This window comes from Bradyrhizobium pachyrhizi (genome assembly GCF_001189245.1).
In the GTDB taxonomy this organism is placed as follows: Bacteria; Pseudomonadota; Alphaproteobacteria; order Rhizobiales; family Xanthobacteraceae; genus Bradyrhizobium; species Bradyrhizobium pachyrhizi.
Map to the genome: position 1 here is coordinate 180,559 of NZ_LFIQ01000117.1, position 43,135 is coordinate 223,693.

33 protein-coding genes are annotated in these 43,135 nt (G+C 65.0%); 14 read left to right on the top strand and 19 right to left on the bottom strand.

The window, feature by feature from the left end:
• From AKL29_RS32725 to AKL29_RS32750, 7 genes are all read left to right on the top strand, one after another.
• The coding region (locus tag AKL29_RS32725) for an autotransporter outer membrane beta-barrel domain-containing protein (RefSeq protein WP_193395269.1) at positions 1–697 on the top strand (697 nt) is incomplete at its 5' end.
• Positions 698–753: 56 nt separating this feature from the next.
• Positions 754–891: a hypothetical protein gene (locus AKL29_RS43505; RefSeq protein ID WP_167350443.1), complete on the top strand. Its 138-nt coding sequence runs from the start codon at positions 754–756 to the stop codon at positions 889–891.
• A gap of 257 nt (positions 892–1,148) precedes the next feature.
• Positions 1,149–2,441 (top strand): oxalate/formate MFS antiporter, encoded by a 1,293-nt coding sequence (gene oxlT / locus AKL29_RS32730; RefSeq protein ID WP_028331532.1) that lies wholly within the window; start codon positions 1,149–1,151, stop codon positions 2,439–2,441.
• A gap of 239 nt (positions 2,442–2,680) precedes the next feature.
• A complete protein-coding gene (gene oxlT, locus AKL29_RS32735) occupies positions 2,681–3,997 on the top strand; it encodes an oxalate/formate MFS antiporter (protein WP_028331533.1) in 1,317 nt (438 codons plus the stop codon).
• A gap of 273 nt (positions 3,998–4,270) precedes the next feature.
• A complete protein-coding gene (locus AKL29_RS32740) occupies positions 4,271–4,705 on the top strand; it encodes a CBS domain-containing protein (RefSeq protein ID WP_028331534.1) in 435 nt (144 codons plus the stop codon).
• A gap of 246 nt (positions 4,706–4,951) precedes the next feature.
• Positions 4,952–5,947 carry an NAD(P)H-dependent flavin oxidoreductase gene (locus tag AKL29_RS32745; RefSeq protein ID WP_050387024.1) on the top strand — a complete coding sequence of 332 codons (996 nt, stop codon included), beginning with the start codon at positions 4,952–4,954 and terminating at the stop codon, positions 5,945–5,947.
• Between the two features lie 147 nt (positions 5,948–6,094).
• Complete coding sequence (locus AKL29_RS32750; RefSeq protein ID WP_050387025.1) at positions 6,095–7,063, top strand: zinc-binding dehydrogenase; 969 nt, start codon at positions 6,095–6,097, stop codon at positions 7,061–7,063.
• 119 nt (positions 7,064–7,182) lie between these two features.
• Here the strand turns inward: AKL29_RS32750 and AKL29_RS32755 are convergent, their stop codons facing one another.
• From AKL29_RS32755 to AKL29_RS32770, 4 genes are all read right to left on the bottom strand, one after another.
• Positions 7,183–7,806, bottom strand: coding sequence for a septal ring lytic transglycosylase RlpA family protein (locus AKL29_RS32755; RefSeq protein ID WP_244482544.1), 624 nt, complete (start codon positions 7,804–7,806; stop codon positions 7,183–7,185).
• A 236-nt stretch (positions 7,807–8,042) separates the two neighbouring features.
• Positions 8,043–10,064, bottom strand: coding sequence for an alkyl/aryl-sulfatase (locus AKL29_RS32760; protein WP_050387026.1), 2,022 nt, complete (start codon positions 10,062–10,064; stop codon positions 8,043–8,045).
• A gap of 420 nt (positions 10,065–10,484) precedes the next feature.
• Positions 10,485–11,351 carry a DMT family transporter gene (locus AKL29_RS32765; protein ID WP_050387027.1) on the bottom strand — a complete coding sequence of 289 codons (867 nt, stop codon included), beginning with the start codon at positions 11,349–11,351 and terminating at the stop codon, positions 10,485–10,487.
• A gap of 92 nt (positions 11,352–11,443) precedes the next feature.
• Positions 11,444–12,004 carry a TetR/AcrR family transcriptional regulator gene (locus AKL29_RS32770; RefSeq protein WP_244482545.1) on the bottom strand — a complete coding sequence of 187 codons (561 nt, stop codon included), beginning with the start codon at positions 12,002–12,004 and terminating at the stop codon, positions 11,444–11,446.
• Positions 12,005–12,474: 470 nt separating this feature from the next.
• Between AKL29_RS32770 and AKL29_RS32775 the strand changes: the two genes are divergently transcribed.
• Both AKL29_RS32775 and AKL29_RS32780 read left to right on the top strand, forming a co-directional pair.
• A complete protein-coding gene (locus AKL29_RS32775; protein WP_050387029.1) occupies positions 12,475–13,863 on the top strand; it encodes a cation-efflux pump in 1,389 nt (462 codons plus the stop codon).
• 193 nt (positions 13,864–14,056) lie between these two features.
• Entirely contained in the window at positions 14,057–16,378 is a 2,322-nt protein-coding gene (locus AKL29_RS32780; RefSeq protein ID WP_050387030.1) for a sensor histidine kinase, read from the top strand.
• Positions 16,379–16,386: 8 nt separating this feature from the next.
• On the opposite strand, the gene mdoH is transcribed toward AKL29_RS32780, so the two are convergent.
• The 3 genes from mdoH to AKL29_RS32795 form a co-directional block, all read right to left on the bottom strand.
• The gene (gene mdoH / locus AKL29_RS32785; protein ID WP_050387031.1) at positions 16,387–18,507 is read right to left on the bottom strand and encodes a glucans biosynthesis glucosyltransferase MdoH; all 2,121 of its coding nucleotides are present in this window, start codon (positions 18,505–18,507) and stop codon (positions 16,387–16,389) included.
• Positions 18,495–19,961: a glucan biosynthesis protein G gene (locus tag AKL29_RS32790; RefSeq protein WP_050387032.1), complete on the bottom strand. Its 1,467-nt coding sequence runs from the start codon at positions 19,959–19,961 to the stop codon at positions 18,495–18,497. Before AKL29_RS32790 ends, mdoH begins: the two co-directional genes overlap by 13 nt.
• 234 nt (positions 19,962–20,195) lie before the next feature.
• A complete protein-coding gene (locus tag AKL29_RS32795) occupies positions 20,196–21,092 on the bottom strand; it encodes a LysR family transcriptional regulator (protein ID WP_018270739.1) in 897 nt (298 codons plus the stop codon).
• Positions 21,093–21,348: 256 nt separating this feature from the next.
• Here AKL29_RS32795 and AKL29_RS32800 point away from each other — a divergent pair, with 256 nt between their 5' ends.
• Genes AKL29_RS32800 through AKL29_RS32820 form a run of 5 tightly spaced genes read left to right on the top strand, consistent with a single transcriptional unit; the run spans position 21,349 to position 27,324 of the window.
• A complete protein-coding gene (locus tag AKL29_RS32800) occupies positions 21,349–21,825 on the top strand; it encodes a formate dehydrogenase subunit gamma (RefSeq protein ID WP_028331545.1) in 477 nt (158 codons plus the stop codon).
• Complete coding sequence (locus tag AKL29_RS32805) at positions 21,822–23,390, top strand: formate dehydrogenase beta subunit (protein WP_050387033.1); 1,569 nt, start codon at positions 21,822–21,824, stop codon at positions 23,388–23,390. The genes AKL29_RS32800 and AKL29_RS32805 overlap by 4 nt, the downstream gene beginning before the upstream one ends.
• Before the next feature lie 13 nt (positions 23,391–23,403).
• Complete coding sequence (gene fdhF / locus AKL29_RS32810) at positions 23,404–26,280, top strand: formate dehydrogenase subunit alpha (protein WP_050387034.1); 2,877 nt, start codon at positions 23,404–23,406, stop codon at positions 26,278–26,280.
• A 2-nt stretch (positions 26,281–26,282) separates the two neighbouring features.
• Positions 26,283–27,119, top strand: a complete 837-nt coding sequence (gene fdhD, locus AKL29_RS32815) for a formate dehydrogenase accessory sulfurtransferase FdhD (protein ID WP_050387035.1) — start codon at positions 26,283–26,285, stop codon at positions 27,117–27,119.
• On the top strand, positions 27,103–27,324 hold the full coding sequence (locus tag AKL29_RS32820) for a formate dehydrogenase subunit delta (protein ID WP_028331549.1): 222 nt from the start codon (positions 27,103–27,105) through the stop codon (positions 27,322–27,324). Before fdhD ends, AKL29_RS32820 begins: the two co-directional genes overlap by 17 nt.
• 406 nt (positions 27,325–27,730) lie before the next feature.
• Here AKL29_RS32820 and AKL29_RS32825 read toward each other — a convergent pair whose 3' ends face one another.
• The 12 genes from AKL29_RS32825 to AKL29_RS32875 form a co-directional block, all read right to left on the bottom strand.
• Positions 27,731–30,694 carry a bifunctional [glutamine synthetase] adenylyltransferase/[glutamine synthetase]-adenylyl-L-tyrosine phosphorylase gene (locus AKL29_RS32825; RefSeq protein WP_050387036.1) on the bottom strand — a complete coding sequence of 988 codons (2,964 nt, stop codon included), beginning with the start codon at positions 30,692–30,694 and terminating at the stop codon, positions 27,731–27,733.
• Entirely contained in the window at positions 30,691–32,145 is a 1,455-nt protein-coding gene (locus tag AKL29_RS32830; RefSeq protein ID WP_050387037.1) for a sensor histidine kinase, read from the bottom strand. Before AKL29_RS32830 ends, AKL29_RS32825 begins: the two co-directional genes overlap by 4 nt.
• A complete protein-coding gene (locus AKL29_RS32835) occupies positions 32,129–32,809 on the bottom strand; it encodes a response regulator transcription factor (protein WP_028331552.1) in 681 nt (226 codons plus the stop codon). Before AKL29_RS32835 ends, AKL29_RS32830 begins: the two co-directional genes overlap by 17 nt.
• Before the next feature lie 265 nt (positions 32,810–33,074).
• Positions 33,075–34,658, bottom strand: a complete 1,584-nt coding sequence (locus AKL29_RS32840; protein WP_050387038.1) for a Do family serine endopeptidase — start codon at positions 34,656–34,658, stop codon at positions 33,075–33,077.
• 170 nt (positions 34,659–34,828) lie between these two features.
• Positions 34,829–35,335: a cytochrome c-type biogenesis protein gene (locus AKL29_RS32845; protein WP_050387039.1), complete on the bottom strand. Its 507-nt coding sequence runs from the start codon at positions 35,333–35,335 to the stop codon at positions 34,829–34,831.
• On the bottom strand, positions 35,335–37,317 hold the full coding sequence (locus AKL29_RS32850; RefSeq protein ID WP_050387040.1) for a heme lyase CcmF/NrfE family subunit: 1,983 nt from the start codon (positions 37,315–37,317) through the stop codon (positions 35,335–35,337). The genes AKL29_RS32845 and AKL29_RS32850 overlap by 1 nt, the downstream gene beginning before the upstream one ends.
• Positions 37,314–37,799 (bottom strand): cytochrome c maturation protein CcmE, encoded by a 486-nt coding sequence (gene ccmE, locus AKL29_RS32855; protein WP_050387041.1) that lies wholly within the window; start codon positions 37,797–37,799, stop codon positions 37,314–37,316. Before ccmE ends, AKL29_RS32850 begins: the two co-directional genes overlap by 4 nt.
• 59 nt (positions 37,800–37,858) lie before the next feature.
• Complete coding sequence (ccmI, locus tag AKL29_RS32860; protein WP_050387042.1) at positions 37,859–38,998, bottom strand: c-type cytochrome biogenesis protein CcmI; 1,140 nt, start codon at positions 38,996–38,998, stop codon at positions 37,859–37,861.
• A 358-nt stretch (positions 38,999–39,356) separates the two neighbouring features.
• Entirely contained in the window at positions 39,357–40,751 is a 1,395-nt protein-coding gene (locus tag AKL29_RS32865; RefSeq protein ID WP_050387043.1) for a hypothetical protein, read from the bottom strand.
• Positions 40,752–41,015: 264 nt separating this feature from the next.
• The gene (locus AKL29_RS32870; protein ID WP_152977853.1) at positions 41,016–41,387 is read right to left on the bottom strand and encodes a hypothetical protein; all 372 of its coding nucleotides are present in this window, start codon (positions 41,385–41,387) and stop codon (positions 41,016–41,018) included.
• Between the two features lie 162 nt (positions 41,388–41,549).
• Positions 41,550–41,684, bottom strand: a complete 135-nt coding sequence (locus AKL29_RS46380; RefSeq protein WP_283090226.1) for a hypothetical protein — start codon at positions 41,682–41,684, stop codon at positions 41,550–41,552.
• A gap of 285 nt (positions 41,685–41,969) precedes the next feature.
• Positions 41,970–42,971, bottom strand: coding sequence for a helix-turn-helix transcriptional regulator (locus AKL29_RS32875; protein ID WP_160321812.1), 1,002 nt, complete (start codon positions 42,969–42,971; stop codon positions 41,970–41,972).
• Between the last annotated feature and the right edge of the window lie 164 nt (positions 42,972–43,135).

Genomic DNA, 43,135 nt, shown 5'->3' on the forward strand with positions numbered 1-43,135 from the left:
TGGTGTGGGCGATGACGATCGCGGCGCACCAACCGCTCGATCGTCTTCCCCGGCTTCTTCGATACGGCACGCGCCCGCTACGACGCGACCACGGGCAGGTGTTCGGCGAGATCGGCTACGGGCTATCGCTCCCATCGCGCACGAGCCGTTCGCCGGCCTCGCCTGGGCCCACCTCAGCACCGACAGTTTTGCCGAGACCGGCGGAATCGGCGCCGCCGCGTTGGTCGGCGCCGGCAGCAACCAGGATGTCGGCTACTCCTCGTTCGGCGCCCGCATCGCCACCAGCGTTGCCCTCACCAACGGCATGCAGCTGACGCCGCGCGCCTCGGTGGCCTGGCAGCACGCCTTCGGCGACGTGATCCCGACGGCGGCGCTCGCGTTCCAGAGCCCGGGAACCGGATTCACCGTGGCTGGCGTGCCGCTGGCGCGGAACGCAGCGCTGATCGAGGGCGGGCTCGGCCTGCGGGTTACGCCGCAGGCCAGCATCGGCATTGCCTATGTCGGCCAGCTCGCCGACCGGGTCCAGGATCACTCGGTAAAGGCCAGTTTTAGCTGGAAATTCTGCCCCGGCGGCGCCACCGGGCTCCCTTCCTTCCACGCCAATCCGGAATGCCGATCTGCCGATTTTGCTGCATTGCACAGTCGTGCATGCTGCTATGCAAACAAACGCGTTGTTTCTGGCATCTGGTATACATAGTTTGGCTGCAGATGATGAGCCGGCCCATTGCTGGCCTCCAATGAAAGGGGACACCAATGTCCAAGACCACTGTACTGACGCTCGCGCCCTCCTCCACCCTGTTCGGCCGCCTGCTGGCCTCGATCGACCGCCTGCTGATGAAGAGCGCGGAGATCTCGAATCGGAACGGCGACCTGCCGCGCTTTGGCCTCTAAGCCAAGGGATTTCCGGCGCTCTCCGCCGGATGCAGCTTTCGTCGCAAGATGCGACCTGACATTGAACCTTCGACCAATGGCCCCGATTTTCGGGGCCATTTCCTTGCGCGCTGAACTAGTCTCCCGGGGTGCCCGGGCTGAGTCCTGTGCGGCATAAGCGCGCGCTGCCCTGCGACAGCTTGAACCTTGGCATATCGGATACCAAGATGGCTCTCGCGCGCTCATAAGCAACGACAAGGGGCGCACTGGGAGGATCTATGTCGGACATGGTTCAGGCAACTGCGGCCCCTGCGGCCGCGCGTGTCAGCGACACCTATCGCTGGACGCAACTCGCGATCGGCGTCGCCGCGATGGTGATGATCGCAAATTATCAATACGGGTGGACGTTCTTCGTCCCCGACATCCAGAAGAAATTCGGATGGGATCGCGCATCGATCCAATGGGCCTTCACGCTGTTCGTGCTGTTCGAGACCTGGCTGGTGCCGGTCGAAGGCTGGTTCGTCGACAAATACGGTCCGCGCATCGTCGTGCTGGTCGGCGGCATCCTCTGCGCGCTCGGCTGGGCGATCAACGCGCAGGCGACGACACTGAACGGCTACTATCTCGGCATGATCATCGCCGGCATCGGCGCCGGCGGCGTCTACGGCACCTGCGTCGGCAATGCGCTGAAATGGTTTCCGGACAAGCGCGGACTTGCCGCGGGCATCACCGCTGCCGGCTTCGGCGCAGGCTCGGCGCTCACGGTCGCGCCGATCCAGGCGATGATCAAGGACTCCGGCTTCCAGACCACCTTCCTCTATTTCGGTCTCGGCCAGGGCATCATCATCGTCCTGCTCTCCTTCTTCCTGCTGGCGCCGAAGGCCGGACAGGTGCCGGCCGTCGTGGCGAACGCCAACATCATCCAGACCCGGCGCAACTATCAGCCGACCGAAGTGCTGCGGCAGCCGATTTTCTGGCTGATGTACTTCATGTTCGTGATCGTCGGCGCGGGCGGCCTGATGGTGACGGCGAACCTGAAGCCGATCGCGGTCGACTGGAAGGTCGACAGCGTGCCGGTCACGCTGATGGCGGTGACGATGACGGCGGTGACCTTCGCGGCAACCATCGACCGCGTCCTCAACGGCCTGACGCGTCCGTTCTTCGGCTGGATCTCCGACATGATCGGCCGCGAGAACACGATGTTCATCGCCTTCGGCATGGAAGGGATCGGCATCTGGATGCTCTACCTCTGGGGACACGACCCGGTTTGGTTCGTGCTGCTCTCGGGCTTCGTGTTCTTTGCCTGGGGCGAGATCTACTCGCTGTTCCCCTCGACCTGCACTGATACGTTCGGCGCCAAGTTCGCCACCACGAATGCGGGCCTGCTCTACACCGCGAAAGGCACCGCGGCGCTCTTGGTGCCGATCGCCAACTACATGCAGCAATCATCGGGCAACTGGGACAAGGTGTTCATCATCGCGGCAGGCGCCAACATCCTCGCCTCGTTGCTCGCGATCGCCCTCCTCAAGCCTTGGCGAAAAGTCGTGGTCGCGAAATCGGCTACGGCTTAAGCAACCGCCCTCCATCACAACCTGCAAAGCGCCTGGCCAAAAGCCGGGCGCTTTTCATTTTTGCCGGCCGCGAGACGCCGTCGGGACCGGCACGTCGGAGGGCAGATTTGCTGCGTTGCAGCAGAATGAAGGGCTTGCTTTCTGGAATATAGTATACCAACTTCCGCCGAGCGCTTGCGACGATACGCCACAATAATTGCGACACTCGGTCACAAGACCAGCGCGCTCGGGAGGACTTGATGGTTTCCAGCAATACTGCCGTCACACAAGCTCAACCTTCGTCCAGCGGCTTCCGCTGGCTGCAGCTCGTCATGGGCATCGTCTGCATGGCGATGATCGCGAACCTGCAATATGGCTGGACGCTGTTCGTCGACCCGATCGACGGCGCGCACCACTGGGGCCGCGCGGCGATCCAGTTCGCCTTCACGATCTTCGTGGTGACCGAGACCTGGCTGGTGCCGGTCGAGGCCTGGTTCGTCGACAAATACGGCCCGCGGCTCGTCATCATGTTCGGCGGCATCATGATCGCGCTCGCCTGGGTGTTGAACTCCTATGCCGACTCGCTCGCCTTGCTCTACACCGCCGCGGTATTCGGCGGCATCGGCGCCGGCGCGGTGTACGGCACCTGCGTCGGCAACGCGCTGAAGTGGTTTCCCGATCGCCGCGGCCTCGCCGCCGGCGCAACCGCGGCCGGCTTCGGCGCCGGCGCCGCGCTCACGGTGGTGCCGATTGCAAAGATGATCGCCGCGAGCGGCTATCAGACTGCGTTCTTCGATTTCGGCATCGGACAGGGATTGATCGTCTTCCTGCTCGCCTTCTTCATCCAGCCGCCCGCGGTCTCGATCCCGCCGAAGAAGAAGCAGCTCAATCTGCCGCAGACCAAGGTCGACTTCACGCCGCCGCAGGTGCTGCGCAGCCCGATCTTCTGGGTGATGTATCTGGTGTTCGTGATGGTTGCGGCCGGCGGCCTGATGGCGGCGGCGCAGATCGCACCGATCGCGCACGACTACAAGATCGCGAACACGCCGGTCACGCTCGCCGGCTTCCAGATGGCCGCGCTGACCTTCGCGATCTCGCTCGACCGCATCTTCGACGGTTTCGGACGGCCGTTCTTCGGCTGGGTGTCCGACAACATCGGCCGCGAGCACACCATGTTCATCGCGTTCGGTACCGGCGCGCTGATGCTGCTCACGCTATCCACCTGGGGTCACAACCCGGTGGTGTTCGTGCTGGCGACCGCGGTCTATTTCGGCGTATTCGGCGAGATCTACTCGCTGTTCCCGGCGACCTGCGGCGACACCTTCGGCTCGAAGTTCGCGACCACCAACAACGGCATGCTCTACACCGCGAAGGGCACCGCAGCGCTCCTGGTGCCTGCCGCAAGCATCGTTGCCGCCAGCTATGGCTGGCAGGCGGTGTTCGTGATCGCGGTCGCGCTCAACGCCACCGCAGCGCTGATGGCGCTGTTCGTGATCAAGCCGATGCGCCGCGCCTTCATCAACGGCAACGAGGCTGCCGCCGCGGAAGAGACCGCGACGAGCGCCAAAACGGCTTGAATCAGGACGGCCTGAACTCTCAATTTTCCTGCTGAACGGACAGAGGCGCATTTCGGTGCGCCTCTTTTCTTTTTGCCAAAGACAGGGATGCCAGATACCACCGCGTCTGGTGCGGCGGATCGCCTGCGCCGCCCACGGTCGCTCACAATCGTCGAAAATGTCAGTAAACCTGCCTATTTAAGCTGTTTCCTGATGGTAGATTCCGTGACAGTCGCGTTGACAATTGGCATTTTGTATACCAGACTCCGGTCAACGATAACCAAGGAGGTTGCCATGCAAGTCGGAGATATCCTGCGCAAGAAGACCCCCCGCGTCGCCACGGTGCGCATGAACGAGACCGTCGCGATTGCCGCGCAACTGATGCGCGCCAGCAATATCAGCGCGCTCGTGGTCAAGGATGTCGTTCGTACCGAGGGCAACACCGCCGTCGGCATGTTCACCGAGCGCGACGTGGTGCGCGCGATCGCCGAGCACGGTGCGGCCGGCGCGAGCATGAAGGTGTCGCAATTCGTCTCGGTGCAGCAGCTCGTCTCCTGCACATCGAGCGACACGCTCGAGCACATTCGTCATCTCATGACCAAGCACCACATTCGCCACGTGCCCGTCATCGACAACTACAGCCTGATCGGCGTCGTCAGCATGCGCGACATCGCCGCCGCGTTCGACGAGGAGACCGCCGCGTCGAAGAAAGACGCCGTGCCGGCGTAACAAGCGCCTGCTTTGCCTTGCTCTCAGCCGGGCGCTGCGTGTTCGATCACGAGCGCCTGAACAGATGACGAAAGATTTCTGTCCCGCCCTCGCCTGACCGCCGCGGCCCGTCATTTCCGCATGGGCGCGCCGCAGGTCGCCGGTAGACAATTGCCGGACAGGACTGCATCCTTCCGCCCGACATCCATAACAACACCGTGCGCCGCCGTCCGCGCCACGGAAAATCCTGATGGAAACGAGGGCAGAATGATCAAGACACGTTTCACCGAGATGTTCGGCGTCGACCACCCGATCGTGCAGGGCGGCATGCAATGGGTCGGGCGCGCCGAGCTGGTTGCCGCGGTCGCCAATGCCGGTGCGCTCGGCATGATCACCGCGCTGACGCAGCCGACGCCGGATGACCTGCGCAAGGAAATCGCGCGCTGCCGCGAGCTGACCGACAAGCCGTTCGGCGTCAACCTGACCATCCTGCCCGCGATCAAGCCGCCGCCCTACGCCGAATATCGCCAGGCGATCATCGAGAGCGGCATCAAGATCGTCGAGACCGCCGGCAACAAGCCGCAGGAGCATGTCGACGAGTTCAAGAAGCACGGCATCAAGGTGCTGCACAAGTGCACCAGCGTACGCCACGCGCTGTCCGCCGAGCGGATGGGCGCCGACGCGATCTCGATCGACGGCTTTGAATGCGCCGGCCATCCCGGCGAGGACGACACCCCCGGCCTGATCCTGATCCCCGCCGCCGCCGACAAGGTGAATATCCCGATGATCGCCTCCGGCGGCTTCGGCGATGCGCGCGGCCTGGTCGCCGCGCTGGCGCTCGGCGCCGAAGGCATCAACATGGGCACGCGCTTCATGTGCACCAAGGAGAGCCCGATCCATCAGCTGGTGAAGGAACGCATCGTCGCCAATGACGAGCGCGAGACCGAGCTGATCTTCCGCACCATGCGCAACACCTCGCGCGTCGCCAAGAACGCGATCTCGACCAAGGTCGTGCAGATGGAGAAGGAAGGCGCCAAGTTCGAGGATGTGCGCGAGCTGGTCGCCGGCGCGCGCGGCAAGATGGTCTACGCGTCAGGCGATGCCGACGAAGGCATCTGGTCGGCCGGCCAGGTGCAGGGCCTGATCCATGACATTCCGTCCTGCGCCGAGCTGGTGTCGCGCATCGTCCACGAAGCGGAAGCGATCATCCGCGAGCGGCTGGAGCGCATGACAGCTGGTGCCAAGCGTCAGGCCGCGGAATAAGCGTTTGGATCGCGCGCGGCTCTATCTCCTCATCCTGAGCAGCTTGCGAAGCAAGCGTCTCGAAGGATGAGGCCACAATCGGGCCATGGTTCGAGACGCGAAGGCGCGCTCCTCACCATGAGGATTCAGACCGAAGGGGATGCCCCCATGAAAGCCTATGTCTACGGCCCTAACGGCCCTGAAATCACCGACGTCGCGAAGCCCGTGCCGAAGGGCACCCAGGTGCTGGTCAAGGTTCAAGCCTGCGGGCTGAACCGCGCCGATCTCGGCATGACCAAGGGCCATGTCCACGGCGCGGCCGGCGGCGTCGGCACCGTGCTCGGCATGGAATGGGCCGGCGAGGTCGCCGAGCTCGGCCCCGATGCCAAGGGCGTCAAGATCGGGGACAAGATCATGGGCTCCGGCGGCGCGGCATTCGCCGAATACACGCTGGCCGATCACGGCCGGCTGTTCCGCGCGCCCTCCAACATGAATTTCGACGAGGCCGCAACCCTGCCCGTCGCGCTCGCCACCATGCACAACGCCGTCGTCACCAATGGCGCGCTGCAGCCGGGCCAGACCGTGCTGATCCAGGGCGCAAGCTCCGGCGTCGGGCTGATGGCGATGCAGATCGCCAAGCTGAAGGGCGCCAAGCTCGTGGTGGGCTCATCGACCGACGCGATGCGCCGCGGCCGGCTGAAGGAGTTCGGCGCCGATCTCGCGGTGGACTCGAAGGATCCCGGCTGGGTCGATCAGGTGCTGCAGGCGACCTCAGGCGAAGGCGTCGACCTGATCGTCGACCAAATCTCCGGACCGGTCGCCAACCAGAACCTCAAGGCGACCAAGGTCAAGGGCCGCATCGTCAATGTCGGCCGGCTCGGCGGCACCCATGGCGACTTCAACTTCGACCTGCATGCGGCGCGCCGCATCCAGTATATCGGCGTCACCTTCCGCACCCGCTCGATCGAGGAGATCCGCGCGATCTTCGACGAGGTGCGCAAGGACATCTGGCCCGCGGTCGAGGCACGCAAGCTGCAGCTGCCGATCGACCAAGTCTACAAATTCGCCGATATCGGCAAGGCGTTCGAACACATGGAAGCCAACAAGCACCTCGGCAAGATCGTGGTGACGCTGTAGCAGCAGACTCGGCAAGCGTCATCGTCAATGCGAGCGAACGGCGGATGAGCGAAGCGCAAGTATGCCTCCTCATCCGCGCTTGCCACGTGCTCTGCCCTGGCTCTTTTCGCGTACGGTGTTCAGCCGACCGGTCCGGGAATCCAATAGTCCCCCGCAAGCGGGCTGACCTTGACGCCACTGATGACTCCGAGCTCCAGGCTTGGATCGAAATAGCGCATCGTCCGCTCGTTGAGGTCGATGATGCGGCCAGGCCTTAATGGCCCCACGTCATTTATCTTGACGATGACCTTCTTGCCTACCGCCTCGACGAGGGCATATTTCGGCCTCGCGCCAAATTGGACCCCACCAAACTTCCGGCGCAGACTCGTCTTGATGGCAGCCGCCCAGACCGAGAGATCATAGCGCTCGCCGGAGGCTGTGCTTGGACCGCCCTCCTCCCTGCCGGGCTTGAACGGATTGTACATGGATGCCGCGCCAACGATTGCATCCCCACACGCGGCGTTGACGACGGCACTTGAATGAACCGCAGCGTTCTCACTTCGCGCAGCGGTGCCAGAAATGGCGAGCGCAACCAGGGCGCCGCAGATTGCGGCGCTCGAGCCGAACAGCATCATAACTCCTTGATTGATTTTCTTCGATCGTCCGGTTCCCGATGCCCGCGCAAAACATCGTCGAGCGAACGCGATGGCGTTAACTCGTGCCAATTCTTTGCGGATTCGTGCCAGTTCCGGCGGCGGAACCATTATGAGAACCGGGGTGGTTCTCACACCGTGTCTTCAGTTTCTCACCCGACTAAAACAGAGATTGCGTCAGCAAAATGACTGAATGGAGCTGTCTTCGACAGCGCGTGAAGAGTGTCGGCGTTATCTTCCGCGCCCGCTCGATCGAGCAGATCCGCGCGATCTTCGGCGAAGGTGCGCATAGCGAAGCGGCGCGAAGCAAGTGCTCCGCGCCGCTTGACCGTATGATTATCGTATGATTATCGCGACGTTCCCCCTCGCCCCGTCGTGGCGGATTGAGCCGTCTGGTTCGGCGTCACGATATTGAACCAGAAGTCGAACGTGTCGAGATACGACACGAGATCGCGCAGCTTGGTCTGATCTCCGCTCACCTTCACCGCGCCGGACGAAACGGCATCATCAAACCTGGTCTGCTGCAGGATGATGCTGTTCAGCGTATCGCGCGACAACGCGACCGTCGCATCGGCATTGTTGGACTTCATGTTCGCCGTGTGGTTCAGCACTCCGTTCTTCAGCTCGACGAAGTAGTTGCCGTCCTTGCCGAACTCGAAGTTGAGCTTCGCATGCGCGTTGCCGGCCTTCTCCGCGTTGAGGCGAACTCCGAGATAGTCGAAGAACAAGTCCGCGGACATCGCGCGCACCGTATCGGGGCTCGCGGTGTTCGGCGTCGGCAGCTTCGCGACACCGTTGCGCAGTTCCTGGGCGCCGGTCAGGTAAAAGTTGCGCCACGGCCCGGACTCGGCCTGATAGCCGAGTTGCTCGAGCGCGTCGGCTTCGAGATTCTTGGCGGCCTGATTGTCGGGATCGGCGAACACGACGTGGTGGACGGCTTGAGCCACCCAGCGATATTCGCCCTTGTCGTAGGAAGCCTTGGCCTTCTTCAGAACCTCGTCGCTGCCGCCCATGAACTCGACGTACTTCTTGCTCGCCTCGACCGGCGGCAGTTCGTGCAGTGTGGCCGGGTTGCCGTCGAACCAGCCAAGATAAAGAACATAGGTGGCGGCCACGTCATGATAGATCGAGCCGTAATAACCGCGGTTTGCCCAGACATTGGCGAGACTGTCAGGCATTTTGAATCCGTCGGCGATCTCACGCATCGTCATGCCGTGGTTGACCATGCGCAAGGTCTGGTCGTTGATGAAGCGGTAAAGGTCGCGCTGGCTCTCCAGAAGTGAAACCACCTTGTCATTGCCCCATGTCGGCCAGTGATGCTGCGCAAACACCACATCGACCTTGTCGCCCCACATCACCAGCGCCTGGTTGAGGTATTTCGACCAGGGAAGCGGCTCGCGAATTTTGGCGCCGCGAAGCGAATAGGTATTGTGCAGCGTGTGGGTCGCGTCCTCGGCGGATTCCATCGCCTTCTTTTCCTCGATGAACCACATCATCTCCGAAGGCGCTTCCGAACCGGGCGCCATGAGGAACTCGTACGTCAAGCCGTCGATCTTCTCTTTCTGTCCGGTTTCCTTGATGATGTTGGTCGGCGCGATGAGCGTCACCGTGCCTGCCGAGGTCGTGGTGCCGAGACCCGCGCCGACCTGACCTTTCGGATCCGCCTTGAGCAGGTTGCCGTACATGTAGCTGGCGCGCCGGCTCATCGCGGTGCCGGCCATGACGTTCTCGGCGACCGCGGCCTCCAGGAATCCATCCGGCGCATAGATCTTGACCTTGCCGGACTGGACGTCGTCCTCGCTGGTGACGCCCCGCACACCACCATAGTGGTCGACGTGGCTGTGGGTGTAGATCACGGCCTTGACGGGTTTGTTTCCGCGCTTCGAGCGGTACAGGTCGAGCGCCACCTTTGCCGTCTCTGCCGACACGAGGGGATCGACGATTGTAATGCCCTCGCTGCCCTCGATGATCGTCATGTTCGACAGGTCCTGATTGCGAACCTGATAGATGCCCTCGGTCACCTCGAACAAGCCGGAGATGTTGATCAGCCGGGATTGTCGCCACAGGCTTGGGTTGACCGTATCGGGGGCGGTCGCGTCGCTGATGAAGCCGTATTGCTGCGGGTTCCAGATGGCGTTACCCGCGCTTCCCTTGATTGCCTCGGAAGGCAGCGCGGCCATGAAGCCTTTGTTCGCCGCGTCGAAATCAGAGGTGTCGCTAAACGGCAGCTGTTTCAGCAAGACCGAATTGGCCTGCTTGGTCGCATCGGCCGCGCCCTTGCGCAAATCTTGAGTCTGTGCCGCGGCCGTACCGATCAACCCCGCGCTGACAACCCCGAGGATTGACGCCTTCGCGAAAACGCTCCTCATGTGGCCTCTCCCTTTACATTGGATATTGGTCCACTCCCTGAGCACCGAGAGCATCGTCGCCAAACATCTCCCGGGGGAATCGTTCCTCCCGTAGTTGCTGCGTCGAAACCTGTCCGGCAGCATCTGTCCGCATGGCTGTGCGCTCTCTGGCACAAATTGCATACCAACACGGCAGGCCGAGCCGCCAGAAAACCTCTGGCGAATTCACGCGCATGAGCAGGCGTGCGCCACGACCGGCGGGTTTGACGGTGAGGCGCGGCGCACCGGTCATGTCGCAAGAGCGCTGTTTTGCCGCACAGTGATCGCGTCCTGGCGATGGCGAACTGTTCGCATTTTACGCGAATGGAAGACCGCCCGAAGGCGGTTCCCTGTTGTGGAAGCGGAGCCATCGGCTACGGCCGAATTCGGTCCCTGCGAGCGCTACGACTGGTCCGACTTCGCACCCGGTCTGACCTGTGTGATGGCGACGCCGGAGATCGCTAGCAGTCCGCCGACAACCAGTTTCGGGGTCACGCTGTCGCCAAGGAACAGCACGCTCGAGATCAAGGCGAACACCGGAAGCAACAGACCGAAGGGGGCGACACGGCCCATCGAGCAACGCCCGATCAGCCAGAACCACAGGCCGAACCCGACAATGCCGCCGATGAAGACGGTGTAGGCGAGCGCCAGCCAGCCACGTTGATCCGCCGTGCCGAGGCTCGCCAGCTGTCCGTATTCCAGCAGCAGCGACATCAACATCACCTGCGGCACCGTGAGCAGCGATGACCATCCCATCAGCATCAGGGGATCGAAGGGGCCGTAGCGTTTCGTCAGGACGGTGGACACCGCGAATGCGAAGGCTGCCCCGACCACAAGCAGCAGCGGAAGCACGTTTGCCGACAGCTCTGGCCCGGCTGCCAGCACCACCACGCCGACGAACGCCAGCACCACGCCGGCGGATGTGATGAGCGACGGCCGCTCCGCGAGCAGCGGCCAGGCGAGCAGCACGGTGAACGGCGGGGCGAGTTGATAGGCGACGGCCGACATGCTTCCCGAGCCGAGCCCGAGGCCGACATAGAACAGCCCGAAGTTCAGTCCGCCGAGGAAAACCGAAATAGCTGCGACAGGGCCGAGTTGTCGGCGTGTCGGCCTTCTGACGAACGGAACAAGCAGCAGCGCGATGGCCAGGAAGCGCAGTCCGAGGAAGAACAGCGGCGGAAACTCGGTGACGCCCACCTTGATGACCACGAACTGATAACCCCAGAGCAAGGGAACGGCCACCGCGCAGATGATCTGGATGGCAGACATGGCATCTTTCCTTTCAAGACCGATCGGTCCATATATCGGCACGCTGATCCCGCGGACGTACAGTGGACATCAAGGGTCATTCGAACAGTTGCTTATTTGATGAAGCGAGCGAGGAGCGCGTCAGCGGTGGCTTGCGACGTGGTACGTGCCGGAGCCGTCTTGGCGACCACGCGCAGCCCCCAAAGGAAACAGATCAGAATTCGGGCGGCACTCGAAGGCTCGACGCCATCGGCCAATCTGCCCACGGTCTCCGCACGGGAAAATGCGTCCGCCACCCTTGCCTCCATGGTTTTGAAGAAGCTCGCGAAGCGACGACCAACCTCGGCATCCGCGCCAGCCAGCTCCATCGCCGTCGCCACCAACAGGCAGCCGCGCCGGCCATTGGCACCGCACGCGCGTTCAACGTAGCCGGCAAGGTAGGCTCGCAGGCCGTCGACCGGATCTCTGCGGGGATCGAGTTCGTCATCCATCCGGGTCAGGGCATCGGCAATGTAGCGATCGAGTGCGCGCAGGAACAGCGAGTGCTTGTCGCCGAAAGCGGCGTAAAGGCTGCCGCGCGAGAGCTTCGTCGCACGAAGCAGGTCCGGCAGCGCAGTGGCATGATAGCCGCGCGACCAGAACACATTCATGGCGCGCTCGACAGCGGCCTCCATGTCGAAGCTTCGCGGGCGCCCGCGGGGCGACTGAACGGGGATTTGGCGGCTCATTGCCGATATATAGACCAATTGGTCCATATATTGCAAGTGCCGGCTTCGGATTACAACCCGGCGGTCCGTAGGATGGGTAGAGCGAAGCGAAACCCATCAATTGCCCGCACGGCGAGATGATGGGTTTCACTGCGCTCTAGCGAAACACGCCGCGAGAACGCGGATGTTTAGTTGACACGTCGCGCAACACATCCAGGTCGTCCTGGCGGAAGCCAGGACCCATTACCCCGAATGCGAGTCATGACGCGACGCGGTTGCCACAGCTCACTTCAACCACACAACCCTGTGGTTATGGATCCTGGCTTCCGCCGGGACGACCGCGTGATTTTGGCGCAAGGATGCAATTGCAACTGAGTGGCGATTGCGCGTGGCGAACGACACTTGATGTTCACCGTTGGCCTGCTAAACCGCCGCTCATGAGTTCTTCGAACACCAGCGCACCCTCCACCAAGACATCGGTCGCAGCGATCTCGATCCTCGCCAGCGGCAGCATGGCGGTGGCGAAGTTCGTCGTCGGTATCGCGATCGGATCGCTGGCGCTGATCTCCGAGGCGCTGCACTCGTCGATCGACCTGGTCGCCACCATCATCACCTGGGCGGTGGTGCGGGTGTCGGACCAGCCGGCCGACGCCGAGCATCATTACGGCCACGGCAAGTTCGAGAGCGTCTCGGCGCTCGGCATCATCGCTTTGCTCTATGTGCTGGCCGGCGGCATCCTGGTGCAGGCCTATAGCCATCTGCGCGAAGGAACGCCGCCGCCGTCGATCTCGGCCATTCCCTTTGTCGTTCTGGTCATCGATATCGGCGTCAATCTGTGGCGGGCCCGCGCGCTGCACCGCGCCGCGCGCGACACCAAGAGCCAGGCGCTGGCCGCCGACGCCCTGCATTTCGCCTCCGACGTGATGGGCTCAACCGCCGTCATTGTCGGCCTGGTGCTGGCCGGCTTCGGCTTCTGGTGGGGCGATGCCGCGGCGGCGATCGCGGTCGCGGTGATGATCGCCCTGCTCGGCCTGCGCATGGCGCGGGAGACGGTCGAGACCCTGCTCGATCGCGCGCCCGAAGGCGCGCTGGAAAAGGCCACCGCCGCCATCAAGGCCGTGCCGGGTGTGGTCGATGTCGACCGGTTGCGCGTCCGCATGGTCGGCGCGACGCATTTCATCGATGCCATCGCCAAGGTGCCGCGCACCTACCCGATCGACCGCGTCGAGGACATCAAGCGCAGGGCACAGGCGGCGGTGACCAAGACGTTCGGCGACGCCGACCTCACCTTCACCGCGGTGCCGGTGGCGCGCGACAATGAGAGCGTGCGCGAGCGCATCATGGTGATCGCGCGCAATTCCGGCCTCGCCATCCACCACGTCACGGTGCACGACATCAGCGGCAAGCTGATCGTCGGCATCGACCTCGAGGTCGACGGCGACATGGCGCTCGACGCGGCGCACGGCATCGCCCACGAGCTCGAGCGCGCGATCCGCGAGGATTTCGGCGAGGACGTCGAGGTCGACACCCATATCGAGCCGCTCGAGCCGGAACTGCCGTGGGGAACCGACGCCGCGCCCGACCGCGTGGAAGCCATCAAGGCGGCGCTGACCGGCTTTGCCGATGGCGGTGCGATCCATGACATCCACAATGTGCGGGTCCGCAACACCGACGCCGGCGAGGTCGTCAACTTCCATTGCCGCGCGCGGCCTTCGATGAGTGTGATCAAGGTGCACGAAAGCGTCGACGAGATCGAACGCAAACTGCGTCGTGCGTTCCCCACCGTGAAGCGTGTGATCAGTCACGCAGAGCCGACGCGCGCGTAATTCTACGGAGCCGTTCCTGTTTCGGACTCACTTTGCGTCGCATGATTCTCTCCGGGACAAGAATTTTTTCGCATTAACGAATCGTTGACTCTCGACAGTCCCGGAAATCTGGATTCAAATGATCATGATTCGGATGCATCGTGGGGAGCATCCGAACCGGGTAAAAAATCAGCTTAGAGCGGGGGTCTCAGGCATGGCGCGCGCGCATGCAGCGAACGCGTGCGTCCAATCCGATTCGATCAAGGGATTGGCGCAGTCGATCGCGAAACCGGCCTATCACAGGCTCCTGACGGCCGAGCCTGCACTGCGCCGCGCTGTCCCTACCCTCATCATCGCCTTCCTCATCACGATCTGCCTCGGCGCCTTCGTCCAGGTAATCGACCAGAACCGGCAGAAGCGCGGCGCGACGAAGCGCGACCTTGCCGCGCTGTCCGACATCCTTGCCGAACGTCTCGATCGCCTGACCTCGGTGCGGCGCGACCGGCTCGCCAACATCGAGCGGATGCAGGAACTGCTGCCGGACCTGATCCCGTCCTGGGGCATCGCCTATGGCCGCCACGTCATCATCACCAGCGCCGATCACCGCGTGCTGGCGCGCGTGCCGGTCGATGGCGCCGGCGAGAACGACCGCATCCTCGACATCGTCTCCACCGCGCAGCTGCTGGTCGCGCCCGGCCAGCAGGGCACGGTCAGCGACATGACGCTGCCCGGCGGCACGGGCGCGCTGGCGATCTCGCAGCTCGTCAAGTCGCTGCCCGGTCAGGTCGTCGTCATCCAGGAGATGAACGAGCCGATCTGGGGATCGGACGCGGCGCTCTCGGTGACGCTGTCGGCGACCACGAGCTTCGTGGTGCTGATCCTCGGCTTCGCCTTCCACTGGCAATCGACCCGCGCCCGCGAGGGCGACCTGATCAACGACGCCGTGCGCGGCCGGATCGACACCGCGCTCAACCGCGGCCGCTGCGGATTGTGGGACTGGGACCTGTCGCGCGGCAGGATCTTCTGGTCGCAGTCGATGTTCACGCTGCTCGGCCTCGACACCCGCAACGACCTCCTCACCTTCGGCGAGGTCAATGCGCTGGTGAATTCGGACGACATCAACCTGTTCGACATCGCCGACCAGCTGATCGCGGGCAAGATCGATCACATCGACCAGAGCTTCCGCATGCGCCATGTCGGCGGCCACTGGATCTGGCTGCGGGTGCGCTGCGAGCTCAGCCACGCCGCGGCCGACGGCGGCCTGCATCTGATCGGCATCGCGGTCGACATCACTGAGCAGAAGAGCCTCGCCGAGAAGTCGGTGGAAGCCGATCTCAGGCTGCGCGACGCGATCGAGACCATTCCGGAGGCCTTCGTGCTCTGGGATGCCGACGATCGTCTCGTGCTCTGCAACTCGCACTTCCAGCGGCTGCACAAGCTGCCCGATTCCGCCGTCAGCCCCGGTACCTCCTACGAGACCGTGATCGAGGTCGGCAGCATGCCGGAAGTGCGCACCCGCCTGCACGAGAGCGGCGTGCCGGCGCCCGGCGCCCGCACCTTCGAGGCCCAGCTCGACGACGGCAGCTGGCTGCACATCAGCGAGCGCCGCACCAAGGACGGCGGCTACGTCTCGGTCGGCACCGACATCACCCGCATCAAGGCGCACGAGCAGAAGCTGGTCGACAACGACCTGCGCCTGCGCGCCACCGTGATCGACCTGCAGCGCTCACAAGCCGAACTGGAGCGGCAGGCCGTCGAGCTTGCCGACCTCGCCGAAAAATATTCGCAGGAGAAGACCCGCGCCGAGGACGCCAACGCCGCCAAGTCGAAGTTCCTCGCCAACATGAGCCATGAGCTGCGCACCCCGCTCAATGCCATCATCGGCTTCTCCGAGATCATGGGCAGCGGCCTGTTCGGCACGCTCGGCTCGGACAAATATGCGGAATACTGCCACGACATTCTAACGTCGGGGAAATACCTGCTCGAGGTCATCAACGACATTCTCGACATGTCGAAGATCGAGGCCGGCCGCATGAAGTTCGACATGGAGCCGCTCGATCTCTCCGGCATCCTCGCGGAGTCGCTGCGCGTGGTCTCCGGCCGCGCCGAGCACAAGGGATTGTCGCTGGAGTCGGATATCGAAAGCACGATCTCGGTCGTCGCCGACCGCCGCGCGGTCAAGCAGATCATCGTCAACCTGCTCTCCAATGCGGTGAAGTTCACGCCCGACCACGGTCGTGTGCTGGTGCGCGGTCAGATGCTGGATGACTCGATCGTGCTGTTGATCGCCGACAGCGGCATCGGCATCGCGCCGGAATCGCTGCGGCGGCTCGGCAAGCCGTTCGAGCAGGTCGAGAGCCAGCTCACCAAGAGCTACCAGGGCTCAGGCCTCGGACTTGCGATCGCGCGCTCGCTTACCAATCTGCACGGCGGCTCGATGCGGCTGCGCTCCAAGCTCGGCGTCGGCACCGTCGTGCGCGTCACGCTGCCGCGCGATCCGCGGCCCCTGCAGACGAAGCTGCCGGAAGCGGCCTGACGCCCCCACTACTTCGCAAGCACCCCTTCCAGCAGCGCGGAATCACCCAGCACGGCCAGCGTCTCGCGAGGCGTGAGATGGCGGACTACCTGGTCGAAGCTGTCGCTTGCCTCGATCCGCGCACGCGCCACCGCGACGTGAAGGTCGATCTCGCCCGGGCCGCCGCGCCGCACCGGCGGCAGCGACGAGAGATGACGACGCAGCAAGTCGGAATCTTGCCGCAACGTCGCGAGCGCGGGGGCCGATGCGAGTGCCGGCGACGATGCCAGCTCATTGGCGCGGACCAGCACGCGTGGCGGCTTAGCTTCCTCCGGCGTCACGAACAGCGCGCGCATCGCCGGCCTGGCGGTCCAGGCCCCGATCGGGATCGCAAACAGCAGGCCGACGATCACCGGCGACATCCACAGCAGCAGCGGCAGCGACACCGCCCAGGCGCTTATCGCCATCGCAACACCGCAGGCGGTGGGGACACCGTACTTGCGATAGAGCTCGCGCCGCTCGACCGCGCCGTCGTCGCGCCGCTGCGTCTGCCAGCCGGCATCCCGGCCGAGCAGGATCTCGACGACCGCAATCGACTGGAACACCATCATGACCGGCGCGATCATCGCCGAGATCAGCACCTCGGCGATCACGCCCGTCAGCGCCCGGAACCCGCCGCCGAATTGCCGGCGCACGTCCGACCGCGTCAGCAACAGGAGGAAGCCGAGCAGCTTCGGCACGATCAGCAGCGCCATGGTGAGGCCGAACACCCAGGCGGCGAGCACGGGATCCTGTGCCGGCCAATTGGGAAACAGCGAAAAGCCCTTCGGAAAATATTCGGGCCGAATGAAGCGCGCCTGCAACGAGATCAGGATTCCGAGCAGCAGGAACGACAGCCAGAGCGGCGCGGTGATGTAGGAGCCGATCCCGGTCATGAAATGCAGCCGCGAGATCCAGTGCAGCCGGCGCGTCCTCAGCACGGCGAGATGCTGCAGATTGCCCTGGCACCAGCGGCGGTCGCGCGCGGCAAAATCCAAGAGCGACGGCGGCACCTCCTCGAAACTGCCGCCGAGCGTCGGCGCCATGTAGATCCCCCAGCCGGCGCGCCGCATCAGCGCCGCCTCGACAAAGTCGTGGCTCAGGATATGTCCGCCGAACGGCTTGCGTCCGGAGAGTTCGGGCAGCCCCGCCTGCTGCGCAAATGCTTCGATCCTGATGATGGCGTTGTGCCCCCAATAATTGCCCTCGGAGCCGTGCCACCACGCAACGCCGGCGGCGACCATCGGCCCGTACAGCCGGCCGGCAAACTGCTGCAGGCGGCTGAACAGGCTGCGTGCGTTGACGATCACCGGCAGCGTCTGCAGCAGCGCCGCCTGCGGATTGGTCTCCATGGCGTGCGCCATCCGCACCATGGTGTCGCCCGACATCAGGCTGTCGGCGTCGAGCACGATCATGAACCGATAGGCGCCGCCGAACCGCGTGATCCACTCGCCGACATTGCCGGACTTCCGCGCCGTATTGTCGGCGCGATGCCGGTAGAACAGCCGCTGCGCGCCGCAGGCCTCGCACAGTTCGAGGAACGCCCGTTCCTCGGCGATCCAGATATCCGGATCGCGGGTGTCGCTGAGCACGAACCAGTCAAAGCTGTCGCCCTGCCCGGTCGCCTCGACGGACTCGTAGATGGCGCGCAGGCGCGCCATCAATTGATGCGGATTCTCGTTGTAGGTCGGGAGCAGGACCGCGGTCCGGCTCGCGAGCTGCGGCAAGGGACCATCGTCGCGGATCGGCAAGGCATTGCCGTTGCGGCGAAGCAGAACGAAGAAGCCGGCGATCGCCGAAGCGAACGAAAACGCGATCCAGGCGAGCAGCGCGACGAACAGCACCAGCACCATGCCCTCCATGATCGTCACGCCGCCGACCTGGACGACCATGTACATCTCGTAGGCGCCGGCACCGGTCAGCGCTACGGTCAACATCAGGACGAACGCGCGGCGCATCAACATGCCCGCACCGACCGACACCGGCGTGCTCACCGCATGCGGCGGCCGGCCGAGATCGGCCGCCGACATCGCAAGCGGGCTCTCTTGTGGCAGGAAGCCTTCGGCCGCCGCGGCGACGTCGGACTGAGGCGACGTGACTATGGCGCCCATCGATAGACCCAGATCTCGGAGAGCGGCTTGTCATCCTGCGCCAGATGCGCACGCAGCTCGATCGGGTCCTTCCTGACGGCGCATTGGAAGCTGAGCCGCCATCCGCCGGTATTCGGATTTGGCTGCGTGACGACATTCGTGATCTCGGACTTCTCGGCCGTCACGACGCCCTTGACGCTGCCGGGATCGATCCCCTTCAGATTGTCCCCGAACAGGTCGAGCACGAACAGCTTGCTGTTCTCGCCATGCGCGCCGATGCCGCTGCGCGTGAAGCGCGCGAGCGAGTGCGGCTTCGGCGCATCCGGCCCCCAATGCAGGCGATAGGTGAAATTGGTCTCGCTCTTGGCCTTGGGCGGCGCCTTCGGCCGCCAGAATGCGGCGATGTTGTCGTGGATCTCTTCCTTGGTCGGGATCTCGATCAGAATGACCGCGCCCTCGCCCCAGTCGCCGATCGGCTCGACCCACAGGCTCGGACGCTTCTCGAAGCGCGATTCGATGTCCTGATAGGCGAAGAAATTCTTCTCACGCTGCATCAGCCCGAAGCCATGCGGATTGACGTCCTGGAACGTGCTGATCTGGAGGTCGCGCGGATTGCTCAGCGGGCGCCACAGGCTCTCGCCCTTGCCGTTGTAGATCGCAAGCCCGTCCGAATCGTGCACCGACGGCCGGAAGTCGTCGACCTCGTTGCGATCGTTGGGCCCGAAGAAGAACATGCTCGTCATCGGCGCAAGGCCGGCATGCTCGAGATCGGCGCGCGGATAGAGCGATGCCTCGACATCGAACACCGTGGTCGCTCCGGGTCTGATCGTGAAGCGGTAGCTTGCCGCGCAGCTCTTGCTGTCGAGCAAGGCGTGAATGACCAGCGAGGTCGCGTTGGGCACCGGGCGCTCGAGCCAGAACGCCTTGAAGAACGGAAACTCCTCGCCCTTGGCCTCGCCGGTATCGATCGACAGGCCGCGCGCCGACAGGCCGTAGGTCTCGTCCTTGGCGACCGCGCGGAAATAGCTCGCGCCGAGGAAGACGCAGACCTCGTCATAGTAGTTCGGCTTGTTGATCGGCGCGTGGATGCGAAATCCGGCAAAGCCGAGGTCGGTCTCGGTGAAGTCAGGCACGGTCTCGCCGAACGAGAACATATCCTTGCTGTACTTGACTTCGCTGACCTTGCCGTCGGCGACCTCGAAGATCTTGACCTTGTTCTTGTAGAAGAAACCGCGGTGGAAGAACTGCGCTTCGAACGGCAGCTTCGCGCCGCGCCACAGCGCGCGCTCGGGCGTGAAGCGGATCGAGCGGTACTGGTCGTAGTTGAGATCCGTCAGGCCGTTCGGCAATTTCTCGTCCGGCGCCTCGAACGACTTGCTGGCGAGATTGCGCGCAAGCTCCCTGACCATGCCTGGGTTGAAGGGTGCGTCCGTCGCGCTCCCTGCGGCGGCGGCTTGGCGCTGTGGCAAGAACATGAGTGTCGGCAACACGGCCGATCCGTGGAGTAACTGGCGACGATTCAAAGCAGCTCCTGCTCGCTGACCGGGACGCCGCAATGCAACCGCCGAGCCGGCGCTGAGTTCCATCTTTGCTGCGAGCAAGCGAAGATTGTCCGCCGGCTGAACACCAGGACTTGCTTCAACGCAACCACACAACGCGTGGTCGGTTGCTGCCGTGCCGGAACCGTGGCGGAAAGGCTACGCCGAGAGCTACGCGCTCTCGAGCGTCGGCGCGACCTCGCGTGCGACCTGCACCAAGGCTGCGATCAACGGCGTCATCGGATCGCGCTGCGGGATCACGAGGCCGATGCTGTAGTCCACGACCGGATCGACGATCGGAATGCTGCGCACGGCATCCGCAAGGCCGAGCGTCTCGGCGAGCTTGGCCGGCATCACGCTGGCCCAGCGGCCGGTCTTCACATGGGTGTAGAGCACGAGCAGTGAGTTCGACGTCAGCGTCGGTGTCGCCTCCGCGCCGACCGAGGTCAGCGCGCGATCGATGATGCGGCGGTTCTGCATGTCGGGTGTGAGCAGACAGAGCGGCACGGTGCCGACTTCCTTCCACGTCACCTGCTTGCGGTCGCCGAACATCGCATCCGGCGCCGTCAGCAAGCGATAGCTCTCATTGTAGAGCGGGATGGTGCGGACCTTGCCGATCGGCTCGTTCTCGATATAGGTCAGCCCGGCATCGACCTCGAGATTCTCGAGCAGGCCGAGCACGTCGGCCGACGTGCACGACTGGATGCGGAACCGCACGTCGGGATGGCGCGCCCGGAACGGTGTGGTGAGCGAGGCCACCATGCCGAGCGCGGTCGGGATCGCCGCAATCCGGATCTCGCCCGACAGCTTGTCCTTGAGGCTGTTGATCTCCTGCTTCATCGCGCGCGCATCGCCGACGATGCGCCGCGCCCAGTCCAGCGTCCGCTCCCCTTCCGGCGTGAAGCCCTGGAAGCGGGATCCGCGCTGCACCAGCATGACGCCGAGGATCTCCTCGAGCTGCTTGAGGCTGGTCGACATCGTCGGCTGGGTGACGCCGCAGGCCTCCGCAGCCCGGCCGAAATGCCGCTCCTTGGCCAGCGCCAGCAGAAGTTCCAGCTTGTCGATCAAGGTTCAGATCCCTTCGGAAAACGGTGCCCCAAGCGGCAGCCCGACACGTCCATAGGTAGCACGATCGAGGTGCGATCCCGAAATCCAAAGAGCCACGGAAGTGCGTGATTCCAGAACATTATTACGAAACCGCATCGATCCATTCGGCAACGCTATTAATCGCGTTGCGCAATCGCCGCATGAGACAGCTTTATTGATGTTTCGAAGAATTCCAACTCTCATGTGCGAAGCAAAAAACTGATCGTGAGAAGCGCTGATGACGGTGGGATACGAACCTTGGGACAAGGCGCGCGGCGCTGAAATCATCGCCGAGCATGCCGGGCTTGAAGGCGCCACGCTGGTGATCCTGCACGCGCTGCAGGAGGCCTTCGGCTACGTGCCGGAGCCGGCGATCCCGATGGTGGCGGAGGCGCTCAACCTGTCGCGCGCCGAGGTGCACGGCGTCTTCACCTTCTACCATGATTTCCGGAAGCAACCTGCCGGACGCCACGTCCTCAAGCTGTGCCGCGCCGAGGCCTGCCAGGCCGCCGGCGGCGATGCGCTCGCGGCGCGCGCGGAAGCCAAGCTCGGCGTTGCCCTCGGCAACACCACGGCGGATGACCGCGTGACGCTGGAGCCGATCTACTGCCTCGGGCTGTGCGCCACCGCGCCTTCGGCGATGCTGGATGGCCGCGTGGTCGGCCGGCTCGATGAAGCGCGCATCGACGCGCTGGTCGCGGAGGCACAGCGATGACGATGCGGATCTTCATTCCCCGCGACGCCGGCGCGGTTGCCGTCGGCGCCGACGACGTCGCCCTCGCCTTCGAGCAGGCCGCGGCAGCGCGCGGCATGCCGGTCGAGATCGTCAGGACCGGTTCGCGCGGCCTCTACTGGCTGGAGCCGATGGTCGAACTGGCGACCGCCCAGGGCCGCGTCGGATTCGGCCCGGCGACGCCGGCGGACGTTCCATCCCTGCTCGACGCGATGGCCGGCAATGGTCAGCACGCGCTGCGGCTTGGTGTCACGAACGAGATTCCCTGGCTGAAGCGCCAGACCCGGCTGACCTTCACCCGCTGCGGCGTGATCGATCCGCGCTCGGTCGACGACTACCGCGCCCATGGCGGCTACAAGGGCCTGGAGCGGGCGCTGACGCTGACCTCCGACCAGATCCTCGCCGACGTCACGACGTCCGGTCTGCGCGGCCGCGGCGGCGCCGGCTTCCCCACCGGCATCAAGTGGAAGACCGTGGCGCAGGCCAGCGCCGACCGCAAATACATCGTCTGCAACGCCGACGAAGGCGACAGCGGTACCTTCGCCGACCGCATGATCATGGAAGGCGACCCCTTCGTCGTGATCGAGGGCATGACGATCGCAGGTATCACGGTAGGCGCCACCAAGGGCTACATCTACATCCGCTCGGAATATCCGCACGCGGTCGACGCGATGAACGCGGCGATCGTGGCCGCCCGCCGCGCCGGTTTGCTCGGCAAGCGCATCGGCGGCTCCGCCCATGAGTTCGATCTCGAGGTGCGGGTCGGCGCCGGCGCCTATGTCTGCGGCGAAGAGACCTCGCTGCTGGAAAGCCTCGAGGGCCGCCGCGGCATCGTGCGGGCCAAGCCGCCGCTGCCGGCGCATAAGGGCCTGTTCGGCCGCCCGAGCGTGATCAACAACGTGCTGTCGTTCGCGGCGATCCCCTTCATCCTCGACAACGGCGCCAGGGCCTACGCCGATTTCGGCATGGGCCGCTCGCGCGGCACGATGCCGATCCAGCTCGCCGGCAACATCAGATATGGCGGGCTGTTCGAGACCGCCTTCGGCGTCACCCTCGGCGAACTCGTCGACGAGATCGGCGGCGGCACCTTCACCGGGCGCGAGGTGCGCGCGGTCCAGGTCGGCGGCCCGCTCGGGGCCTACTTCCCCCGCGCGCTGTTCGACACGCCGTTCGACTATGAAGCGTTCGCCGCGCGCGACGGCCTGATCGGCCATGGCGGGATCGTGGTGTTCGACGACAGCGTCGACATGGCGAAGCAGGCCCGCTTTGCGATGGAATTCTGCGCGGTCGAATCCTGCGGCAAGTGCACGCCGTGCCGGATCGGCTCGACCCGCGGCGTCGAGACCATCAACAAGATCATCAATGGCGAGCGCGTGGCGGAAAACCTCGCGGTTGTCGAAGACCTCTGCAACACCATGAAATTCGGCTCGCTGTGCGCGCTCGGCGGCTTCACGCCCTACCCCGTGATGAGCGCATTGAAACACTTCCGGGAAGATTTCGGCGGAGATCTAGGCCCCGCACCGGCCCGGCTGCAGGCCGCGGAATAGCAAGGAAATCACGATGTCGCTGATCCAGGAAACCGATTTCGGCACGCCCAAATCCAAATCCGAGACGATGGTCACGCTGACCATCGACGGCAATCAGATCACGGTGCCCGAGGGCACCTCGATCATGCGCGCGGCGATGGAAGCCGGCACCCAGATTCCAAAGCTCTGCGCGACCGACATGGTCGACGCCTTCGGCTCCTGCCGGCTCTGCCTCGTCGAGATCGAGGGCCGCGCCGGCACGCCCGCCTCCTGCACCACGCCGGTCATGCCCGGCCTCGTCGTGCACACCCAGAGCGAGCGGCTGAAGCAGCTGCGCAAGGGCGTGATGGAGCTCTACATCTCCGACCACCCGCTGGACTGCCTGACCTGCGCCGCGAACGGCGACTGCGAATTGCAGGACATGGCGGGTGCCGTCGGCCTGCGCGACGTGCGCTACGGTTATGAAGGTGAGAACCACGTCTTCGCCAAATCGCACGGCTGCGAAAACGACAACTGGATGCCGAAGGACGAGTCCAATCCCTACTTCACCTACGACCCCTCGAAGTGCATCGTCTGCTCGCGCTGCGTCCGCGCCTGCGAGGAGGTGCAAGGCACCTTCGCGCTGACGATCTCCGGCCGCGGCTTCGACAGCCGCGTCTCGCCCGGCATGAACGAGAGCTTCCTCGGCTCCGAATGCGTATCCTGCGGCGCCTGCGTGCAGGCCTGCCCGACCGCGACGCTGACCGAGAAATCCGTGATCGAGATCGGCCAGCCCGAGCATTCGGTCGTCACCACCTGCGCCTATTGCGGCGTCGGCTGCGCCTTCAAGGCCGAGATGCGCGGCGAGGAAGTGGTGCGCATGGTGCCCTGGAAGGACGGCAAGGCCAATCGCGGCCATTCCTGCGTCAAGGGCCGCTTCGCCTGGGGCTACACCACCCACAAGGAGCGCATCCTGAAGCCGATGATCCGCGAACGGATCGAGGACCCCTGGCAGGAAGTGTCGTGGGACGAGGCGCTGAACTTCGCCGCCGCGAAGTTCAAGGGCATCCAGCAGAAATACGGCCGCGACGCGGTCGGCGGCATCACCTCGTCACGCTGCACCAATGAAGAAACCTATCTGGTGCAGAAGCTGATCCGCGCCGGCTTCGGCAACAACAATGTCGACACCTGCGCCCGCGTCTGCCATTCGCCGACCGGCTACGGCCTGTCGCAAACCTTCGGGACTTCGGCCGGCACGCAGGATTTCGATTCGGTGGAGGACACCGACGTCGTGCTGATCATCGGCGCCAATCCGGCTTCCGCCCATCCGGTGTTCGCTTCGCGGCTGAAGAAGCGGCTGCGCCAGGGCGCCAGGCTGATCGTGATCGATCCGCGCCGCACCGAGATGGTGGAATCGCCGCATGTGAAGGCGCTGCATCTGCCGCTGATGCCCGGCACCAACGTCGCCGTGCTGACTGCGCTGGCCCATGTCATCGTGACCGAAGGGCTCGCCGATGAGGCCTTCGTGCGCGAGCGCTGCGACTGGAGCGAGTTCGAGGACTGGGCCACCTTCGTCGCCCAGGAGAAGCACAGCCCGGAAGCCACCGCGATCATGACCGGCGTCGATCCGAAGGTGCTGCGCGAGGCGGCCCGAATCTATGCCACCGGCGGCAACGGCGCGATCTATTACGGGCTCGGCGTCACCGAGCACAGCCAGGGCTCGACCACGGTGATCGCGATCGCCAACCTCGCGATGGCGACCGGCAATATCGGCCGGCCCGGCGTCGGCGTGAACCCGCTGCGCGGCCAGAACAACGTGCAGGGCTCCTGCGACATGGGCTCGTTCCCGCACGAGCTGCCGGGCTACCGCCACATCGCCGGCGATGCGGTGCGCGAGCAGTTCGAGGCGATGTGGAACGTCAAGCTCAACAACGAGCCGGGCCTGCGCATCCCGAACATGTTCGACGCCGCCATCGAAGGCAGCTTCATGGGGCTCTACGTGCAGGGCGAGGACATCCTGCAGTCCGACCCCAACACCAAGCATGTGGTGGCGGCGCTGTCGGCGATGGAATGCGTCATCGTCCACGATCTCTTCCTGAACGAGACCGCGAACTACGCCCACGTCTTCCTGCCCGGCTCGACCTTCCTCGAGAAGGACGGCACTTTCACCAATGCCGAACGCCGCATCCAGCGCGTCCGCAAGGTGATGACGCCGCTCAACGGCTACGCCGACTGGGAAGTGACGATCATGCTCGGCAAGGCGATGGGCTTTGAGATGAACTACGCCCATCCATCCGAGATCATGGACGAGATCGCCGCGCTGACGCCGACCTTCGCGGGCGTCTCCTATGCCAGGCTCGACGAGCTCGGCTCGGTGCAGTGGCCCTGCAACGAAAAGGCGCCGGAAGGCACCCCGGTGATGCATATCGGCGGCTTCGTGCGCGGCAAGGGCAAGTTCATCCTCACCGAATATATCGCGACCGACGAACGCACCGGCCCGCGCTACCCGCTGCTGCTCACCACCGGCCGCATCCTCAGCCAGTACAACGTCGGCGCGCAGACCCGCCGCACCGAGAACGTGGTGTGGCACGCCGAGGACCGGCTGGAGATCCATCCGCATGACGCCGAGCAGCGCGGCGTGCGCGACGGCGACTGGGTGCGGCTGGCAAGCCGCGCCGGCGAGACCGCGTTGCGCGCCGAGATCACCGACCGCGTAGCGCCGGGCGTGGTCTACACCACGTTCCACCACCCTGACACCCAGGCCAACGTCATCACGACCGACTTCTCGGACTGGGCCACCAACTGTCCGGAGTACAAGGTCACCGCGGTGCAGATCTCGCCGTCGAACGGTCCGTCCGACTGGCAGAAGGCCTATGACGAGCAGGCACGCCACTCCCGCCGCATCGCGCCGGTGGTGGAAGCCGCGGAGTAACGATGCGCGAGCCCGTCCACCAATCGAGGCGGAAAGTCTGGCGTGACGGCGTCTTCAGCGACGGCGCGCGCCTGATCCCGGAAGAGACGCCGCTCGCGCTGACCTATAATGGCGGCACCTACGCCGTGATGATGGGCTCGCCCGAGGACCTCGGCGACTTCGCCGTTGGATTCAGCCTGAGCGAAGGCATCGTGCAAGCGGCCGACGAGATCGAGACCCTCGACATCGTCGAGCTCGATGACGGCATCGAGCTTCGGATGTGGCTCAGGCCTGACAGGGCCGAGCGGATCGCCGAGCGGCGGCGCAACATCGCCGGACCGACCGGCTGCGGCCTGTGCGGCCTCGATTCCATCAGCGAGGCGGTCCGGCCGGCCGCGGTGGTGCGCGCCGGCCGCGTATTCTCGCCGCGCGAGATCATGGCGGCGATGGCGGCGGTCGCGCCGCTGCAGGAGATCAACCACCAGACCCGCGCCGTGCACGCCGCGGCATTCTGGACGGGCGCGCGCGGCATCGTGGCGCTGCGCGAGGATGTCGGTCGCCACAATGCGCTCGACAAGCTCGCCGGCGCGCTGGCCCGCGACAAGGTCAATGCCAGCGAAGGCATGGTGCTGCTCACCAGCCGCGTTTCGGTCGAAATGGTGCAGAAGACCGCCGCGATCGGCGCGCCGCTGATCGCCGCGGTGTCGGCGCCGACCGCGCTTGCGGTACGGATGGCGGATGCCGCCGGCATCACGCTCGCCGCGATCGCTCGCGCCGATGGATTTGAAATCTTTACGCATCCGGAACGCGTCACAGGCGCGGTGGCCGGCAAGGAGTCCGCTTATGTCGTCGTCGCCTGACAAACTGGTCTATATGGCGAACCAGATCGGAAAGTTCTTCCAGAGCCAGGGGCGCGACCGCGCCGTGCAGGGCATTTCCGAGCACATCTGGAAGTTCTGGGATCCGCGGATGCGCAAGCAGATCTTCGCCCATCTCGACGCCGGCGGCACCGGCCTCGATCCCGACGTCCGCGATGCCCTGCAGAAGCTGAAGCAGCAGGCGTAGGGCGCTTTTGCAGGCTCAGCTCCGCACCGTCACCCCGCACAATGGCTTTGCCATTGTCGCTGGAGGAGGCCGCAAAGCGGCCGTCTCGAAGGGTCGACGGCCCGACTGTGGCCGTGCATCCTTCGAGGCTCGCAAGAGCTCGCACCTCACAGAATGTGAATATATGGCGGAGGAGCGGCGCCAAACATTCAATGTCGTCCCGGCGAAAGCCGGGACCCATAACCACCGAAGGCCATTGTTGCGCAGGGCTGGGGCCACAGCCTTCCTCAACAATTAAACCCTGTGGTTATGGGTCCTGCTTTCGCAGGGACGACGTCGGACATGTTGTCCCGGCTTCAGTCCCGTCATCCTTCGAGGCTCGCAAGAGCTCGCAGCTCAGGATGACGGGTCGAGCATCGCAGTCGGATCAGGCCCCGCCCACGATCGCGTTGAAGACGCGGCGCACCTCGCTCTGGGTCTCGCGCAGGCGGGCTTCCAGTGCGGAGAAATCCGGCGTGTCCCCGGCCCGCGCCATCACGCGCAGCAGGTCCTCGCCCGCGGTCTCCGGATTGAACTTGCCGGTCACGCAGAGCCGCAGGATCTGCGTCAGGTCATGATAGAGCCGCGCCGCCGAGCGCAGGATCTCGGCCTCGGACTGGCCGAGCAGGCCGAGCCTGGCGGCGTTGTCGAGCACCTGCAGCGTGGAGACGCTGAGGATTTCCGGCTTCACCGCGGCATGCGCGAGCTGGAGATACTGCGCGATGAAATCGATGTCGACGAGCCCGCCGGCGGCGAGCTTGAGATCCCAGACGTCGTCCTCGCCCTTCTCCAGCGCGATTGCGCGCCGCATGTCGGCGACGTCGGCCGCGGCCGATGCCGCATCGCGCGGCCGGGTCAGCACGCTGCGGATGATCGTCTCGATCTTCTCGCGGAACTCAGGCGACGACGAGATCACGCGGGCGCGCGTCAGCGCCATGTGCTCCCAGGTCCAGGCCTCGCGCTCCTGATAGTCGGAGAATGAATCGATTCGCGAGGCGACCGGGCCGGCGCGCCCCGACGGGCGCAGCCGCATGTCGACCTCATAGAGCACGCCGTAATTGGTCCGGGTCGTGAAGGCGCTGATCAGGCGCTGGGTGAAGCGGGCAAAATACTGCGCGCCATGCAGCGAGCGCTCGCCGTCGGAATCCGGCGCCTCGCTGTCGAAATCGTACAGCAGGATCAGATCGAGGTCGGAGGACGCCGTCATCTCGCGGCTGCCGAGCCGCCCCATCGCGATGATCGCGGTCTCCTGCCCCTTGATCCGGCCATATTGCGCGGCGAACTGGTCGGTGACGAGGCCGTGCACGGTGTGCACGATCCCCTCGGCCACATCGGCAAAGGCGGTGCTGGCGTGCTGCGCTGACACCGTGCCGGACAGGATCCGCGTGCCGATCAGGAACAGGCTCTCCTGGCCGAACAATCTCAGACGATCGAGAAAATCCTCGTAGGACGACGCATCCTGCAGCGTGGCGGCGAGCCGCTCCGACAGTTCCTTCTTGTCCGGCATCGCGCCGAAGAAGCGCGGGTCGACCAGGCCGTCCATGATCTGCGGCTGCCGCGCGAGCATGTCGCCGAGCCGCGGTGCCGCGCCGAGGATCAGCGCTACCAGCGCGACGAAATCGCGGTTCTGGCTAAGCAGCGAGATCAGCCGCCCGCCCCGCTGCAGCGCGCCGAGGAAACGGTCGAACGCCGCCACCGCATCGTCCGGCTCCTCGGCATTCGCGAGGCCGTCGATCAGGCCGGGAATGAATTCGAGGAACGCGGCGCGCGTCGCCTCGACGCGTAGCGCGCGATAGTCGCCCTCGATCCATTGCTGCACGGTGCCGGCAACCGCAATGGGCTTCTTGAAGCCGAGATTGGCGAGATGCTCGATCAGGCGGGCGTCCTCGGGTCCGGCGCCGTAGTCGATGTCCGGCAGCTTCGCGGTGCCGGTCGGATCGTCGCCCTCGAACAGCTTGCCGTAGTGGTTCTGCACGATCTTGAGCTGGCCGAGCAGGTCCCTGGCGAAGGCCTCGCGATTTTCGTAGCCGAAGAAATGCGCAAAACGCTCGACGTCCTCGGGCGCTTCGGGCAGCGAATGGGTCTGCTCGTCGGCGATCATCTGCAGCCGGTGCTCGACCCGGCGCAGGAATTCATAGGCCGTCGTCAGTTCGTCGCGCGCCTCATAGGTGATCCAGTTGCTGTTGGCGAGCACATTGAGCGCCTCCAGCGTCGGCCGCACCCGCAACTCCGGATGGCGGCCGCCGGCGATCAGCTGCTGGGTCTGGGCGAAGAACTCGATCTCGCGGATGCCGCCGCGGCCGACCTTGACGTTATGGCCCTCGACCGAGATCTCGCTCTGGCCGCGATAGGTCTGCATCTGCCGCTTCATGTCGTGGACATCGGCAAGCGCGGCAAAATCCAGATGCTTGCGCCAGACGAAGGGCGCGAGCTCGGCGATCAGCGCCTCGCCGGCCTTCGGATCGCCGGCGCAGGGCCGCGCCTTGATCATCGCGGCGCGCTCCCAGGTGCGTCCCTCGCGCTCGTAATAATGCAACGCCGCGTCGGTCGAGATCGCGACCTGGGTCGAGGCCGGGTCCGGACGCAGCCTGAGATCGACCCGGAACACATAGCCGTCGCCCGAGCGCTGCTGCAGCATCCGCGCCATCGCCTGGGTGACGCGCACGAAGAACGGCTGCGGCTCGATGTCCTCGGCGAGCGAGGTGGCCGCGCGATCGAAGAACACGATCAGGTCGATGTCGCTGGAATAGTTCAGCTCGCCGGCCCCCATCTTGCCCATCGCGAGCACGATCAGGCCCGAACCCGCTTCGGGGTGATCGGGATCGGCGGCGGTCATCCGGCCGCGAGCTACTTCCTGCCGGAACAAATATCGCAGCGCCGATTGCACCGAATTCACCGCGATGTCGGTCAGCGCCGCCGTCACCCGCATCACCGGCCAGACGCCGCCGATGTCGCACAGCGCGATCATCAGCGCGGCCTCCGCCTTCATGCGGCGAAGCAGAACCATCACGTCGGCCTCGCTGCCGGCGGCGAGCACCTCGCGCGACGTCGTCTCGATCAGGCCGGCCAGATGCTGTTCCGGGTCGCATGACAGGATCCGGATCAGCCGCGCGGCGTCGGCGCGCGCGAGCTCGAACAGGTAGGGCGAGAACTCGGCGATTCCGCGCAGGATGTCGCGTGCGAACGGATGTTCGAGCAACGCATTGAGCGCGCCCGATTGCGCCGGCTCGAGCTCGGCGAACCAGTCGGTCAGGCGCTGATCGGCGGATACGGGCGCGGCGACACGCGGTCCGTCCGCGAACCGCGCGGCCAGACGATGTCGATCCGCGTTTCCCGGCGCGGCGGCATTCATGCCGCCTTCTGTGGCACATCCTGCGTTTGAGCCGCAAGCCTGTCACTGCCGCCCGCCCGCGCGGGCAGCACCAGGGTGGCGATCAGCCCCGGATGGGCATCGCCGAGCCTGAGCTCGCCGCCATGAAGCGTGGCGACCGCCGAGGCCAGGCTGAGGCCGAGACCGGAACCGGGTAAGGTCCGGCTCGCCTCGAGCCGGACGAAGCGCTCGACCGCGTGCTTGCGGTCGGCCTCGGGAATGCCCGGACCGTGGTCGGTGACGCTGAGCAGGACCTGGTCGCCCTCGCGCCGCGCCTCGATCAGGATCTCCCGCGCATCCGCATTGAGCGGCTGCACGCTCACGTCGGGCTTGCCGTATTTGATGGCATTCTCGACCAGGTTGGCGACCGCCTGGCTGATCAATTCGCGGTTGCCGTGAATCGGCGCCGGCACGGTCTTCACCTGCAGCGTCATGCCATCGTCCTCGGCCAGCGGCTCGTACAGCTCGTGGATGCCGTTGGCGACATCGGCGCCGTCGAAATCGTCCATGTTGCCGCGCGCCTGGCCGGACTCGGCACGCGCGATCATCAACAGGGCGTTGAACGTGCGGATCAGCCCGTCGGATTCCTCGATGGTCCGCTCCAGCGCCGCGCGATAGTCGGCCTCGCAGCCCGACCGCGCCAGCGCCTCCTCGGCGCGGTTGCGCAGCCGCGTCAGCGGCGTCTTGAGGTCATGGGCGATGTTGTCGGAGACCTCCTTCAGCCCCGTCATCAGCGCCTCGATGCGCTCGAGCATGGCATTGAGATTTTCCGCCAGGCGATCGAGCTCGTCGCCGCTGCGGCCGACCGGCAGCCGGCCGGACAGATCGCCCGCCATGATGCGCTTGGTGGTGCCGGTCATGGCGTCGATCCGGTGCAGCACGCGGCGGGCGACGAAGATGCCGCCGCCGATGCCGAGCACGACGACGACGAGGATCGACCATTGCGCGGCCTTGGCGACGATGCCGAACAGCCGCCGCCGCTCCTCAAGGTCGCGCCCGACCAGCAGGCGGAAACCGTTGTCCATCTGGGTGACCCGCACCAGCGCGCGGTGATCGGTCTTGTCCTGGTCGTCGAGCCGGCGATAGGCGGTCTCGGTCCAGCCCTGCGTGCTCATCACGCCCGGGGCCAGCGCGCCGACATTGCCGGCGAGCATCTGCCCGTTCGGCGCCGTCACCAGATAGAGGTTGGCGCCCGGCCGCAGCGCACGATTGCCCATGGTGCTCAGCAGGCCGCGCAGGCCGCGGCGGTTGTAGATGTCGGTGATCTCGCTGATCTCGACATTGACCGTCGTCGTGATCTGCTCGGTGATCAGCCGCCGCGTGTTCCAGGCGAAGTAAGCCAGCAGCGAGGCGGCGAACAGCGCGAACAGGAACAGGTAGACCAGCGTCAGCCGAAACGCCGTGGTCCGGATCAGTTTACCGAATGCCGTCACGGATCATATACCCCGCACCGCGGATGGTATGCAGCAGCGGCCGCTCAAAACCCTTGTCGATCTTGGAGCGCAGCCGCGAGATGTGGACGTCGATGACGTTGGTCTGCGGATCGAAATGATAATCCCAGACATTCTCGAGCAGCATGGTGCGCGTCACCACCTGCCCGGCATGCTTCATGAGATATTCGAGCAGGCGGAACTCGCGCGGCTGCAAGGTCAGCTCGTCCTTGCCGCGGGCGACGCGGTGCGACAGCCGATCGAGCTCGAGGTCGCCGACCCGGTAGGTCGTCTCCTCGGCCGGGCCGACATTGCGCCGCGACAGCACCTCGACGCGCGCGAGCAGCTCGGCGAAGGAATAGGGTTTCGGCAGGTAGTCGTCGCCGCCGGCACGCAGGCCCTTGATGCGGTCATCGACCTGGCCGAGCGCCGAGAGGATCAGCACCGGCGTCCGGTTGCCCTTGTCGCGCAGGCTGCCGATCAGCGACAGGCCGTCACGCTTCGGCAGCATGCGATCCACAACCAGCACGTCGTAGTCGCCGGACTCGGCCATCGACAGCCCTTCCTCGCCATCGGAGGCGAGATCGGCGATATAGCCGACTTCGCGGAATGCCTTGACCAGATAGTCGGCTGACTCACGGTCGTCTTCGATGATCAGGATGCGCATTTGCGGAGCGATTGCGGTCACGGAAATTGGCCCTCTGTCAGCATGACGCGGCCGGCCTGCACATGCAAGACGACCGCGCATATTCTCGATTGCTTGAAAAAAGTGGGCGGTGAAGCTGGGGGACCTCACCGCCCTGAGACCTTCCGACAGAGGGGGGCATATTCCATCGAAAGGCAACGTAGGGAGCGAGCAAGGGGCCCGCCCCCCGGAAAGCGCCGTCGGCGGGGGCGACTGATGCCGGCGACGCCTTCCAACTCATAGATAGTTATCCCTTCGCCAGCGGCACTGCCACAAAGCGCGACGAACCGCCGCTCTTCACGCGCATGAGAACGCTGTTCTTGCTGTCATTGCGCGCCGCGGTGATCGCATCCCGCACTTCACCGGCGGTGCCGACGGACTTGCCGGCGACCTCGAGGATCACGTCGCCTTCCTTGAAGCCCCGCTCAGCGGCAGCACTCTTGGGATCGACTTCGGTCACGACCACGCCTTCCTTGCCGGCGCCGGCCACGCTGTTGGCGGGCGCCACGGTGAGGCCGAGCTTCGGCACGTCGGTGCCGCGGGACGAATTGCCCTTGTCGCTCTTGTCGGTGTCGGCCTTGGCTTCCAGATTGTTCGGCAGCTGGCCGAGCGTGAGGTTGACGGTCTTGTCCTGTCCCTTGTGCAGCACGTTCAGCTTCACGGCATTGCCGGGCGCGAGGCCACCGATGGTGCGGGCGAGCTCGCGCGCATCCTTCACCGGCTCGCCATTGACGGCGGTGATGACGTCACCGGACTCGATGCCGGCCTTGGCCGCGGGGCCGTTGGCCTGCGGTTCGGCAACCAGCGCGCCTTCGGCCTTCTTCATGCCGAGGCTGTCGGCGATGTCGGAGGTCACCGGTTGGATCTGGACGCCGATCCAGCCACGGCTGACCGCGCCCTTGTCCTTCAGCTGCGCGACGACGCTCTTGACGGTCTGGGCCGGGATCGAGAACGCGATGCCGACGCTGCCGCCGGACGGCGAGTAGATCGCCGTATTGACGCCCATCACCTCACCGGACACGTCGAACGCCGGGCCACCCGAATTGCCCTTGTTCACGGGCGCATCGATCTGGATGAAATCGTCATACGGACCGTTGCCGATGTCGCGGCCGGAGGCCGAGACGATGCCAGCGGTCACCGTGCCGCCGAGGCCGAACGGATTGCCGACCGCCAGCACCCAGTCGCCGATGCGCGGCTTGGAGTCGGACAGCTTGGCAAACTGGAAGTTGGAGCCGCCCTCGACCTTGATCAGCGCGAGGTCGGTGCGCGGATCGGTGCCGATCACCTTGGCGGAATAGGTCTTGCCGTCGTCGGTTGTGACTTCGACCTTGTCGGCGCCGTCAACGACGTGATTGTTGGTCACGGCAAAGCCGTCAGCCGAGATGAAGAAGCCGGAGCCCTGGCCCGTCACCACGCCACCGCCACGCGGTCCACCGCGCAGGCCCGGGGGCAAGCCATCCGGACCGCCGAAGCGGCGGAAGAAGCGCTCCATCGGCGAACCCGGCTGGAACGGCGAATCGTCATTGTTGCTGTCGTCCTTCGCGACCTTCTCGCGAATGTTGACCTTGACCGAGATCACCGACGGCTTCACGCGCTCGACGATGTCGGCAAATCCGACCGGCTGCTGAACCTTCTTGACCTCGTTATTGACCTGCGCATGCGCGGGCGTCGTGAACAGATCGGCGGGGTTGTGCGAGGGGCTGAAGCCATAGGTGGCGGCACCGAGGCCGGCCACGACCGACGCCATCAGCGCGAGTTTGCGGGCAGAGAACAGCGAGCGCTTCGGCGCCTTGTAGGACGGAAGGGTCGAGAGGTCGGGACGATCGGTCATGTCTTGAAATCTCCAGGGCCAGAATCATTGGTGCCGGGGCAAGCACCTGATGGGTCTGAACATGGGGTCACCAGCCTTACGGCGCGCTGGCTGCGGAATTAAACTTTTGTAATTGAAGCGGCCGCCGCTGCGGCAGAATAGCGCAGGTAAATAAAGGACTTAAAAGGGAACTAAAGCGGCTTGTCCGGCGCGGATTCGGCCGCCAGCAGGCGTTCCAGGCGCGCCCGCTCGTCGGACGTCAGTCCAGGAGCGGAATCGCCCCCGCCCGCCGCCGGATTTGCCTTGCGCCGGCCGAGCCGCCAAAGCGCAAAACCGCCCAGCAGCAGCGCCAGCGGCGGGGTCAGCCACAGCAGCAGCGTGTGCTCGTTGAGGCGCGGCTTCAGCAGCACGAATTCGCCGTAGCGGGCCACCAGGAAATCGATCACCTGGGCGTCGCTGTCGCCGGCCGAGATGCGTTCACGCACCAAAAGACGGAGATCGCGCGCCAGCGGCGCCTCCGAATCGTCGATCGACTGGTTCTGGCAAACCATGCAGCGCAGCTCCTTGGAGAGCTCGCGCGCCCTCGCCTCCTTCGCCGGATCCGCCATGACCTCGTCGGGCAGCACCGCCCGGGCGGGCATCGCACCGTGCATCAGGGTCGCCGCAAGCACGGCGGCTGCAAGCGCGCGCGACCGCATCACTCGGCCGCCTGCAATGCGCGTGCTGCTTTGGCCGGTTTCGGGGCGCCGACCCGCAAGCGGCGGTCGGACAGCGACAGCATGCCGCCGAACGCCATCAGCACCGGTCCCCACCAGATCATCAGCACCAGCGGCTTGTGATAGATGCGCACCGCGATCGCGCCGTCGGCCGAGGTATCGCCGAGCGAGATGTAGAGCTGGCTTGCGCCGCGCGTCATCAGCGCGGCCTCGGTCGTCGAGGCGCCGCGCGTTGTGAAGTTGCGCTTCGACGGCGTCATCACGCTGACCTTCTCGCCGTCACGTGTCACGGTGAATTGCGCGACCATCTCGCGGAAGTTCGGCCCCTGCCGCGGGTTCAGGCCGTCGAGCCGCAGCTGGTAGCCGGCGACGCGGGCGACGTCGTCGGGCTTCATCGCGCCGATATATTCGCTGTTCCAGGTGGTCTCGCAGACGATCCCGATCAGCGCGACGCCGAGACCGGCATGCGCGAAGGCGGTGCCCCAGGTCGCGCGTGGCAACCCGCGCGCGCGGCGCAGCGAGAGCGACAACGGAATCCGGAACAGCGCGATGCGCTCGGCGAGATCGCACAGCGCGCCCATGATCACGAACACCGCCAGCCCGATCGCAAGCGGCGCCAAGGTCGCGCCGCCATAGGTCCACGCCAACACCAGCGCCATCGCAACCAGCGCGACGATGCCGGCCACCATCAGCCGCTGTGCCGCGCCGAGCAGGTCGCCGCGCTTCCAGGCCAGCAGCGGCCCGAACGGCACCGCGAGCAGCAGCGGCACGAACAGCGGCGCGAAGGTGAAATTGAAGAACGGCGCGCCGACCGAGATCTTCTCACCGGTCAGCACCTCGAGCGCCAGCGGGTACAGCGTACCGATGAACACGGTCGCGCAGGCGGTGGTGAGCAGCAGATTATTGAGCACCAGCGCGCCCTCGCGCGAGATCGGTGCGAACAGCCCGCCCTGCTTCAGCGCCGGCGCGCGCCAGGCGTACAGCGACAGGCTGCCGCCGATGAAGACGAACAGGATCAGCAGGATGAACACGCCGCGTGTCGGATCGGTCGCGAAGGCATGGACCGAGGTCAGCACGCCGGAGCGCACCAGGAAGGTGCCGAGCAGCGACAGCGAGAAGGTCAGGATCGACAACAGGACGGTCCAGACCTTCAGCGCGTTGCGCTTCTCCATCACCAACGCCGAATGCAACAGCGCGGTGCCGGCAAGCCACGGCATCAGCGAGGCGTTCTCGACCGGATCCCAGAACCACCAGCCGCCCCAGCCGAGCTCGTAATAGGCCCAGTAGGAGCCCATCGCGATGCCGAGCGTCAGGAAGATCCACGCCATCAGCGTCCACGGCCGCACCCAGCGCGCCCAGGCGGCGTCGATCCGCCCCTCGAGCAGCGCCGCCACCGCGAACGAGAACGAGATCGAGAAGCCGACATAGCCGAGATAGAGCATCGGCGGATGCACGGCGAGGCCGATGTCCTGCAGCACCGGATTGAGGTCGCGGCCCTCGAGCGGCGGATTGGCGATGCGCAGGAACGGGTTCGAGGTGATCAGGATGAACAAGTAGAACGCGCTGGCGACCCAGGCCTGCACCGCCAGCACATGCGCACGCAGCGACAGCGGCAGATTGTTGCCGAAGGCCGCGACGAGGCCGCCGAACAGCGCCAGGATCGACACCCACAGCAGCATCGATCCTTCATGGTTTCCCCACACGCCGGTGATCTTGTAGAGCAGCGGCTTCAGCGAATGCGAATTCTCGTAGACATTGGCGACCGAGAAATCCGAGGTGACGTGCAGCGTCACCAGCGCCGCGAACGACGCCGCGACGAACAGCAACTGGGCGAGTGCGGTCGAGCGCGCGACGTTCATCAGCGCCGCATCGCGCCAGCGCGCGCCGACGATCGGCACGATGGACTGGATCAGCGCGAGCCCGAGCGCGAGCACCAGGGCGTAATGTCCACTTTCGGCAATCACCGCACGGCTCCCTGTGTCGGCGCCGCGGAGGCGCTCGGCTTCGCACCGTAGTCGTCCTTCCAGTGGCCCTGCTTCTTCAAGGCGTCGGCGACGTCCTTCGGCATGTAGGTCTCGTCATGCTTGGCGAGCACGGTGTCGGCGCGGAACACGCCGCTCGCGTCGAGCGCGCCTTCGGCGACCACGCCCTGCCCCTCGCGGAACAGATCCGGCAGGATACCCTTGTAGGCGACCGGCAGCGTCGCGCCGCCGTCGTCGACGGTGAACGTCACGGCGAGATTGTCGCCGCGCTTCAGCGAGCCCTGCTCCACCAGGCCGCCGAGGCGGAAACGCTTGCCCGGACCAAGGTGCTTTTCGGCGACCATCGACGGCGTCGAGAAGAACACGATGGAATCGCGCAGCGCGTTCAGCACCAGACCCGCGGCGATCGCGAGCACGACGAGCGCGCAGCCGATCAGTGTCAAACGCCGTTGCTTCCTGGTCATGTTCCATCCTTGCGCATGACATCCTCCGAAAACCGCTGCGCACTTTTCGGCATCATGCGTTATCCATCCAGCCCGAGATTCTTCAGCCCTTCATTGAGCTGACGCAACCGGTCCGCATCGTTGGCGACCGCCTGACGGGCATCCGCGAGTGCGCTCATCGCCTTGTCGCGCTCGCCCATCACGAGATAGGCGCGGACCAGCCGCAGCCAGCCCTCGACGTCGTCGCCATTGGCCTTCAGCCGCGTCGCCAGCCGATCGACCATGCCTTTGATCATGGTGCCGCGATCGGCCTCGCTCATGTCCCGGGCCGCGGCCACCGCACTGTCCGGCAGCGCCGGTGCGCTCACGCCACCGGGCGAGCTGACGCCGCCGGGCGAGCTGCCGCCGACCCTCACGAGCGCGGCCTGCACCAGCGGCCGCCACGGCGCGTCCGCCGGCGCCTTCGCCAGCATCTTCTGCCAGAGCTCCGCGGCATCAGCCTTGCGGCCGTCCTGCTCGGCGGCGAGGCCGAGGAAATAGTTGGCCTTGGCATCGTCGCCATTCAGCGCGACCGCGCGCTCGAATTCCGCCTTGGCGTCCGCGGTGACGACGCCGCCGGCAGTCCCCATCAGCGCCTCGCCGAGATCGGCGCGGCGATCGGCGCTGTCGCCGGCATAGGTGATGGCGTTGCGATAGGCGCGGACGGCGTCATCGTAGCGGCCGAGGCGCGACAGCACCGGCGCCAGCACCGTCCAGCCGCGGCCGTCGGTCGGGTTCTTTTCCAGATGCGCCTCGACCTGGGCGACCAGATTGGCGAGCGGCTGGTTGGCGTCGGCCACCCGGCCGCGCTCGGCGAGCGGGAAGTCACCGAGGCGCGGCGAGCCGAGCGCGAGATAGAAGCTTGAGGCAATCACAGGCAATCCGACCAGGCCGACGATCGCGGCAGTGCGCCGCAGATTGAGGCTGCCTTGCACCGGAGCCTCACGTCCGCCCTGATCGGCGGCGGCCAGCAGCCGGCGGCTGATCTCGATCCGCGCGGCATCGGCCTCGGCGGCACGGATGATACCGGCGGCCATGTCGCGGTCGATTTCGGCGAGCTGGTCGCGGTAGACCACGACCTCGCTGCCACCGGTATCCGTGCGCCCGCGGCGGCTGAGCGGCCACAGCACGGCAAAGATCGCCGCGACCGTCATCAGCGCGAACACAAACCACAGCGTCATCAAGCGGTTCCCGGATGGAACGGCGGCTTCCGGCAAGCCGCCTTAGAATCGCTTTACACTACCGGCGGCGAGCCCGGCAATTGACAATTACTGGATCGGCGGAAGGTCGAAATCAGGCGGTTTTCGGTGCCGTTCCGACGGGATTGCAACGGTGTCTCCTGGCGAAGGCGCGCGCTGCCAAAATATCGAAAACAACCCCATGCAAAGTAGCGGGGCGGTCGCCGGCGCTCGATTGATGGTTGACACGTCGGGCAAATCAGTGCCACACTTCCATTATTCCGAAATAACGCAAATGCCCATCGTCCCGCCTTGGCGGGTCGGCTTGCCGTCGAACATGCTCGCGAATTGCGCGATCTCGCTACCCCGCGCGGGAAGATTTGCGCTCACCGGTCACGGCGTTTTCGGCCGCCCGGTTCATCAACGAGGCGTAGTCGTGGCCGAACAGCACCTCGCAGAAGCGGATCGCGGCCTTGACCTGCTGCTGGCGGAAGGCCCGGACCCGCGCGTCGCCGCCGCGCAGCGACTGCACCAGCCCCTCGGTCGACTGCTCGACATAATGTTGCAGGTCGGAGAAGGTCCGCAGGGTCACCTCGTTGATGGCGAGCTCGCTGGCATAGGTGCGGCACACCGCGACGAAATCGATCAGCGCGGCGGCGTCCTCGACTTCGGACTGGTCGATCTTGGCGCCGGCCGTGATGTCCTTGTCGGCGCGCTGGCGCAGGATGCGGCGGACCCGGCCGGGCACGCTGTCGATCTCCGATTGCAGCGCATTGGAGGTATCGGCGCGGACCGAGGTGAGCTGGCGGCCCCAGGTGGAATCGTTGCGCAGATCGAGCTCGGTGCGCAGGCCGCGGACGCCGTCATGCAGGGTCTTGAGCTGCTCGCCGACATAATCGAAATGCCCGCGCCTGATGTCGGTGCGCAGGCAGGCCGCGACGAACGACAGGTCGTGCAGCGCGATGGTGACGGCGATACCGTACGGCGTCGCCGCAACCCGCAGTTCGTCGTCGGAGGCCGCCATCTTGATGGCGAGGCGGACGATCTGCCAGGGCGCGGCGAGCCGCTGCGCAATCAATGACAGCGCAAACGGCAGCATTTGCGGCGTCTGCAGCGACGGCAGCTTGAGCGCTTCCGTGGCGGAGGCGATCTGGGAATCGGCGAACACGCGGATCTGGCTCGGCAGCCGGCTGCCCAGGGTTTCCAGCGCCTCGCGGGCCTGCAGGACGAGGCCGATCGGCAGCAGGTCCTCGACCACGTTTGGCGGACCGACCCGCGACAGCGCGCGTTGGCGATCGTCCTGACTTGGCCCCGCGATCTTGAGGATGGCGTCCGCGGCCGCAAGCTGGAACTTGCGCGCGGCAGTTTCCATCGGACCGCTCTCCGTGGCCGCGGCGAGCGCCGCCTCGAACGCGCGAGCCGCCTCGGGCGCGCCCTCGCGGGCCAGCCATTGCCAGATCGGCAGCAGCGAGGCGCGCCGGAGCTGGCCCGGCCGGGTCGGGAAATTGGTCTCGGCGAGGAATGGCTCGAGCGGCCGGAACAGGAGCCGCGCCGGATCATCGCTGCGCGGCTGGATCTGCTCGTCCTCCTCGGCCCCGCGCACGATCTTGCGCAGCTGTTCGAGGACCAGATTGGCGACCGCGACGTCGTCGCCACGTTCGACGGCGCGCTCCAGCTCGCGCATCAGCAGCGCCTGCGATTGCGGCGGAAGCTGTGCGAGATAATCCCTCAGCCGCTCGGTCGATTTCTGGCTCATGCGCCCGGTCGTGAAAGCTTGGTGCCCGGCAAAAGCCGCAGCCCGTCCGCCCGCTATGATAGAGGTCGGCGCGTTAAGAAGCCGTTTAGGAATAATAGCGGCGCCGAAGCGAGAACAGGGACGCCCGCTTTCAGGGGCGAAGCAGACACGCGGACCGGACGTCAGCGATATCGCCTTGTCCCAAGGCGGGCCTCGTCCAACTTTCCTCGCAGGTCGCATCGGCTCGCCTGGCGCTCCCCGAGCGTCGAAATTTGGTTACGCGGTTCAGACTTCCACTTTTGCGACCGGAAATGGGCGGTTGATCCGAGATTCCACGGGAACCCGCAGTCCCTTCGAGATGTAAGCATTGGTTCGATAGTGACCCGCCAGCAATATCCGCTGCAGGATCGCTTCATCGGTGATGACGGGGCGCATGTCGTCCCAAAGTGCATCGCCGATCGTGGCCGTGTCATGCAGTTCATCAGCAAGGCGGATGAGGATGCGGTCACCGGATTCCCAACAGGTGTCATCGGCAGTGCCGTGGACCGATGCGCGCAGTTGCGCTTCGGTCAAGCCTGCATTGTCGGCAAAATAGTGAACGCGCAGGGTCCACTCAAAGGCATTCTGACATCGCCCTGTCACCCGCAGAAGAAACACCTCGCGCTGGCGCAGAATGATGTGGCTTGGATCAAGGTAGGCGACGGACCCGAGACGATACGATCAGGTTCTTCCGCTTGTGGTCCCACGCGGAAGTCACCCTCACGTCCGATTTCGGGCTGCAAGCAGACGCGCTTGGGAAGCCCGGTTGATCCGCGCGGTTCAAATGCCGAACGAGTGCCTCATCTGCCTCAGCATCGCCATGACGGCGTCGGTGTACCTGCCATTGGTGAAGTACTGATCGACTTGCGATGCGCTAGACAGCGCGATGATTGCAATTGCGAAGCCTTTGAGCATGGCCTCTCCTTCGGAAAAGAAGGGTCCAAGAGAATTTCGGAATTCGCTGCCGCTGATCGCGACCTACCTGCAATGGTGGGATAATGGCAGGAATTGGTGGTCGATCGATAAACGAGGTCCAAAAAAATTGATGGGCCTATAAATTCTAGCACTGTGAACCGGGTCGGCGACGATGGCGTAGGTACTTTAGCGCCTGCCTCGGAAAGCGGGTACGCGGGACTGTCCCCCCTTGAGGATATTTAACCCGGGTGTTTTTCAGGTTTGGTTCTTCTGCCCATGCATTGCTTACTGTGAGGGGGCGGAGGATCGCTTCTGCTCTCGTATGGTCGATGCGGCGCGCACACCTGAGGGCGTCTCGCCGAAGTGCCGGCGGAACGTGCGATTGAAATAAGAAACGTCACCAAAGCCGGCTGCATACGCGATATCTATGATGGCCAAATGCAGATGGTGTGGGTCAGTCAACATCGCGAAGGCACGCTGAAGCCGGCATCCTGCAAGGTGCTCGGTGAACGACTTTCCGGTCCCCTCGTCGAGCAATTTTTGCACGTATCGCCGCGACATGCCGATCGCTCCAGCGACCTTGTTCAAATCGAAATTGGGATCGCTGGAGCGTCGCGCGACCTCCGCCAGGATCGCCTGCAGCTTTGCTGCCTTCACACCGCGCTCCCTAACGATGTCTGCTGCTTGGTTGGTCGGCCCGAGCGTCGCAGCTACAAGATCGAGGAGATGGACGCTGACGGTGGCGGCCAGTTGTGATGACGGAGGTTCTTTAAAGGATGCGAGCGACCGAAGGTAGCGGTTGACGAGGCTCAGCGCCGGTCCGGAACGCACTGGCCGACCTGATAGATCTTCCGGGTTGGCAACCAGAGACCTAAGGGCGGCAGCCTGCACGGTTACGAATTTGACGCTCCCCCCACGCGGCCCAAATACTCGCAGCGTCCTTCCCCGATCGACCAAACAAGCGGAGCCGACGTCATAGGCATGCTCTTGGCCAGCATTTGCAAATTGGACCGGTCCGGCCTCGACGAGGTTCAGTCCGAATTGTTCACGGCTATCCTTGAGGTGGTGTTTGTGACGAATAAACTCCACCGGCGTCGTGACAAGGCGACAAACGCCAACCGCACCGAGCGACAAGTAGGTGACTTCGATACGTGGGCGGCCACCGCTGTGGTCTATCACGTCCAACGCGAGGTTCAGCCGCGCAAACTCCTCACGAAACGTCGAGAACCGCGTGCGCTCCGGAAGCATCTCGGTCGACCACCGCAAAAGGTGAGATGACGTTGGCATCTCGACCTCCCGTCTTGGGGCAGCCCCTCGATAAATCATTACAAAGGGCACGTCAGTTAAGCAATCGTAAACGATATGGTCCGTTGTCGGCGCTTGACCGACACGACTAAGCGCACCTCTTTTGTCCGCTTCTGACGCTAAAGCGCGATGAGATTAGGTTGAAT

Coding starts and splice junctions, on each gene's coding strand:
- AKL29_RS43505 (WP_167350443.1), top strand. CDS start 754: ATGTCCAAGACCACTGTACTGACGCTCGCGCCCTCCTCCACCCTGTTC.
- oxlT (WP_028331532.1), top strand. CDS start 1,149: ATGTCGGACATGGTTCAGGCAACTGCGGCCCCTGCGGCCGCGCGTGTC.
- oxlT (WP_028331533.1), top strand. CDS start 2,681: ATGGTTTCCAGCAATACTGCCGTCACACAAGCTCAACCTTCGTCCAGC.
- AKL29_RS32740 (WP_028331534.1), top strand. CDS start 4,271: ATGCAAGTCGGAGATATCCTGCGCAAGAAGACCCCCCGCGTCGCCACG.
- AKL29_RS32745 (WP_050387024.1), top strand. CDS start 4,952: ATGATCAAGACACGTTTCACCGAGATGTTCGGCGTCGACCACCCGATC.
- AKL29_RS32750 (WP_050387025.1), top strand. CDS start 6,095: ATGAAAGCCTATGTCTACGGCCCTAACGGCCCTGAAATCACCGACGTC.
- AKL29_RS32755 (WP_244482544.1), bottom strand. CDS start 7,806: ATGGTTCCGCCGCCGGAACTGGCACGAATCCGCAAAGAATTGGCACGA.
- AKL29_RS32760 (WP_050387026.1), bottom strand. CDS start 10,064: ATGAGGAGCGTTTTCGCGAAGGCGTCAATCCTCGGGGTTGTCAGCGCG.
- AKL29_RS32765 (WP_050387027.1), bottom strand. CDS start 11,351: ATGTCTGCCATCCAGATCATCTGCGCGGTGGCCGTTCCCTTGCTCTGG.
- AKL29_RS32770 (WP_244482545.1), bottom strand. CDS start 12,004: ATGGAGGCCGCTGTCGAGCGCGCCATGAATGTGTTCTGGTCGCGCGGC.
- AKL29_RS32775 (WP_050387029.1), top strand. CDS start 12,475: ATGAGTTCTTCGAACACCAGCGCACCCTCCACCAAGACATCGGTCGCA.
- AKL29_RS32780 (WP_050387030.1), top strand. CDS start 14,057: ATGGCGCGCGCGCATGCAGCGAACGCGTGCGTCCAATCCGATTCGATC.
- mdoH (WP_050387031.1), bottom strand. CDS start 18,507: ATGGGCGCCATAGTCACGTCGCCTCAGTCCGACGTCGCCGCGGCGGCC.
- AKL29_RS32790 (WP_050387032.1), bottom strand. CDS start 19,961: ATGTTCTTGCCACAGCGCCAAGCCGCCGCCGCAGGGAGCGCGACGGAC.
- AKL29_RS32800 (WP_028331545.1), top strand. CDS start 21,349: ATGACGGTGGGATACGAACCTTGGGACAAGGCGCGCGGCGCTGAAATC.
- AKL29_RS32805 (WP_050387033.1), top strand. CDS start 21,822: ATGACGATGCGGATCTTCATTCCCCGCGACGCCGGCGCGGTTGCCGTC.
- fdhF (WP_050387034.1), top strand. CDS start 23,404: ATGTCGCTGATCCAGGAAACCGATTTCGGCACGCCCAAATCCAAATCC.
- fdhD (WP_050387035.1), top strand. CDS start 26,283: ATGCGCGAGCCCGTCCACCAATCGAGGCGGAAAGTCTGGCGTGACGGC.
- AKL29_RS32820 (WP_028331549.1), top strand. CDS start 27,103: ATGTCGTCGTCGCCTGACAAACTGGTCTATATGGCGAACCAGATCGGA.
- AKL29_RS32825 (WP_050387036.1), bottom strand. CDS start 30,694: ATGAATGCCGCCGCGCCGGGAAACGCGGATCGACATCGTCTGGCCGCG.
- AKL29_RS32835 (WP_028331552.1), bottom strand. CDS start 32,809: ATGCGCATCCTGATCATCGAAGACGACCGTGAGTCAGCCGACTATCTG.
- AKL29_RS32840 (WP_050387038.1), bottom strand. CDS start 34,658: ATGACCGATCGTCCCGACCTCTCGACCCTTCCGTCCTACAAGGCGCCG.
- AKL29_RS32845 (WP_050387039.1), bottom strand. CDS start 35,335: ATGCGGTCGCGCGCGCTTGCAGCCGCCGTGCTTGCGGCGACCCTGATG.
- ccmE (WP_050387041.1), bottom strand. CDS start 37,799: ATGACCAGGAAGCAACGGCGTTTGACACTGATCGGCTGCGCGCTCGTC.
- ccmI (WP_050387042.1), bottom strand. CDS start 38,998: ATGACGCTGTGGTTTGTGTTCGCGCTGATGACGGTCGCGGCGATCTTT.
- AKL29_RS32865 (WP_050387043.1), bottom strand. CDS start 40,751: ATGAGCCAGAAATCGACCGAGCGGCTGAGGGATTATCTCGCACAGCTT.
- AKL29_RS46380 (WP_283090226.1), bottom strand. CDS start 41,684: ATGCTCAAAGGCTTCGCAATTGCAATCATCGCGCTGTCTAGCGCATCG.
- AKL29_RS32875 (WP_160321812.1), bottom strand. CDS start 42,971: ATGCCAACGTCATCTCACCTTTTGCGGTGGTCGACCGAGATGCTTCCG.